The organism is Ruegeria sp. D7 (assembly GCF_056534355.1).
The window spans coordinates 1-57,671 of the sequence record NZ_JBQFPG010000001.1; the positions used below are offsets into that span (position 1 = coordinate 1).

General features: G+C 56.7%; 49 protein-coding genes (1 of these 49 running past the window's edge). 22 read left to right on the forward strand and 27 right to left on the reverse strand.

What is annotated here, in order from left to right; all coding sequences use genetic code 11:
• Window positions 1-178: 178 nt before the first annotated feature.
• The 3 genes from ACRZ9U_RS00005 to metG form a co-directional block, all read right to left on the reverse strand.
• Entirely contained in the window at window positions 179-3,316 is a 3,138-nt protein-coding gene (locus tag ACRZ9U_RS00005) for an efflux RND transporter permease subunit (protein ID WP_170405224.1), read from the reverse strand.
• A complete protein-coding gene (locus ACRZ9U_RS00010) occupies window positions 3,316-4,497 on the reverse strand; it encodes an efflux RND transporter periplasmic adaptor subunit (RefSeq protein ID WP_170393332.1) in 1,182 nt (393 codons plus the stop codon). The genes ACRZ9U_RS00005 and ACRZ9U_RS00010 overlap by 1 nt, the downstream gene beginning before the upstream one ends.
• Before the next feature lie 291 nt (window positions 4,498-4,788).
• A complete protein-coding gene (metG, locus tag ACRZ9U_RS00015) occupies window positions 4,789-6,507 on the reverse strand; it encodes a methionine--tRNA ligase (protein WP_170405227.1) in 1,719 nt (572 codons plus the stop codon).
• A gap of 210 nt (window positions 6,508-6,717) precedes the next feature.
• Here metG and ACRZ9U_RS00020 point away from each other — a divergent pair, with 210 nt between their 5' ends.
• From ACRZ9U_RS00020 to ACRZ9U_RS00030, 3 genes are all read left to right on the forward strand, one after another.
• Window positions 6,718-7,644, forward strand: coding sequence for a hypothetical protein (locus tag ACRZ9U_RS00020; protein WP_170405230.1), 927 nt, complete (start codon window positions 6,718-6,720; stop codon window positions 7,642-7,644).
• 206 nt (window positions 7,645-7,850) lie between these two features.
• Entirely contained in the window at window positions 7,851-8,567 is a 717-nt protein-coding gene (locus tag ACRZ9U_RS00025) for an OB-fold-containig protein (protein WP_170393710.1), read from the forward strand.
• Between the two features lie 35 nt (window positions 8,568-8,602).
• Window positions 8,603-10,276, forward strand: a complete 1,674-nt coding sequence (locus ACRZ9U_RS00030) for a flotillin domain-containing protein (protein WP_170405233.1) — start codon at window positions 8,603-8,605, stop codon at window positions 10,274-10,276.
• 31 nt (window positions 10,277-10,307) lie between these two features.
• Here the strand turns inward: ACRZ9U_RS00030 and ACRZ9U_RS00035 are convergent, their stop codons facing one another.
• The 7 genes from ACRZ9U_RS00035 to ACRZ9U_RS00065 all read right to left on the reverse strand — a co-directional run bounded on the left by ACRZ9U_RS00035 (window position 10,308) and on the right by ACRZ9U_RS00065 (window position 17,232).
• Window positions 10,308-11,531 (reverse strand): MFS transporter, encoded by a 1,224-nt coding sequence (locus ACRZ9U_RS00035; protein ID WP_170393328.1) that lies wholly within the window; start codon window positions 11,529-11,531, stop codon window positions 10,308-10,310.
• 80 nt (window positions 11,532-11,611) lie between these two features.
• Window positions 11,612-12,208, reverse strand: coding sequence for a YceI family protein (locus ACRZ9U_RS00040; protein WP_170405236.1), 597 nt, complete (start codon window positions 12,206-12,208; stop codon window positions 11,612-11,614).
• Window positions 12,205-13,419 (reverse strand): MFS transporter, encoded by a 1,215-nt coding sequence (locus ACRZ9U_RS00045; protein WP_170405239.1) that lies wholly within the window; start codon window positions 13,417-13,419, stop codon window positions 12,205-12,207. Before ACRZ9U_RS00045 ends, ACRZ9U_RS00040 begins: the two co-directional genes overlap by 4 nt.
• A gap of 43 nt (window positions 13,420-13,462) precedes the next feature.
• Window positions 13,463-14,089 carry a hypothetical protein gene (locus ACRZ9U_RS00050; protein ID WP_170405242.1) on the reverse strand — a complete coding sequence of 209 codons (627 nt, stop codon included), beginning with the start codon at window positions 14,087-14,089 and terminating at the stop codon, window positions 13,463-13,465.
• Between the two features lie 49 nt (window positions 14,090-14,138).
• Window positions 14,139-14,720, reverse strand: coding sequence for a TIGR02281 family clan AA aspartic protease (locus tag ACRZ9U_RS00055; protein WP_170405245.1), 582 nt, complete (start codon window positions 14,718-14,720; stop codon window positions 14,139-14,141).
• 41 nt (window positions 14,721-14,761) lie between these two features.
• Complete coding sequence (locus ACRZ9U_RS00060) at window positions 14,762-15,382, reverse strand: MarC family protein (RefSeq protein ID WP_170393323.1); 621 nt, start codon at window positions 15,380-15,382, stop codon at window positions 14,762-14,764.
• Window positions 15,379-17,232: an ABC-F family ATP-binding cassette domain-containing protein gene (locus ACRZ9U_RS00065; protein WP_170405248.1), complete on the reverse strand. Its 1,854-nt coding sequence runs from the start codon at window positions 17,230-17,232 to the stop codon at window positions 15,379-15,381. Before ACRZ9U_RS00065 ends, ACRZ9U_RS00060 begins: the two co-directional genes overlap by 4 nt.
• A 105-nt stretch (window positions 17,233-17,337) precedes the next feature.
• Here ACRZ9U_RS00065 and ACRZ9U_RS00070 point away from each other — a divergent pair, with 105 nt between their 5' ends.
• The 3 genes from ACRZ9U_RS00070 (at window position 17,338) to rpiB (ending at window position 19,635) form a co-directional block, all read left to right on the forward strand.
• The gene (locus tag ACRZ9U_RS00070; RefSeq protein WP_170405251.1) at window positions 17,338-18,540 is read left to right on the forward strand and encodes a multidrug effflux MFS transporter; all 1,203 of its coding nucleotides are present in this window, start codon (window positions 17,338-17,340) and stop codon (window positions 18,538-18,540) included.
• A 104-nt stretch (window positions 18,541-18,644) separates the two neighbouring features.
• Complete coding sequence (ndk, locus tag ACRZ9U_RS00075) at window positions 18,645-19,067, forward strand: nucleoside-diphosphate kinase (protein ID WP_008757405.1); 423 nt, start codon at window positions 18,645-18,647, stop codon at window positions 19,065-19,067.
• 118 nt (window positions 19,068-19,185) lie between these two features.
• A complete protein-coding gene (rpiB, locus tag ACRZ9U_RS00080; protein ID WP_170405254.1) occupies window positions 19,186-19,635 on the forward strand; it encodes a ribose 5-phosphate isomerase B in 450 nt (149 codons plus the stop codon).
• Here rpiB and ACRZ9U_RS00085 read toward each other — a convergent pair.
• A complete protein-coding gene (locus ACRZ9U_RS00085) occupies window positions 19,632-19,979 on the reverse strand; it encodes a TfoX/Sxy family protein (RefSeq protein ID WP_170405257.1) in 348 nt (115 codons plus the stop codon). The genes rpiB and ACRZ9U_RS00085 overlap by 4 nt on opposite strands.
• A gap of 92 nt (window positions 19,980-20,071) precedes the next feature.
• Between ACRZ9U_RS00085 and ACRZ9U_RS00090 the strand changes: the two genes are divergently transcribed.
• Window positions 20,072-21,295 carry a cytochrome P450 gene (locus tag ACRZ9U_RS00090; RefSeq protein ID WP_170405260.1) on the forward strand — a complete coding sequence of 408 codons (1,224 nt, stop codon included), beginning with the start codon at window positions 20,072-20,074 and terminating at the stop codon, window positions 21,293-21,295.
• 35 nt (window positions 21,296-21,330) lie between these two features.
• Here ACRZ9U_RS00090 and ACRZ9U_RS00095 read toward each other — a convergent pair whose 3' ends face one another.
• From ACRZ9U_RS00095 to ACRZ9U_RS00135, 9 genes are all read right to left on the reverse strand, one after another.
• Window positions 21,331-22,701, reverse strand: coding sequence for a sensor histidine kinase (locus ACRZ9U_RS00095; RefSeq protein WP_170406414.1), 1,371 nt, complete (start codon window positions 22,699-22,701; stop codon window positions 21,331-21,333).
• Window positions 22,694-23,374, reverse strand: a complete 681-nt coding sequence (locus tag ACRZ9U_RS00100; protein WP_170405263.1) for a response regulator transcription factor — start codon at window positions 23,372-23,374, stop codon at window positions 22,694-22,696. The genes ACRZ9U_RS00095 and ACRZ9U_RS00100 overlap by 8 nt, the downstream gene beginning before the upstream one ends.
• A gap of 163 nt (window positions 23,375-23,537) precedes the next feature.
• Window positions 23,538-24,974, reverse strand: a complete 1,437-nt coding sequence (locus tag ACRZ9U_RS00105; RefSeq protein WP_170405266.1) for a Do family serine endopeptidase — start codon at window positions 24,972-24,974, stop codon at window positions 23,538-23,540.
• A 746-nt stretch (window positions 24,975-25,720) separates the two neighbouring features.
• A complete protein-coding gene (locus tag ACRZ9U_RS00110; RefSeq protein WP_170405269.1) occupies window positions 25,721-26,335 on the reverse strand; it encodes a nucleotidyltransferase family protein in 615 nt (204 codons plus the stop codon).
• Window positions 26,336-26,366: 31 nt separating this feature from the next.
• Window positions 26,367-28,784, reverse strand: a complete 2,418-nt coding sequence (locus ACRZ9U_RS00115; RefSeq protein ID WP_480901206.1) for a GcvT family protein — start codon at window positions 28,782-28,784, stop codon at window positions 26,367-26,369.
• A gap of 105 nt (window positions 28,785-28,889) precedes the next feature.
• Window positions 28,890-30,197 carry an HlyC/CorC family transporter gene (locus tag ACRZ9U_RS00120; RefSeq protein WP_170405275.1) on the reverse strand — a complete coding sequence of 436 codons (1,308 nt, stop codon included), beginning with the start codon at window positions 30,195-30,197 and terminating at the stop codon, window positions 28,890-28,892.
• A gap of 63 nt (window positions 30,198-30,260) precedes the next feature.
• On the reverse strand, window positions 30,261-31,217 hold the full coding sequence (locus tag ACRZ9U_RS00125; RefSeq protein ID WP_170405278.1) for a site-specific tyrosine recombinase XerD: 957 nt from the start codon (window positions 31,215-31,217) through the stop codon (window positions 30,261-30,263).
• A gap of 2 nt (window positions 31,218-31,219) precedes the next feature.
• A complete protein-coding gene (locus tag ACRZ9U_RS00130) occupies window positions 31,220-32,746 on the reverse strand; it encodes a hypothetical protein (RefSeq protein WP_170405280.1) in 1,527 nt (508 codons plus the stop codon).
• Entirely contained in the window at window positions 32,736-32,885 is a 150-nt protein-coding gene (locus tag ACRZ9U_RS00135; protein ID WP_170393309.1) for a hypothetical protein, read from the reverse strand. The genes ACRZ9U_RS00130 and ACRZ9U_RS00135 overlap by 11 nt, the downstream gene beginning before the upstream one ends.
• 79 nt (window positions 32,886-32,964) lie before the next feature.
• On the opposite strand from ACRZ9U_RS00135, the gene ACRZ9U_RS00140 reads away from it, so the two are divergent.
• Together ACRZ9U_RS00140 and aroB are read left to right on the forward strand one after the other, a co-directional pair.
• Window positions 32,965-33,552, forward strand: coding sequence for a shikimate kinase (locus ACRZ9U_RS00140; RefSeq protein WP_170405283.1), 588 nt, complete (start codon window positions 32,965-32,967; stop codon window positions 33,550-33,552).
• Window positions 33,552-34,664 (forward strand): 3-dehydroquinate synthase, encoded by a 1,113-nt coding sequence (gene aroB, locus ACRZ9U_RS00145; RefSeq protein WP_170405288.1) that lies wholly within the window; start codon window positions 33,552-33,554, stop codon window positions 34,662-34,664. Before ACRZ9U_RS00140 ends, aroB begins: the two co-directional genes overlap by 1 nt.
• A 3-nt stretch (window positions 34,665-34,667) precedes the next feature.
• Here aroB and ACRZ9U_RS00150 read toward each other — a convergent pair whose 3' ends face one another.
• Both ACRZ9U_RS00150 and ssb read right to left on the reverse strand, forming a co-directional pair.
• Window positions 34,668-35,738, reverse strand: a complete 1,071-nt coding sequence (locus ACRZ9U_RS00150) for a site-2 protease family protein (RefSeq protein WP_170405290.1) — start codon at window positions 35,736-35,738, stop codon at window positions 34,668-34,670.
• A gap of 18 nt (window positions 35,739-35,756) precedes the next feature.
• Window positions 35,757-36,242: a single-stranded DNA-binding protein gene (gene ssb / locus ACRZ9U_RS00155; RefSeq protein ID WP_170393305.1), complete on the reverse strand. Its 486-nt coding sequence runs from the start codon at window positions 36,240-36,242 to the stop codon at window positions 35,757-35,759.
• Between the two features lie 207 nt (window positions 36,243-36,449).
• On the opposite strand from ssb, the gene ACRZ9U_RS00160 reads away from it, so the two are divergent.
• From ACRZ9U_RS00160 to ACRZ9U_RS00170, 3 genes are all read left to right on the forward strand, one after another.
• Window positions 36,450-37,028: a lytic transglycosylase domain-containing protein gene (locus ACRZ9U_RS00160; RefSeq protein WP_170405293.1), complete on the forward strand. Its 579-nt coding sequence runs from the start codon at window positions 36,450-36,452 to the stop codon at window positions 37,026-37,028.
• 87 nt (window positions 37,029-37,115) lie between these two features.
• Complete coding sequence (locus ACRZ9U_RS00165) at window positions 37,116-38,078, forward strand: LuxR C-terminal-related transcriptional regulator (RefSeq protein WP_170405297.1); 963 nt, start codon at window positions 37,116-37,118, stop codon at window positions 38,076-38,078.
• 130 nt (window positions 38,079-38,208) lie between these two features.
• A complete protein-coding gene (locus ACRZ9U_RS00170; protein ID WP_170405300.1) occupies window positions 38,209-39,195 on the forward strand; it encodes an MBL fold metallo-hydrolase in 987 nt (328 codons plus the stop codon).
• A 115-nt stretch (window positions 39,196-39,310) separates the two neighbouring features.
• On the opposite strand, the gene ACRZ9U_RS00175 is transcribed toward ACRZ9U_RS00170, so the two are convergent.
• From ACRZ9U_RS00175 to miaA, 5 genes are all read right to left on the reverse strand, one after another.
• Window positions 39,311-41,398: a dipeptide ABC transporter ATP-binding protein gene (locus ACRZ9U_RS00175; protein WP_170393301.1), complete on the reverse strand. Its 2,088-nt coding sequence runs from the start codon at window positions 41,396-41,398 to the stop codon at window positions 39,311-39,313.
• 93 nt (window positions 41,399-41,491) lie between these two features.
• Complete coding sequence (locus ACRZ9U_RS00180) at window positions 41,492-42,955, reverse strand: ABC transporter permease (RefSeq protein WP_480901208.1); 1,464 nt, start codon at window positions 42,953-42,955, stop codon at window positions 41,492-41,494.
• 13 nt (window positions 42,956-42,968) lie between these two features.
• Window positions 42,969-44,015, reverse strand: coding sequence for an ABC transporter permease (locus ACRZ9U_RS00185; RefSeq protein ID WP_170393299.1), 1,047 nt, complete (start codon window positions 44,013-44,015; stop codon window positions 42,969-42,971).
• 121 nt (window positions 44,016-44,136) lie between these two features.
• Window positions 44,137-45,807, reverse strand: a complete 1,671-nt coding sequence (locus tag ACRZ9U_RS00190; protein WP_170405306.1) for an ABC transporter substrate-binding protein — start codon at window positions 45,805-45,807, stop codon at window positions 44,137-44,139.
• Window positions 45,808-46,158: 351 nt separating this feature from the next.
• Complete coding sequence (miaA, locus tag ACRZ9U_RS00195) at window positions 46,159-47,052, reverse strand: tRNA (adenosine(37)-N6)-dimethylallyltransferase MiaA (protein ID WP_170405309.1); 894 nt, start codon at window positions 47,050-47,052, stop codon at window positions 46,159-46,161.
• Window positions 47,053-47,149: 97 nt separating this feature from the next.
• Between miaA and pyrH the strand changes: the two genes are divergently transcribed.
• From pyrH to ACRZ9U_RS00245, 10 genes are all read left to right on the forward strand, one after another.
• Complete coding sequence (gene pyrH, locus ACRZ9U_RS00200) at window positions 47,150-47,902, forward strand: UMP kinase (protein ID WP_170405311.1); 753 nt, start codon at window positions 47,150-47,152, stop codon at window positions 47,900-47,902.
• Between the two features lie 138 nt (window positions 47,903-48,040).
• Window positions 48,041-48,250 carry a hypothetical protein gene (locus ACRZ9U_RS00205; protein WP_170664608.1) on the forward strand — a complete coding sequence of 70 codons (210 nt, stop codon included), beginning with the start codon at window positions 48,041-48,043 and terminating at the stop codon, window positions 48,248-48,250.
• Entirely contained in the window at window positions 48,237-49,463 is a 1,227-nt protein-coding gene (locus ACRZ9U_RS00210) for an aminotransferase class V-fold PLP-dependent enzyme (RefSeq protein ID WP_170405314.1), read from the forward strand. Before ACRZ9U_RS00205 ends, ACRZ9U_RS00210 begins: the two co-directional genes overlap by 14 nt.
• A gap of 47 nt (window positions 49,464-49,510) precedes the next feature.
• On the forward strand, window positions 49,511-50,935 hold the full coding sequence (locus ACRZ9U_RS00215; RefSeq protein ID WP_480886007.1) for a cryptochrome/photolyase family protein: 1,425 nt from the start codon (window positions 49,511-49,513) through the stop codon (window positions 50,933-50,935).
• 69 nt (window positions 50,936-51,004) lie between these two features.
• On the forward strand, window positions 51,005-52,213 hold the full coding sequence (locus ACRZ9U_RS00220) for an SAM-dependent methyltransferase (protein ID WP_170393292.1): 1,209 nt from the start codon (window positions 51,005-51,007) through the stop codon (window positions 52,211-52,213).
• Between the two features lie 16 nt (window positions 52,214-52,229).
• Window positions 52,230-52,670, forward strand: a complete 441-nt coding sequence (locus tag ACRZ9U_RS00225; RefSeq protein WP_170405320.1) for a TrgA family protein — start codon at window positions 52,230-52,232, stop codon at window positions 52,668-52,670.
• 29 nt (window positions 52,671-52,699) lie between these two features.
• A complete protein-coding gene (locus tag ACRZ9U_RS00230) occupies window positions 52,700-53,818 on the forward strand; it encodes an NUDIX domain-containing protein (RefSeq protein WP_480901210.1) in 1,119 nt (372 codons plus the stop codon).
• Between the two features lie 66 nt (window positions 53,819-53,884).
• A complete protein-coding gene (locus ACRZ9U_RS00235; RefSeq protein ID WP_170393289.1) occupies window positions 53,885-54,919 on the forward strand; it encodes a cysteine synthase A in 1,035 nt (344 codons plus the stop codon).
• Complete coding sequence (locus ACRZ9U_RS00240; protein ID WP_480901211.1) at window positions 54,919-57,372, forward strand: DUF3772 domain-containing protein; 2,454 nt, start codon at window positions 54,919-54,921, stop codon at window positions 57,370-57,372. The genes ACRZ9U_RS00235 and ACRZ9U_RS00240 overlap by 1 nt, the downstream gene beginning before the upstream one ends.
• Window positions 57,373-57,459: 87 nt before the next feature.
• Window positions 57,460-57,671, forward strand: partial view of an exonuclease/endonuclease/phosphatase family protein gene (locus tag ACRZ9U_RS00245; RefSeq protein WP_170405326.1) — the start only. The gene runs 616 nt beyond the window's last position; 212 of the gene's 828 nt are visible here — the first part of the coding sequence; the start codon lies at window positions 57,460-57,462; its stop codon lies beyond the right edge, outside the window.

A 57,671-nucleotide genomic window follows, 5' to 3' on the forward strand; every position in this document is an offset into this window, starting at 1 on the left:
GCTGAGCATGTTGTGTGGCGGCGCAATAAGCTGGGTGTAAGGCTCAGCATCGAGCAGATCAGCCGGATAGACGACTGGATGGCCAAACGCTTAACTGACTAGCGCGGATCAGACGACCCGTACAAAAAAAGAAACGCCCCGCAGATGTGCGGGCCGTTTTGCGATTTCAAAGCCAGCCCTACGCAGCTTCCTCTGACGGTTCCGGATCCTTCTTGCTGCCTTTGACCCACTCGCGCAGGCTCTGCATCACAGCGTACAGGACGGGAACCAGAATGACCCCGAACAGAGTGGCTGCCAGCATACCGCCGAACACGGCAACGCCGATGGCCTTCTGGCTGGCAGCTCCGGCCCCGTTCGCGGCCAGCAGGGGAACCACGCCCAAAAGGAAGGACAGGGCGGTCATCATCACAGCGCGGAAACGCTGATATGCGGCTTCGGCCGCGGCCTCCTTGATTGACAGCCCCTTGGCCCTTTGCTCCATCGCGAATTCGACGATCAGAATCCCGTTCTTTGACGCAAGCCCGACAAGCATGATCATCCCGATCTGCGTGTAGAGGTTGATGTCGCTGCCAACGATTGCCACCGCTGCGACGGCACCGAACAAGGCCACGGTCACCGACATTAGGATCGAAACGGGCATCGTCCAACTTTCATATTGGCCGACAAGGAACAGGTACCCAAACAGGATCGCCAACCCAAGGATCACCACGACCAGGCCGCCCGAGGCCAGCTGCTGCTGCGCCGTTCCGGTCCATTCATAGGCATAGCCGGGGGGCAGGGCGGTCGCCGACTCCTCGGTCATGACATTGATGGCGTCCCCGGTCGAGAGCCCCGGTGCCGGAACCGCTGTTACAGTGGCCGAGCGGAACAGGTTATGCCGCTTTAGCAGGACCGGACCCAGCACGTTCTCGATATCGATCAGCGTGCCAAGCGGTACCATCTCACCTTTGGTGGAACGTACATAAAGCTCTGAGATATCATCGACCTTATTCCGGTATGACCCTTCGGCCTGGATCATTACGCGATAGACACGACCAAACAGGTTGAAGTCATTCACGTAATACGAGCCAAGCTGCGCCTGCATGGTCTGGAAAATCTCGGCCACCGAGACTTGCAGGGTTTTGGCCTTTTCCCGATCCAGATCGACAAACAATTGCGGCACGTTCGCGCGGAAGGTGGTGTAGGCCTGCGCGATCTCAGGACGCTGGTTTGCGGCATAGACATACGACCCAACGGCCGAGGCCAGATCCTGCGGCGAGCCGCCACCGGTCTGCTGCACTTCCATTTCAACCCCTGCAGACATACCAAGGCCCTGAATGGGTGGCGGGTTGAACGCAACAATCGATGCGGCAGACTCACCATATGCAATCGCCAGAACCTGGTTCAGGATCGCATCCGCACTGAGCTCGGGTTCCTGCCGCTCTTCCCAGTTGGTCAGGTTGACAAAGATGGCTGCGCCATTGGTAGTGGTCCCGTTCAACAGCGAGAACCCATTGACCAGAACGGTACTGGATACGCCGGAGATCTGTTGAATCTGTTCATCGATCCGCGCAGAAACCGCCTCGGTCCGTTCAAGCGTCGCCGCATCGGGAAGCTGGATATCGACGAACAGATATCCGTTGTCTTCCAGCGGAATGAACCCTTTGGACGTGTTGCCCATAATGGTCCCAGTACCCGCTGCGAATGCTGCAATGATCCCCAGCGAAATGACCGGCAGGATCAGTAGCTTTCGCACGATGGCGACATAGCCGCTGCGCATTCCGCCGATAAATCCCTCGAACACGGCCAGCAGCCCCTTGGGCGGTCCTGAACGCGCCCGCAGCACCAGCCCGCAAAGGGCCGGTGAAAGCGTCAGAGCGTTGATCGACGAGATCACAACAGCGGTCGAGATCGTGACGGCAAACTGCGAATACAATCGCCCGGATATGCCGGGCATGAACGTCACCGGCACGAACACGGCCAGCAGTACCAACGTGGTTGCGATCACGGGGCCGGTGATCTGACCCATGGCCTTGCGGGTCGCCTCGGCAGGGGAAAGGCCTTCGTCGGCGATGATACGCTCAACGTTTTCCACCACAACGATGGCGTCATCTACAACGATCCCGATGGCCAGCACCAATGCGAACAGCGAGATCGTGTTCAGCGACATGCCAAAAGCCAGCAGGAAGGCAAATGTCCCGATCAATGAGACCGGAATTGCCACCGCCGGAATGATCGTCGCCCGCCAACTGCCAAGGAAGATGAACACAACTGTGATCACCAATATGAATGTCAGGATGAGGGTCGAGACCACGTCATTGAGCGACTGTTCCACGAAATCCGTCGTATTGAATGGAACATCGTATTCGACATCCGTGGGAAAGGATCGTGACAGGCGCTCAAGTTCGGCCTCAACACGTTCGGACACCGCAAGGGCGTTTGCGCCGGGGGCCTGATAGATGCCGATAACGGTCGCAGGAACGCTTTCGAAATAGCCCGAGGCGGAATAGAACTGCGCCCCCAATTCAACCCGCGCAATGTCTTTGACGCGCACAATCGCACCGGCTTCGCCTGTACGGATTACAATATCTCCGAATTCATCGGCCGAGGTCAGGCGGCCTTTGGTCTTGATCGTGTACTGAAAGGTTTGTCCTTCAGGCACAGGAGGCGACCCGATTGAGCCCGCAGAGACTTCGATATTCTGTTCGCGGATGGCATTGATCACATCACCCGGAGTGATTGACAGCGCGGCCATCTTGTCCGGATCCATCCAGATCCGCATGGCGTATTCCAGATTGGTCAGAACATCCGCTTTACCCACGCCCTGAACCCGCGCCAGAGCGTCTTTCAAGTTGATTGAGGCATAGTTCGACAGGAACACACTGTCATATGTGCCATTGGGCGAGGTCAGCGTGACCAGCAACAACATGTTGGTTGACGCTTTTTGCGTGACAACACCGGATGAAGTCACTTCGGACGGCAGCGATGCCATCGCCTGTGCCACACGGTTCTGTACGTTGACCGAGGCGATATCGGGGTCGGTGCCCACCTCGAACGTAACGTTCAACGAATACGAGCCGTTATCCGATGAGGTCGACGTCATGTAGATCATGTCGTCCACACCGTTGACCTGCGCCTCGATCGGGGCGGCGACGGTGTTTTCCACGGTTTCGGCATTTGCACCTGTATAGGTGGCCGTTACGCTGACCACCGGCGGCGTGATATCGGGAAACTGCGCAACCGGCAGAACCAGATAACCGATCCCGCCCAAAATGGTCAGGACCAGCGAAATGACAAGCGCCAGCTTGGGCCGGCTGATAAACAGGGCTGAGAACATCAGTTATTCTCCGGCTGCTCGGACGCGACGACTGCATCAACGGCGACGCCGGGGCGCACGCGTTGCAGGCCTTCGACGATGACGCTTTCGCCTTCGCGCAGGCCATCTGTGACGATAATCGCCGAGTCCACGGTATCTCCGGTTGTGATGTAGCGCTGTTCAACCATCTGCTTGTCATTGACGACCAGAACGAATTCGCCGCGCTGATCACGCTGCAGCGCTGCTTGAGGGATCAATACCTGCAGCGTCGGCTCAAGCGCTTCGATCTGAACGTTCACGAAGGCACCATCAACGAGCAGACGCTTGGCATTGTCGAATTGAGCCGTGATCGTAATGGCGCCGGTCAGTGGATCAATGCGGTTGTCGACAAAAATGATTTCGCCGGTTTCATCCAGCTCAGTACCATTCGGCAGAGTCACATGAACATTCGGGCTTTGGCTGCTTTCAGCTAGCGTGGCCGGGTCTTCACCAAATTGTTCAAGAACCGACGTGAACTGCTTTTCATTCAACGAAAAATTCACATAGATGGGGGCTTCGCTGACCAGGGTGACAAGCGGCGGATTGTTGGGGCCCACAACATCACCGACACTGGTTTCCACGCGGCCGATGCGGCCCGAAAACGGGGCGTGGATCTGTGTGTAGCTCAGATCAAGCTCGGCCTGTTGGATCGCTGCATTGGCGGCTTTGACCTCGGCCTCGGCGACCAGTTCATTGGCTCGGGCAATGTCACGTTCTGATTCCGGTGTAGCGTCGCGCTTGTACAGCTCTTCCTTGCGGGCGAGATCGACTTTGGCCAGTTCAAGGTTTGCCTGCGCCCGATCCAGATCGGCTTTACGTGCCTCAAGCGTGGCTTCGTAAAGATCCGGTTCGATCGTGAACAGCAGGTCATCCTCATTCACCGGAGAGCCATCGTCGACGTTCTGGCTGTCCAGGAAACCACTGACGCGCGCGATAATATCGACCTTGTCGATTGCCTCGGCCCGTCCAATGAAGGTGGCCTGATCGGTGATCTCTTCGGTATAAGCTGCGGCGATCGACACCTTGGGCGCAGGGGCATCGCCCTGATCCTGCGCGACCGCTATCTGAGGCAGGCTGGAACATGCAAACAAAGCGGCAGAAACGCCGAGTGCCCTGAAATAGCCGCGTGGGCGGAGTGCTGGCTTCTTAAATGCAAGGGACATGTTGGCGCCTCGTTCAAAGTAAAGATTGCACAACCGGGCAACAGAAACCCCCGGATGAGTCGATTGGTTTTATAGGCAGGATGGCGGGTTTGACGCGGTTTCTCAAGCGCGTTGAGGTGATGCGTTGGCAAGAATCGACCCGAAATTTCTTTCCAGTCTGCAGACTTAGCCTGCATCCGCAGGCGTTTACCTGCCCGATGACAATAGGGACGGGCGAATTTTCTCTGCCAAAAACCAGCAGCGGAGAGGCTTCAGGGCTCCGCTGCGGCATTCATAAATCGAATTTTGTTGTTATTCACGCGTTCCCGCAAACCGATTCTGCCAGTCTTCGCGCTGTTCGTCCGTGATTTTGGCAAACAGCACGTCGGGAACCGAAAATTCATGGCCAGCGGGCAGGGCGCACAGCGCGGCATCGATATCTTCGGGCCAGCTGGTATTGAGTGTGTTCATCGCACTAAGCATTTTTGCAGACGCATCGGGAATGAACGGCGCGCTCAGAACTGCATAGAGGCGGATCAGGTTCAGCCCCAGCCGCACCTGCGCCGCAGCCTGCACAGGATCTTCCTTAAAGGTAGACCATGGTGCGGCAGCCTGCAGATACTCGTTGCCCGCGACCCAGATCGCTCGCAGCTCTTGCGCGGATTTGCGCACTTCCATCGCTTCCATGTGGCCTTCGTAGGCACGTACTCGGCTATTAAGCTCAGCAATCAGGGTCTGTTCACGTTCGCCATACGCACCACCTTCGGGCACTGCTTCACCGAATTTCGAGCGGCAGAACTTAGTGATCCGGCTGACAAAGTTACCCAGAACATCCGCAAGATCTTTGTTCACCGACTGCTGGAAGTTCTCCCATGTGAACTCGCTGTCGCTGCTTTCTGGCGCATGGCTCAACAGCCACCAGCGCCAGTAGTCGGCGGGCAGAATGTCCAGCGCCTGATCCATGAACACGCCACGGCCCTGTGAGGTCGAGAATTGGCCACCGTCATAGTTCAGGTAGTTGAATGATTTCAGGTGGTCGACCATCTTCCAGGGCTCGCCCGATCCCAGAATGGTGGCCGGGAAAGACAGGGTGTGGAAGGGCACATTGTCCTTGCCCATGAACTGAACGTAACGCACATCTTCTGCGCCTTTGTCGGTGCGCCACCAACGTTCCCAATCGGCATCAGACTTACCATTGGCGTCGGCCCATTCCTTGGCGCAGGCGATGTATTCAATGGGGGCATCGAACCAGACATAGAAGACTTTGCCTTCCATGCCGGGCCAATCTTGATCACCTTTCTTGACTGGTACACCCCAATCCAGATCGCGGGTAATGCCGCGATCCTGCAGGCCGTCGCCATCATGTAACCATTTCTTGGCGATCGAGGTTGTCAGGATCGGCCAGTCTGTCTTGCTGTCGATCCACGCGTCCAACTGATCTTTCATTGCGGATTGACGCAAATACAGATGCTTGGTCTCACGCACCTCAAGATCGGTCGAGCCGCTGATCGCGCTGCGGGGCTCGATCAGGTCGGTCGGGTCTAGCTGCTTGGTACAATTTTCGCACTGATCACCGCGCGCGCGCTCATAACCGCAATTGGGGCAAGTGCCTTCGATATAGCGGTCGGGCAGAAAACGGCCATCGGCGTTGGAATAAACCTGCTTTTCGCTGACTTCCCGGATCAGCCCGGCCTCATCCAGTTTGCCAGCGAAATGTTGGGTCAGTTTACGGTTCTGATCGCTGGACGAGCGGCCAAAGTGATCAAAGCTCAGGCCAAAGCGCTTGGCGATATCGGCCTGTACTGCGTACATGTCAGCGCAATATTCAGCCACAGGTTTGCCCGCTTTGGCGGCGGCCAGCTCGGCCGGGGTGCCGTGCTCGTCGGTTGCACACAGGAACATGACCTCGTTGCCCCGGCCGCGCTGATAGCGAGCGTACAGATCGGCAGGCAATTGCGAGCCGATCAGGTTGCCGAGATGTTTAATCCCGTTGATGTAAGGGATCGCCGAGGTGATGAGAATTCGGGCCATTATGCGCTTCCACGTTTCTGTCTGCGCGCCCGTCTACCTTATGTGGCCAGTAAGAAAAAGCCCGCATTCATACACGCTTGAATTTAACGGGTATTACTACGCGACTTCGTGCATTCCCGCGAGTTTGTGTCGCGTTCGTCAGCGATTTCGCCCCGTGCGTACCAATGGTGTATGATGATCAGGAGAACCCAGCTTAGGGGGAATATCATTATGCAGAGTTTATGGTTGGGCTGTTGTGCCGCCGTTGCAGCTATTGTATTTACCGCCAGCGCCATCGCCGATCAGAGCGCCACAGATGATCCGGTGCATGCTTTTGATCACGCTATGCTCTCGATCTTTCACCGTGGCCAGGATGCGCTGACGGCTGAAACCCGGCCCGTCATGATTATCGCACGTGATGTCACGGTCATGACCGAAGACGGAGAGGCGAGCTATCCAAGGGATGCGCCAACCTATCAGCATCTGAAGTCCACGTCGCATGTTGTGTTGGGATTGATCGGGGCGCTGACTCCATGGCCTGATGAAAATACCGATGATGAGCGCTGGAAGGCGGAGTTTGCAATTATCATCAATGAGATAGATGTATTTCTTGCGACATTGGGCGGACTGGGCATGACCGAGGGCGACTTGGCGAGCCAGCGCAAAATGCTCGAAACAGCCCGGGTATTTGCTCAAGGTGCACTCGACAAGGATCAGATCACACGTGAAGCGGTTTCGCAGGTGATCAACGACATGCGGCCCATCTGGGCAGAGAATATGGAGAAATCTGCACGTGCGGAGTTGAACGCACTTCATACCGCCGTGTCCGATGCACGCGCAGCCATAAGCGAAGAGGAGTGGGCCAAGATGTATGTGGTGCATCACGGCGGCTCCAGCGTCAAAGACGTCAATGTCGTGCTACTGTACCTACAGCGCGTGATGCCGGAAAAGGTTGCTGCCGGGCAGGTTCTGTTCGCTGAGAACGCACACGGGAACGACGCGTTGGCTGGATACGCCGGATACGTTCGAATGCAGAGGCATGTTGGTGCATGGGTGTTCGGAGACCCTGAACGGATGCGGGTTGACCTGCTGGGATATGAGGCGGGATCAATCCTGGATGAAATGATCCCGGCACCACCGCCAAAGCCCACCGATTAGAGAATTACTCCAGCAGGTGTGAACAGGTAATACGTTTCGCACGGGCGAAAGAAATTGAGCTTAATGTCATGGTTGCAGATTGTAACTGACATTTGGATGTAAATAACCTCAGGTTGAAACACAGAATCACAACCTCTTGAAATTGTAGCAATGACTTCCCATTTGTAGTGTATACAAAAGTATACAATAACGAGGGCAATCTGCTGATGTTTGACTTTTTACTAGAGGGCGCATTTGTGCCCTTTACCTTGGCGCTTGCGCTTCTGTTCGGTCTTCTGGGCCTTGAACTGATCGCATTGGTTTTCGGGGGAAGTCTTCTGGCAGGCGAGGGCGAGGTTGATCTGGACATGGTCGACGCGCCCGATCTGGACGTCGTCGACTTTGATCTGGATATCGACGCCGACATCGATCTGAGTGACTTGGAACTGGCCGAAATTGAAACCGATGTGCCTGCGGCTACGCCCGTCGGCCCGTTTGGCTGGTTGGGCATTGGCAAGATGCCATTCATGATCTGGCTCGTTGTGCTGCTGGCTGGTTTCGGCCTGAGTGGCATAGGCCTGCAACTGGCGCTGCGTGATCTGCTGGGCTTTGACTTACCTGCATGGTTGGCCGCGATTCCGGCCGGAGTATTCGGCCTATGGTTCGCACGTGGCTTTGGTGGTGTCTTCGCTCGCCTCCTGCCCAAAACCGAAACCGAAGCGATGTCGGAACGGATGCTGGCCCGCCGCCGTGGCGTGATCACTCAGGGTATCGCATCGCGAGGCCGTCCAGCCGAAGTCCGCGTCATGGATCGCTTTGGCAACACGCACTACCTGCGCGCAGAGCCGTTGCAGGACAAAGATGCGCTGGAGCAGGGAACAGAAGTCCTTGTTCTGCGTGATCGACGGCGCGACCGGTTCGTTCTGGTTCGCATGTCAGTTTAACCAAAAAATCTTAACCCCAATCCGGAGGATATTGCATGGAACTATCATTCCTGGCCGTTACAGTTGTGACTATTTTAGCCGTACTCTTGTTCATAGGCCTTGTACTTGGCCACCTTTATCGACGCGCCACGCGCGAGATCAGCCTGGTGAAAACCGGCGCGGGCGGCAAAAAGGTCATTATGGATGGCGGCGTCATCATTGTACCGTTGCTGCACGAAGTCAGCCCGGTCAACATGAAGACTCTGCGCCTTGAGGTGCAGCGCAGCGGTGAGGCCGCGCTCATCACCAAAGACCGGATGCGTGTCGACGTGGGTGTCGAATTCTACGTCTCGGTGATGGCGACTGAAGAGGGCATCGCACGCGCCGCGCAAACGCTGGGTGATCGCACCTTTGACGTCGAGCAACTACGTGAGATGATCGAAGGCAAGCTGATCGACGGTCTGCGCGCTGTGGCCGCTCAGATGACCATGGACGGTCTGCATGAAAACCGCGCCGACTTTGTGCAAGAGGTGCAGAATGCGGTGTCCGAGGACCTGCTTAAGAACGGTCTTTCGCTGGAGTCCGTCTCGCTGACCGCGCTGGACCAGACCCCGTTCGAGGCTCTGGACGAGAATAACGCCTTTAACGCCGTGGGTATGCGTAAGCTGGCCGAGGTGATCGCCATATCCAAAAAAGAACGCGCGCAGATCGACGCCGAGGCCGAGGTTGAGGTGCGTCGTGCGGCGATGGAAGCGGAGCGTCAGAAGTTGCTGATCGAACAGGACGAACAGCAGGCGCGCATCGAGCAGGCGCAGAAGGTGGAAACTCTTCGTGTGGCGCAAGAGGCGGAGATCGCTGCGCGAACTGAAGACTCGGTACGCGAAACCGAACGCGCCCGGATTGCCCGTGAAGAGGCCATTCGTTCCGCCGAGATTGAGCGCGAGCGCAAAATCCGCGATGCCGAGATCGCCAAAGAGCGTGAGATCGAAGTCGCGGAACAGGAACGCCAGATCATCATCGCGCAGAAATCCGAAGAGGAAAGCCGCGCGCGCGCATCCGCCGATCTGGCTCGAGCCGAGGCGACCAAAGCAACCGAAGCCGTGGCTACGGCGCGCGAAGTGGCCGAGGCCGAGCGTCAGAAGCAGATTGTTCTGATTGAAGCCACCCGTGAGGCCGAACGTCAGGCCACCGCGATCCGTTTGTCAGCACAGGCCGAGAAAGAGGCCGCCGCAGACCGCGCCGAAGCCCGCCGCGAGGAAGCGCAGGCCGAAGCAGACGCGCTGAACATTCGCGCCGAGGCCAAGAAGAACGACATGCTGGCCGAGGCGGAAGGTAAGCGTGCGATCGTAGAGGCGGACAACGCCCTGTCACCTGAGCAGATCCGGATGAAGGTCGACTTGACCCGCATTGAAACCATGCCCTCGATCATCTCGGAAATGGTCAAACCGGCCGAAAAAATCGACTCGATCAAAATCCATCAGGTTGGTGGGATCGGAGCTGCCAATGGTGGTGGTGTTTCAAGCGGTGAAAAGCCGGTTGTCAATCAGGCGTTGGATTCGATCATGGGAATGGCCGTGCAGATGCCAGCGCTCAAGAAACTGGGCGAAGAGCTTGGCTTGTCCATGGAGAACGGCGTCGGGGGCGTAGTGAACGGTGCGCTTGAGAGCACCGTGGATCCAGATGAGGTGGTCGACGTGGTCGAGGGCCATGGGCCAGCGGTCCAGCAGTAAAACAGAAGGGCCGGGATTTCCCGGCCCTTTTTCATTGCTTTTCGCGAGAACCCTTGAGCAGCCTGCCGATGGTAAAGGATGTGCGCGGAGCATAGACATAATTCGTCCGTTTCTCGGGCGTCGGGCGCGAGCGCATACGGGCGAGGCCAAAAACAATAAGAAACACATGACCCAATGCAACAAAAGCAAACAGGGCTCCAGGGCCGAATTGCTGGATCAACGTGGATGAGATGTAGGGCGATGCAATCGCCCCCAGCGCGTACCAGAACATCAAGGCCGCTGCCAATTCAACGCGTTGTTCGGTCGTGGCAAAATCATTCGCATGCGCCGAGGAAACCGAGAAAATCGGAAACGTGGTAAGACCAAAGAACCCGGCGGCCAGCATAACGCCGACCGTTCCAGTTCCGCTAGCCAACATCGTGACACCGCAGCTTAGCACCGCTGCCACGGATAGCCAGATCAGCACCCAGCGTCGATCATACTTGTCTGCGAGCCAACCCAAGGGGTACTGGGCCAGTGCGCCGCCCAGAACGAAAGAGGCCAGAAAGAATGCAATCTGATCTACGCCCAGTCCGACCTCCTGACCGTATACCGGGCCGACCATGCGCAATGATGCCGAACTGAGCGCAGCCACGATAACGCCCGCCACAGCCAGTGGTGAGCTGTGCCAGGCCAGCTTGGGGCGCAGGCGCGGGGTGTCCGGTGTCTTGGGTTGGCTGGCGCGAGTTAGGGCCAGCGGCAAGATCGATGCACAGCATAGGATCGCAAGCAGGTTGTATGAAACGTAAGAGGCGGGTGGCAGAACAGCAATGATAAGCTGTGCACAAAGCGAGGCCCCCATATCGGCGATACGGTAGGTGCCCATCGCGCGGCCACGGGTTTCGTTGGTGACCTTGGCGTTAAGCCAAGCCTCGATCACGGTGTAACACCCAGCGACACAGGTTCCCGACGCGATACGCAGAGCGGCCCAGACATAAGGGTTTTCAGTCAGCGTATGCCCCAGCAACCCCATCGCGCCCAAAGCGGTGCAGACCGCAAATGCGCGCGAGTGCCCGACGCTGCCCATAAGCCGCGGAGCCCACCAGCAACCAACAAAGAACCCAATGAAGTGCGATGACCCCAGCAGACCGATCTGTTCGGTCGAAAAATCAAGCGTCAGCCCCGAGATTGCATCCAGCGGACCAACACCACCCGTTGAGAGCTGCAGCAGAATGACCGAAAGAAACAGGGCGGCAAATGAAATGATCGTACGCATGATAGGTGCAACTTGACCTTGTCGCCACGAAATGCGCGCGCCTAATCGACGCCCTGACGTCGTTTTTTGCCTTTTTGTGGTTAATCCTGCCGGATGATTTCGGCGTGGATGTCCAGGCCGATCGTGGGTTGTACAAGATCAGGATATCCAGACGCGCCAAACTCATTTCGATTGATCGCCCCCTCTAGCCGGATGGACAGGGTGTCCAAATCATCCACCGCGCTTCCCGGTCTCCGATACAGGTTGGCGCTCAAAGTCACCGGACGCGTGATACCGCGCACTGTCAGATCGCCGGTCACGGTTGCACCTTCCGAGATACGGCCAGTGGGTCCCAACTGAATCTTGGTCGTGATGAAACGTATGGTGGGGTATTGGGCAGCGTTCAACACACTCTTTCCCAACATCGGACCTCGGGCAAATGGTAGGTTCGTCCGTGCCCGGGCCACGTCCAGCACGACATCGACCCGGCTGTTTTGCAAGCGATTGGTATCAATAAGAATTTGGGCCGACTGTACTGGCATCGTGCCCGTCTGAAGCGCGCCGGACAAATCATAGGTGAAGCCAACGGAACTGCGCGATGCTGCCAGCGCATATGGGGTGAGGGCGGCCATCGCTGCCCGTGCCATTGGTAACGCGCAAAGGCTTGCAATCAGGCTGCGTCGGGTAAGGTTCCTCATGCCATCGCCGTGCGACCGCGCGGGCGCGAGCGTTTCATGAGCATCAGCACGATTGCGATGTTCAGCCCGTTCCAAAGGATGCCATTGATGAAAGCAAGCTGATAACTGCCAGTCACGTCATAGATCCAGCCCGACATCCAACCACCCAGAGCCATGCCGAGGATAGTCATCATCATGACAAAACCCACGCGCGCACCGGCCTCTTGCGGGGGCATATATTCACGTACAATCAGCGCGTAGCTGGGGACGATACCACCCTGGGCCAGCCCGAATAGCATGCTGACGACATAAAGCGAAACCATCCCATCATAAGGGAGAAACAGGAACAGAGCGATACATTGCAGGACCGAGCCAATCAGCAGTGTTGAAAGCCCTCCCAACCGGTCCGCGACAAGCCCCGAGATGATGCGGCTAACCACGCCGCCCAACAGCATCAGAGACAGCATCTCGGCCCCAACGGCCGGGCCATAGCCCAAGCCCACACAATAGGAGACAATATGGACCTGGGGCATCGACATGGCCACGCAGCAGCCGATACCAGCCAGCCCAAGGATGTACTGCAGGGCGCGGGGTGAAAAGCCGACGCTTTGTGCTTTGACCTGTGCTGCCGCTGCTGCCGTGCCGTGCGCCTCGACGGGGACCTGTCTGCGCAAAAGCAGGGACAGAGGAATGACGGCGACCAGGGTGATGACGGCGAGACTCAGATAAACCTGCTGCCACCCGTCGCGCTGCAGAATGCCCGACAGCAGCGTGGGCCAGATCGCGCCCGACAGGTAGTTGCCACTGGCCACCAGTGCCACGGCAATCCCTCGCCTGCGCATGAACCAATGCGAGATATCGGCGATCAGCGGTCCAAATCCGATTGACGTGCCGAGCCCCAGCAGAAGATGCGCAACCGACAGCAGCGCAATATTCGGCGCATGGGTTGCCAGCAGATAGCTTACCGCGCTCAGCACAGCGGCGCCGATCAATGCCATTGTCACGCCCAGTCGGTCCACCAGCTTGCCTAGCCACATGTTGCCGAAGGCAAAGCCGATCATGGCGAGCGTATAGGGCATCGACGCCGCGGCTCGGTCTGCGCCAAACTCGGCCTCGATGGCGGGCATGACGACGATCACAGCCCACATGCCCACATTGACCACGGTTGCGATGGCCAGGGTGATCAGCAGGCGAAGCCAGGAATATCGGCTGTCATGGATCGGGTGTGTCATGCCGGCACGCTAGGGGGCAAGTCCGGTTTTGGCCAGTCACAAGTTATGTGATCATCGGGGCGTCTTCGGATTTGATCTGCTTTAGCTGCAGTCCGGAATGAGGAGCGGCCCGCGTCACGTGCCAACTGGCCGGGGGCAGGGCGCGGGCGCGGCGGCGGGTCAGACACCAACTGCAGGCCTCGTCCCGATAGGTGGGCGCCATATGCCAGCGCGTCTCAATCCCCTGTGCGCCACCATCGTCAGGCGTCAGCAATAGCCCCAGCGGAGCCTGTCCCGATATGCCGCCCTGTTCGGCAGCCAGATGCATCCGCCGGACCGGGGTCAGACCCGGCGGGCCGGGCAAATCGCCAATGACCAACGGGGCGGCACCGCTGCGCAAGGCTTCTTCCATGCACCACAACAGGTCTTCGGGTTTGTCAGGGCGGATCAGCAGAAACCGGGACGGATCGGCAAAAGGCAGCATGCCCTCGGGATGCAGCTGCGCCACCTCCCAAGCCGGGGCAATCCACATCACTGGCCCTTGAGTCTGCGCCGCCACCCACAGAGCAAAGCTACGCCGGGCAGGGCCGCAGGCTTCGTGTACACGGGCCAGTTGCAGACTGATCTGTGGGTGCAGGGCCACCCCGGGTGGGGTGCGCGCGGGCTTGCGGCCAAGAAGATTGGTGGACATGCTGATCAAATTAGCATGTTCTTATTTTGTTCTCAATTGGGGAATGCGGTCAACGCGACAGGATTAGACGCCCATCTGCGAACTGGATGTTCGAAAAGCGGTGCAGATACGCCATCCCTAGCAAGGATTGACCCAGATCGCCTTCATTGACTGAGGCCAGGATATCGCGATCGGTGATGGGGCCCAAAGACAGGCTGTCCAGCCGAACCGGCGCTGTACGCACAATGCCATTGGCCGTCGAGGCGCGGCCGAGATAGTTCAATTGATCCGTATCGATTCCAATTCGTTCGGCATCTTTCGGGCTGATGACGATATTGCTGGCCCCGGTATCGACCAGAAAGGTCACCGCTGTGCCATTCACCAGCATTGGTAAATAGTAGTGTCCATCATAAGAGCGGGGCACTTCAATCCGCTGATCGGTCACAGTCAGTTGCGGGGTCGGGCTGACGGTTGAACGGATGTCATCCCACAATCCGACAACGGCAATGACACCGATAAAGATAAACACCCAAGCCGCGACCTGCTGCATGGTTTTGCCCAAAGACTGACGGTTCTGAGTGATAAACCACATCAACAGGGCCGCACCCAGCAGAACCAGATAGGTCAAGCGCCCAATATCGTAGCCGTCCATTCAATCACCCGAAATCAGTTTTCTCATACCAATATGGTGTTTCACGAGGCGAAACCAAAGGCTTTGAGGCCATCAAGAATGAACTGAACCGACAGTGCGGCCAGCAGCATACCCAGCAGCCGTGTCAGCACGTTCAGCCCGGTTTTACCGAGAATACGGGCGATCATGCCGCCGGCCAGAAAGAACACAAATACAACCAACATGACGGCAAGCATAACAGCGCAGGCCGCTGCGATCCCAGGGACGCCCGGGTTTTGTCCGGCCAAAAGAATGATTGTTGCGATCGATCCAGGGCCCGCGATCAGGGGTATGGCCAGAGGGAACACCGAAGGGTCAGAATGATCTTCTTCCTCGGCGCGGTCCTCGCGGCGTTTGGTACGGCGGTCGAACAGCATGTCCAGCGCAGTCAGAAACAAAAGCGCGCCACCTGCAACGCGGAAGGCTTCCATCGAGATGCCGACGAATCCAAGAACCGCTTCACCAAAAGCGGCAAAGGCGATCAGGATGAAAACCGCGGTCAGGCAGCTGCGAATGGCAATCTTACGGCGTGTGGCCGCATCCATGTCCTGCGTCAAGGCAACGAAAATTGGCGTGGTTCCGAAAGGGTCGATCACCACAAACATCGTGGTGAAAGCCGTTATGAAAAAGGCCATGTCGATCATGCTGCGCTCTCTGCCTGTTCCAACCGTTCTGCGGCGGCGACCCATAGGGCTTCAGCCTTTTGCATGGCTTCGACCACCTCGGCGAATTTGCGGTTCCAGGTTTCCAGATCGTTGATCCGGTCATCTTCATAAAGCGCCGGATCGGCCAGCTTGGCAGAAAGCTTGTCGTGCATATTGGTCAGTTTCTCGACCCGGTCTTCGCATTTGCGCAGATCCGCACGCAGGGCCAATACGGTCTCGCGTGACGCACGTTTGGGTTTGGGCGCCTGTAGTTTATCTTTGACCGGTTTCTCGCGGGCCAGCAAAAGAGCGCGATAGGCCTCAAGATCGCCATCGAATGGCTTCACGGTGCCATCCGAGACCAGCCATAGCCAATCAGCGACAAGCGACAGTAGGTGCATGTCGTGGCTGACCAAGATGACCGCGCCGGAATAGGCAGTCAGCGCCTCGACCAGCGCTTCGCGGCTTTCGATGTCCAGATGGTTCGTCGGCTCGTCTAGGATCAGCATATGCGGCGCGTCGATGGTGGCGATCAGTAGCGACAAGCGCGCCTTTTGTCCGCCCGACAGGCGACCGACCAGCGTTTCTGCCTGATCCGCGTTCAATCCGAACCCCGCCAGACGCGAACGCCACTTGCCGGGCGCCTCATTGGGGCGTAGGCGGCGCAGGTGATCCAATGGTGTTTCGTCAACATGCAGCTCATCCACCTGATGCTGCGCGAAATAGCCGATGCGCAGCTTGGAGCTTCGGGTCATTTTACCTGCCATCAGGGGTAGGCGGTCAGATAGCAGTTTTGAAAGGGTTGACTTGCCCTGACCATTCTTGCCCAGCAGAGCGATGCGATCATCCTGATCAATACGCAGGTTCAGTCGTCGCAGAACCTCGGTATCACCATAACCGGTCACGCCTCCTTCAAGCTGAATGATCGGTGGCGACAGCTCTTCTGGCTCGGGGAATGAAAAGGCGCGCAAAGCCGCCTCTTGTGGAGTTGAAACCAGTTGGATGCGCTCGATCATCTTCAAACGAGACTGGGCCTGTACGGCCTTTGACGCCTTATAGCGGAAACGATCCACGAAACTTTGCAGATGTGCGATGCGGGCCTTGGCCTTGGCGTTTTCCGACTCTGCTTGTGCCAGACGTTCAGCGCGACGTTCGGCAAACTTGTCGTAGGGAACCGCGTAATATGTCAGCTTGCGATCTTCGAGATGCAGAATTGATCCGACGGCGCGGTTCAACAACCCCCGGTCGTGGCTGATGATGATGACGGTGTGAGGGTATTTGGCCAGATAGCTTTCAAGCCACAACGCACCTTCTAGGTCCAGATAGTTGGTCGGTTCGTCCAACAGCAACAGGTCAGGCTGCGAAAACAGTACGGCCGCCAGCGCCACCCTCATGCGCCATCCGCCCGAGAAATCCGAACAGGGTTTCAGCTGATCCTCATCGTCAAAGCCCAGTCCTTTGAGGATCGAGGCTGCCCGAGCCTCAGCCGACCAAGCATCAATATCAGCCAGCCGTGTCTGGATTTCAGCAATGCGGTCCGGATCTATTGCGCTGTCTGCTTCGGCCATCAATGTGCTGCGTTCCACATCCGCGGCCAGAACCGTGTTGATCAGCGAGACATCCGAGGACGGCACTTCCTGCGCCACGCCCCCGATCCGCGCGCGTTTTGGCAGGGATATATTGCCTGATTCAAGCGACAGCTCGCCCCGGATCAACCGAAAGAGCGTCGTCTTTCCGGTACCATTGCGCCCGACAAGGCCGACCTTGTGGCCATCGGGAATGGTCGCACTGGCCCCGTCGAACAGAGGACGGCCTTCAACGGCGTAGGTGATGTTCTCGATCCGTAGCATGAGCCGCTCTTACCAGAGCATCCAAACCGCCGCCAGAGGTCGCCATGTTCAATTCAGAAGCGATGTGTTAGCGCTGTTCCGGTTCGTCCTCCAATTGGTTTCGCTATGCGTGCGGCTCAATCTCCTCCGACCCTGATAACGCTGATCTTTGCAACGGCGCTCTCGGTTCTGACACTGAACATGTTCCTGCCGTCGCTGGCGCATATGAGCGAAGATTTCGGCGTGGATTATGGCCTGATGAACGTGGCCGTCGCAGGGTACCTATTTGTCTCGGCGGTCTTGCAGTTGATCGTCGGGCCGCTGTCGGATCGCTACGGGCGAAGACCTGTCTTGTTGATCGCGATGGTCATATTTGTCGCCGCTTCAATTGGATGCGTCTTAGCCGAGTCAATCTGGGTTTTCCTTTCGTTTCGGATGATTCAGGCGGCGGTGGTGGCCGGGCCGGTGCTGTCTAGTGCTTCGATCCGCGACCGATATCCACCAAACGAGGCCGCCAGCAAGCTGGGCTATGTCGCAATGGCCATGGCACTGGCACCGATGCTTGGGCCAATGCTAGGTGGCGCGCTGGATATGCTTTTTGGTTGGCGGGCCGGGTTCGTGCTGTATTCGCTGCTTGGGGCAGGGGTGCTGTTGCTGCTTTGGGCTGACATGGGTGAAACCAACACCAACCGCTCGTCGACTTTCGCGGCGCAGATGCGGGAATACCCGCATTTGTTCCGCGCGCGTAGGTTCTGGGGTTACGCCTTATGCGCCGCGTTCTCCATCGGCGGTTTTTTTAGTTTTATCACCGGCGCGCCTCTGGTCGCCGCAGCCTGGTTCGACCTGAGCCCAGCAATGCTGGGTCTGGGCATCGGTATCATCACGGGCGGGTTTATGGTCGGCAACTTTGTTACCGGGCGCATCGCAAAGCGTACCCAGCTGACGACAATGATCTTGTTCGGTCGGGTCGTGGCCTCGGTTGGTCCATTTTGCGGGCTGCTGCTGTTCATCGGCAATATGGGCTCGGTCTGGGTGTTTTTTGGATCCGCCATCTGCGTTGGTTTCGGAAATGGTTTGACCAATGCAAATGCCTCGGCCGGGGTGATGTCGGTGCGCCCGAAATTGGCCGGCAGCGCGGCTGGATTATCAGGCGCTTTGATCGTGGCGCTGGGGGCGGTCTTGACCATGATGACCGGGACGTTCGTAAGCCCCGAAAACGGGCCTTATCTGGTGCTGAGCATGATGTGCGGCAGCAGCTTTGCGGGTCTTTTGGCAGTGCTATATGTCCGCCGGTTGGATCGTACCGACCCGCTGCCTGAGGCGATCTGAGCGATAAACGATCATAACGCTTTTCATGAGACAAATACCATGTTAGGCGGCGCGCGATGGATTTCGGCGCGGGTGTCGCGCCCTTAAGTCAAGGAGAGGCCAATATGGCACTGGAACGCACATTCTCGATCATCAAACCCGATGCAACCCGCCGCAACCTGACTGGCAAGATCAATGCCAAGTTCGAAGAAGCTGGCCTACGCATCGTCGCGCAAAAGCGCATTCACATGACCAAAGCTCAAGCTGGCAAGTTCTATGACGTGCACGCCGAGCGTCCGTTCTATGACGAACTGTGCGAATTCATGTCGTCGGCCCCCGTTGTTGTTCAGGTTCTCGAAGGCGAAGGCGCCATTGCAAAGAACCGCGAAGTCATGGGCGCAACCAACCCTGCAGACGCAGCACCTGGCACCATCCGCGCCGAGTTCGCTGAATCGGTCGGTGAAAACTCGGTCCACGGTTCGGACGCACCGGAAACTGCCGCGGTTGAGATCGCCTACTTCTTCTCGGGCATCGAACTGGTCGGCTAATCGGCCGTCAGATCACAGCTTTAGGCCGTACCCCATATCGGGTGCGGCCTTTCTTATGAGGGCAGGGCTCAAGAGTGTTTGTCCGCATTGCTTTAGTCGACAGGAGCGAAATGCCGTCATGAGCACAAACAAACGCATTGTTCTTTCCAGTGATCACGCTGCAATCGACCTCAGGCAGGCTATCTCTGCTTACGTTGAAGCCGAAGGTTGGGAGGCCGTAGATATCGGCCCGACCACATCGGAAAGCACTCATTATCCCGAACACGGAGCTGCCGCAGCGCGCCTTGTGGCTTCGGGTGATTGTCGCTTTGGTATCATCTTGTGTGGCACCGGTCAGGGTATCATGATGGCGGCGAACAAAATCAACGGCGTCAGATGTGGCGTTTGCAGTGATGTCTTTTCGGCCCAGATGATCCGTCAGCACAATGACGCAAACATGCTCTCGCTGGGGGCGCGGATTATCGATGAAAAGCAAGCACTGGAAATCACGGCTGCTTTCCTGACATCCGAATTCGAAGGTGGTCGCCACGCAACGCGGGTCGATATGATCGGGGCGCTCGAAGCCTAGTCTGCCGCCAAATCCTTGGCTGAAATTCGCACGCCCAAAGCATCAAGATCGGCAATCATCTGATGCTTTGGCGTTATGCTGACTCCGGCTTTGATCGCATCGAACCGTTCGCGCAAGGCCTTCTTTTCCTCGCCCTTGCAGTCATTCCAGGGACGGCCTTGCAAGCCCATGACCAGCACATAATAGCCGATGAAATGAGGGCGCGTTCCGGCCTGTAGCAGGCGCGTATAAGCCTCGTCTGCTCCCAACGCTCGCAACTCCTGAGCTGTCATAATGCCCGCACGCGCGCAGGCTTGCTCGAATGCCGGGCCAAGATTGCGGATGGAGGATATCGGATCAGACATGCCTTGTCTTATCCCGCCCGATACGGCCTGTCACCCGCTCAAGGTTGTTTGCAGCTTCCCTTTCCGCTACCCAAGCGTTGGAGGGGTCAAGCATGAACGATCTAAGCCTAGAGAATGTCGCGCAAAATTTGGACCTGATGAACCCGCCCGAGGGGTTTGTCGACGACCCGTTCCCCCTTTACGATGCTCTGCTTGAGCATGCGCCAATATTGCGGCAGCCGGACGGTTCCATGTTGTTGTCGCGCCATGCGGATCTGGATGCCATTTATCGCAACACGACGCTTTATTCTTCGGATAAGGAGGCTGCGTTCGGCCCTAAATTCGGCGTTGGCTCGCCGTTATTCGAACATCATACAACTTCACTGGTGTTCTCCGATCCACCGCTGCACACGCGGGTGCGCAAGATCATGACCTCAGCCCTGACGCCCCGGGCAATCGCGCGGATGGAGCCGGGTCTGATCGAAACCGTTGATACGCTGCTGGATGATATGGCGGGCAGGGGACGGGTTGATCTGATTGCGGATTTTGCCTCGACCATTCCAATCCAAATCATCGGCAATCTGCTGGATGTACCGATGGATGAACGCGCGCCTCTGCGCGATTGGTCTCTGGCTATCCTTGGTGCTTTGGAACCCGCATTGACGGAAGCTCAGCTGGAAAAGGGTCACACTGCTGTTCGCGACTTCAAAACTTACCTTCGGGATCTCGTCGCCCGTCGTCGCGCAAAACCGGGAGATCCGGAAACAGATGTTCTGACACGTCTGATCCGTGGCGAAGGCGCGGATGAGATGCTGAGCGAGATTGAGCTTCTGCAAAACTGCATCTTCATACTGAACGCGGGCCACGAAACGACCACCAATCTGATCGGCAATGGGCTGGCGCTGCTTCATGACTATCCAGAACAACGCCAAAGACTGTTGGAAGATGGCGAATTGATTGCTCCGGCGGTTGAAGAGGTCTTGCGCTTTCGGTCGCCCAACCAATTTGGCAACCGGGAAACTACGTCGGACGTTGAAATCCGAGGACATCAGATCGCCAAAGGAACGAACCTGCATCTATGTATCGGGGCAGCGAACCGTGATCCCGAGGTGTTCACCGACCCGACCCGGTTTGACATCACACGCAAGCCGAACAGGCACCTAGCTTTCGCAGGCGGGCCGCATGTCTGCGTTGGCCTGACTTTGGCGCGTCTTGAAGGTCGTGTTGCATTGGGCCGGTTGTTGAATCGTTTTCCCGATTACCAGATTCAAGGAAAACGGGTGCAGGGTGGTCGCATTCGCTTTCACGGATACGCTTCCTTGCCTGCAGTTATGTAATTTTATCAAGGCTATAGTAGATGTTCTTCATGTAATTACGAATTGCGTGACAACTTCAGAGTTGTCTCAAGCCCTGGCTTCCGGTTACGCGCAAGAAATGTGCCGCCGTGCATATGCGAAATTGCCGCCACAAGCGCCAGTCCAAGACCGGCATTGCGGCCTGTCCTTGCAGGATCAAGCGTCACAAACGGCATCTGCAATCGGGGCAGATCGCTTTCGGGTACGCCAGGTCCCCGGTCGCGAACGCTGAGTAACGCATAGTCGCCGTTGTCTTGAATTTCGATGGTGATCGCTGTGCCGGGCGGGGCGTAGCGCATGGCGTTTTCAAGAAGGTTCGACAGTGCTTGAGACAGCAGAGGGCGATGGCCTTGGATTGGGTCCGCGTTTCCAACGACCTCAAGTCGGATGTTCTGATCAGACGCGACAGGTTCGTATAACTCAACCACGTCACCGACCAGTTGCAAAAGCTTTACCGGTTCAAATTGTTCGCGGCCCAGACCGGCCTCGGCGCGCGAAATCTCGGTCAGTTGGCTGAGAACGCGCAGCAGGTGGTCAATCTCTCCGGTCGCGCGCGCCATATCGATCTCGCGATCTTGATCGCTTTTGCCGGGCTCAGCCAGGGATTCGACCCGTTGCCGCAGCCGCGACAGGGGAGAGCGCAGATCATGAGCAATCGAATTGGACGTTGTGCGCAGGTTGCTGATCAACTCTTCAATACGGTCCAGCATGTTGTTCAACGTGCCCGCGACCTGATCGAATTCATCGCCCGTGCCACGTAGAGGCATGCGCAGAGCTAAATCGCCGGAAACGATATTGTCGGCTGTATTGGCGATGTCTTTCAGTCGTGAAAACACCAGCCGGGTCAGCAGCCAGCCGGTCAACAAACTCAGCGCCAATGCAGTGGCAAGTGCCAGTGCAACAGACCGGAACAGAACCCGGTCGAATTGCTGTCTGGCCAATGAATCACGCCCGACAAGCAGCCTCTCACCACCCGGCAGCCGGACTGAAGCGGCAGAGATCGGGACATATTGATCCGTATCTTCTTTGCGAAGCTGAAGATCGACCCAGCCGCTGCCCGGAGTTATCCCTTCCGGCCAATGCGTCAGGTTGCCCGCCAGTTTCGTGCCTTGCCGACCTGTCAGCAGGTACAAGGCATCCCGCTCAGCCGCTGTCGGCAAACGGCGGTCGATGGCAGAGATCAACCCGATCATGCCACGCCGTTCATATTCATCTGCGAGGCCCGTAAGCTCGGCCTGAACGACCGAACGCGTCTCGCCTGAAATCGTGCGATTGGCCGTAAAATACACCATCGTCAGAACGGTCGCCGTCAGCAAAGTGCTAAGCACCATGCTGGCCAGAACTAACCGAGTACGAGAGTTTTTCAGCGACAGGCGCAGGTTATCCATCCGAAACCATGTATCCGGCGCCTCGGACTGTTTCAATCATCGGGTCGGCTCCGTCTTCATCAAGCTGGCGGCGCAGTTTCGAAATATGGACGTCGACCACGTTGGTGTTCGGGTCAAAGTGGTAATCCCACACACCTTCAAGCAACATCGTGCGCGAGACGACGCGGTTTTTTCGGCGCAGAAAGAACTCCAGAATTTGAAATTCGCGCGGAGTCAGGGTGATTTCACGACCGTTGCGTGTGACCTTGCGAGTCAACAGATCCATTTCGAGATCGCGGCAGGCAAGGGTCGGCGTTTCTTCGGCTTCTTGCGGTCGACGCAACAGGGCTTCGATCCGGGCATGAAGTTCCTGGAATGAAAATGGTTTGACCAGATAATCGTCTGCGCCCGCGCGGAGGCCTTTGACTCGCTCGTCCACTGCACTCATGGCGGTTAACATCAGAACAGGTGTTTTCAACCCAGCCGCACGCATTGACTTAATCAGTGATAACCCGTCCAGCCCGGGAAGCATTCGGTCCAATACGACCGCATCAAATCCGCCGTCAGTTGCGTGGTACAGGCCTTCGCGGCCATCTGATGCGACTTCGACAACATAGCCTTCTTCACCAAATCCCTTGGCAATGAAGTCCCGTGTGTCTTGGTCATCTTCAACGATCAACAAGCGTCTGCTCATGGTCAGGGCTCCTTCCCAATGGGATTTAAACACACATACTCTTTGAAAAAAACATGCCGGGTGCAAAGGTGCACCCGGCTGTTCCGGCGGCACGTGGACAATCCGTGCCTGCCAGAATAAGCGCTCCAGATTTCCCCATCATGTGGCGCGCTTAGGTGTAGGGTTAGGCGATTTCGACCGCGACGAAGATCTGGTTGCCACCGCGATTGATCAAAACCAGAGCTGGATCCGTCTTTTCGTTCTCCAGCGCTTCTTTCAAAGCGTCTGGCGTAACGGTATCCAGATTGCCCAGTCGAACGATCACATCACCACGCTGCAATCCGGCCTTGGCCGCGGGGCTTTCGGGCTCCAGATCAGTGACAACAACACCATCGACGTTCTCGGCCACGCCAATCTCGGCGCGGGCGGTTTCGGTCAGCGGTGCCACGGTTACGCCCAGCGACGTACCTTCGAACTTGTCTTCAACCACGCTATCGGTCGCCGCCGAGGCTGACTGATGCTGACCGATTGTCAGTTCGATCTGTTCTTCTTTGCCATTTCGAAGAACAGTCAGCGTGCTATCAGTACCTACCTTGGTCGTGCCGACCAGGATCGGAAGATCGCTACTGGAATCAACGGCTTCGTCATTGAAGGTCAGGATCACGTCACCTTGCTGCAGTACGCCATCGGCCGGGCTGTCCGGTACAACATCCGATACCAGTGCACCTGTTGCCGTATCGATACCCATCGCAGCAGCCAGTTCGGGGCTGACATTCTGGATCGACACTCCCAACCAACCGCGGCTGACCTCGCCGTCATCGCGCAGATCAGCCGTGATGTGATCTACAATATTCGAAGTCACCGCAAAGCCGAGCCCGACTGAGCCGCCGCTGGGCGAATAGATCGCCGAGTTCACACCGATCACCTCACCATCCATGTTGAATAGCGGACCACCCGAGTTGCCTTTGTTGATAGCAGCGTCGGTCTGGATGAATTCGGCGTAGGGGCCTTCCGAAATATTGCGCCCCTTCGCGGAAACAATACCGGTCGTAACGGTTGCATTCAGGCCAAACGGGTTGCCGATGGCGACGACGTCTTCGCCTACGCGAATGACGTCGCTGTCACCCATTTGAACGGCTTGCAGGTCTTCTCCTGCGTCGATTTTGAGTACAGCGATGTCCGTCAGCGGATCTGTTCCAACGATTTCGGCTTCGAAAGTGCGGTTATCGCTCAGACGTACGGTCACTTCGCTGGCGTTGTCGACAACGTGGTGGTTGGTGACAATGTATCCTGCCTTATCCAGCACGAAGCCTGATCCCAATCCCTGGCTGGGGCCGCGCTGCGGCATGTCAAAACCTTCAGGACCGCCGAACCGTTTGAAGAATTCACCAAAGGGGTGGCCCTCGAAGTTGAACTCCTGACCTTGTGCTGGGCTGGGCTTGGCATCTTGCCTGGCGGTGATCGTGACCACCGAGGGTGAGACGGTTTCGACCAGATCGGCCAGCGCCTCGTCTGCCATTGCGGGCAGGGCAGTGGTGGCCAGCATGGCCGCGCCCAACGCGGTAGCTCCCATCCAGCTGGATGTGCGTGGAATAAGCAGTGAGGATTTACGGATGCTCATTTTGACTCCTGTCTATTTCGGCGGTTGATCCCGCGCATTGAGACAGGAGATGCACTGGCAACCTTGGGATATCCTGAGAGAAATATTAAGAAACCTTAATTTCGCCACGTTTCGCCGCTTTAATGACTCCGTTCAACGTGCTCGGGTAGCAAGAATCAGCTTGGGTGCTATGTGGCGAATCGGTGGATTGTTGCCGATAAAGTCAATAATTTCGAAAAAGCATTGAATTGATTCATTTTTGTTAACAAAGAAACGACGCTTTTGCGGTCTCAAAAATATTTCTCCTAAAAGTTGCGTGAGATGGAGTGTTCAAATTTCGAACACGCCCGTCGATGCCTTTGAAATAGGTAAGTTAGCCGTATTCAAAGTGCGCAACTGACGCAAACTTCTGGAAAAAATATAAGACGATGCAACCATTGGTAGAATGCAGAGTGTTGCATTGTTGCTCAAAAGCCAGTGCGCCTGCGCTGAAATTTACCATTTCATCCAATTTTACATTGTTTGAACGCATCGGATCAGCGACATTGGAGTTGCCCAAGTGAGGGGGGCCTTAGGCACTAGGGGGTGTCAAAGGCGCATCTCAGTCTCCATAGCGCTGAGCGGCATGTTAACGAGGGGGTCTTGTTTAGGTTCAGCAGCACAACGTCGGGAAGCCTGATTGGCGATCTGACCGCGCTTTAGAGATTGGTGAAAGTGGTAGTCCTGTTTTTGGGCATGCGACCCGGTCATTATTGACCGGGTCGCGTTTATTTGAGGGGCTGCTTTTGCGGTCGGCCCGCATTCCAACGGGTCCAATCGGCGGGTGTATCCAAATCAAGCAGCGCATTCTGGGCGGGCAGGCGATGCAGATGAACCTTGCCCTTGTAGCGTTGCACGACAATCTGCGCGCCGCTGTCACCGTTCAGTTCCGAAAGCTCTGAAAATAGAGAACGATCAAAGACGACAGGATGGCCGGGAGCGCCTTCGTCAGTAGCCCCACGCCATATCAGATTGTCAGGGTGGGTTTTGACTGATCGGAGAACGCTGTTCAGGTCTTGGGTTGTGAGGTCCGGAAGGTCCGATAACAGGATCATGACCGCAGGTGCATTTGCTGGAATGGAGGCCATTGCGCCTCTCAAACTGGCATTCATGCCTTCTTGCGCATTTGGGATTTCGACCAGTTGAACATCGAGGCCCTCCAGCACCGTATATCGGGGATGTGGGGCCGGAGGCAGGGCGATGATAACGTGACCTGCGGCAAGCGCCCGCTGAGCCACTCGGCGCAGAAGCGGCACGCCTTCAATCGGTTGCATTAACTTATCAGCACCACCCATGCGGCTGGATTGCCCGGCAGCGAGCAGGATGATGGGAATCTGGGTCATTTCGCAAGCATGCCGTCGGTGGATTAATAAGTCATCCCCGCATTCTTGCGCCATCGGGATCGAAAAGTGGGGTCGTGATGACACGCGCTTTGCGCATCTGACCTAGAATTTCAATTTCAACCGCACGTCCCTCGGTGGCCTGTTCAGTCGGGAGGAACCCCATGGCAATCGACTTGCCCGCAAAGTGCGAATACCCACCAGATGTACAGAAGCCGACAACAACGCCGTCTAACCAGATCGGTTCGTACGCGTTTACATCTGCATCTGCCACGTCGACCTCAAAAGCCACCAAGCGGCGATCAGCGCCAGATGCGCGCTCGGCCTCGGCCGCTGCTCGGCCTATGAAATCGCTGCTCTTGGAGAATGAGATAAACCGATCCAACCCGGTTTCTGCCGCTGTATAGTCGGGTGAAAATTCTCGCATCCACGAGCCAAAGAACTTGTCCAGACGCAGACTCATCATTGCGCGCATGCCAAATGGGGTCATGTCATGAGCTTGACCCGCTTGCCACAAACTCCACCAGAGTTGCCGTTGGGCCATTGGGTCGCAATAAATCTCATAACCCAGATCGCCGGTATAGCTGACACGCTGAACGATGCAGTCCGTCATGCCAATTGTCATCTCGCGCACGTCGAGGAACCTGAGCGAGTTGACTGCTTCTCGGGTGCAGGCCGACAAAACCTCGGTGGCCTTGGGGCCTGCGATCTGAAACCCATTCAACCGGTCGCTGATGTTCTCGATGCCCATGCCATCGTCCTGGTTTTGCAGGAACCAACGCATATGAAATGCCTGACTGCCGTATGAGGCGGTCAGGTGAAACAGGTCGTCGCCCAAGCAGGAGACGGTGAAATCCCCGATCAGCTTACCTTTATGCGACAACATTGGCGTCAGTGAAACGCGGCCTGGTTTGGGTATGCGGCCCGCCATGATGCGATCCAGCCATGCACGAGAACCGGCACCGGTAATACGGTATTTTCCGAAATTGTGGACTTCGTTGATCCCAACACCTCCACGCACGGCACGAACTTCGCGGCCGGTGGCCTCAAAGGCGTTGGAACGGCGGAACGAAGGTGTCTCGAAATCCGGTTCATCGCCTTGGGCAAAGTAGTTTGGTACTTCCAGCCCGTATTGCTGCCCCCAAACGGCGCCGAGATCGCTGAAGATGTCGTACATTGGCGTGGTTCGGTTGGGACGTGCCGCTGGCAGTTCTTCGTTCGGATAAGCGACGCTGAACCTTTTTTGATAATTCTCGATCACCTTGGGGCGCGTATAACCCGGGCTGATCCAATCGCCAAACCGCGCCACATCCATAGCAAACACATCGCGTTCGGGTTCGCCTTCGATCATCCATTGGGCGAGGGTCAGACCGACACCACCGCCTTGGCTGAAACCAGCCATGACGCCGCAGGCTGACCAGTAGTTCCGCACGCCGGGCACCGGGCCGACCAGAGGGTTTCCATCCGGGGCAAAGGTGAACGGCCCGTGAATGACAGATTTGACACCCGCCTCGGCCAGCACGGGGAAGCGTTTGTAGGCGAATTCGATGCTGTCGGTGATCTTGTCGAAGTCATCGGGCAGCAGTTCGTGGCCAAATTCCCAAGGTGTGCCGTCAACCGCCCAAGGTTTGCAAGGCTGTTCGTAGAAGCCGATGCACAGCCCGCGCCCTTCCTGCCGCAGATAGCTTTCTCCGGCGGGGTCCATCACATGCGGATGCTCGCCACCCGCATCGATGATGGCCTCGATCTCGGGTATGTTGTCGGTGACAAGATATTGGTGCTCCATCGGATGCAGCGGGAAATAAATGCCTGCCATTGCGCCGACCTCGCGCGCCCACAAGCCGCCCGCATTGACGATATGCTCGGCGTGAATTGTACCCTTGTCGGTCACCACGTCCCAAGTTCCGTCCGCGCGCTGGTTGGTCTCGTGCACCATGCAATGGGTTTCGATCGTAGCCCCGCCCATACGTGCGGCTTTGGCGTATGCGTGTGTTGTACCGGACGGATCAAGATGCCCGTCCAGCGGATCATAAAGCGCACCAAGGATGCCATCGATATTGGTGATCGGAGCAATTTTCTTGATCTCCTCTGGCCCGACAATCTCGGTCTCAAGACCCATGAATCGGTGCTTGGCGCGTTCGGCGAGCAACATGTCGAACCGGTCTTGATTGTCGGCCAGCGTGACGCCGCCGACGTGGTGCAAGCCACACGACATGCCCGTGATCTCTTCCAGCTCTTTGTACAGCCGGATGGTATAGCCCTGCAGGGCGGCCATGTTTGTGTCACCGTTCAGGGTGTGAAACCCGCCCGCCGCATGCCAGGTCGAACCGCTGGTCAGCTCAGACCGTTCCAGCAGCATCACATCCGACCAACCGAGCTTGGTCAGGTGATAGAGGACCGAGCATCCGACAACGCCGCCTCCGATAACTGCGACACGGGTGGTGGTTTTCACGATGTTTCTCCCTCGGCTTTTGGCCGAGCCTGCCGAGGGCTCTGGCGTATTACTGTTCCGTTCGCGACACCGCGCGTCGTTTGCTGAATACGCGCGCTGTAGGGCTTAGAGAGGACGAACCTTGAGGGCGGTGATCCTGTTGCCTTCGCGGGCCGTGACCTCAAATCGGAAACCGTGGAACGAGAATACTTGGCCCACAATGGGGATCATCTGAGCCTCGTGGATCACCAACCCGGCCAGCGTGTTGGCTTCTTCATCCGGCAGCGACCAGTCTAGCGCGCGGTTTGCGTCGCGGATGGTCATCGCGCCTTCGACCAGATACTGGCCGTCGTCAGATCGGGTAACGGGGACATCTTCGTCGATGTCGAACTCGTCTGCGATCTCGCCCACGATCTCTTCCAGAATATCTTCCAGCGTGATCAGCCCGCGCAGCGATCCATATTCGTCAACAACAAGCGCGAAATGGCTGTGCATGCGAAGAAACTCACGCATTTGGTCGTCCAGAGTGGTGGTTTCGGGCACGAAATAAGGATCGTTGGCAACCTTCGCGATGTCGAAATTCTTAAGCCGCTCTGGATCACCATCCGCGCCGCCTACCTGCGCATACATTGCGCGGAACAAGTCTTTGGCGTGCACGACACCCACGATGTTTTCCTGTTCTTCACGGAACACAGGCAGGCGGGTGTGTGGGCTTTCCAGACACTGTTTCAGGATCGCCTCGGGTTCGTCATCCGCATCGATCATCTCAATATTCGAGCGGTGAAGCATGATCTCTTCCACCGCGCGGTCGCCAAGATCGAGCGCGCCCAGAATACGGTCGCGATCTTCTTTTTCGACCACACCTTCGGAATGGCCCAGTTGCAATGCGCCAGCGATTTCTTCTCGGACCGCAAGGATGTTGCTATCGGGGTCGATCTGCACACCGAACAGGCGCAATACACCGCGCACCAGTAGCCGGACGGCAGCCACCACCGGAGAGAACACCGTTACGAAGACGCTGATAACGGGTGCCACCAAGGCGGCGGCTTTTTCGGCGTTGGTAATCGCGTAGGTCTTGGGCAGCACCTCGGCGAAGATCAGCACCAGAAGGGTCATCACGAGCGTCGCCAGCGCCACACCGCTTTCGCCGAACAGGCGGGTAAACAGGGCGGTTGCCAACGAAGCGGCAAGGATGTTGACAAGGTTGTTGCCGAGAAGGACCGAGCCGATCAGACGTTCGTTATCATCGGTGATTTCCAGCGCTTTTTTCGCCCCGCGCGAGCCTTTGTCAGCCTGCGCTCTCAGCTTGCCACGCGATGATGCGGTCAGCGCAGTTTCGGAGCCCGAGAAAAAGCCCGATAGGACAAGGAGAAGAAGAATGGATCCTGTCGTGATCCAGAATGCGCCATCAAGCAGAGAAGGAGTGGGTTCCATTGGTCCTAGGTTGTTCGTGTTGCTGCATTCGTTATGGGGGTGCGGGCCCGGCCAATCAAGGGGTTAGCCCTGATCTGTGGTGTCATCTTTGGCCAGCGGGTGGTGTTCCAACACCAGTTCCGACAGGCGTTCATCCAGAACATGCGTATAGATCTCGGTCGTCGCCACATCTGCATGGCCCAACAGCGTCTGGATCGAGCGCAGATCCGCGCCATTGGCCAGCAGGTGCGTCGCAAACGCATGACGCAGCGTGTGAGGTGTGACTTTTTCAGGCGAAACACCGCCTTCGATCGCCAGTTCCTTGACCAGCAGAAAGAAGCGATGCCGCGTCAGGTGCCCGGATTTCCCGCGCGACGGGAACAGGAAACGCGACGCTTGTCCTCCCTTGGAAACGGCTTTTTCCTCGGCCGCATCGCGGGCTTGCAGCCAGTCTGCCAACGCCTCGCGGGCAGGGGGGGACAGCGGAACCATCCGCTCTTTCCCGCCTTTGCCGAGGACCAGCAGCATGCGGGGATCACCTCTGGCCGAACTGACCGGCAGCGATACCAGTTCTGTCACCCGCATCCCCGTCGCATAGAGCAGTTCCATCAGGCACGTGTTGCGAATTTTGTCTGCGTCGGAACGACCCGTGCGCCGCGCTGCTGCAAGCAGGCGGTCAACTTCGGGCACGTCCAGTGTCTTAGGCAATCGCTTGGGGTGCCCTGGTCCCTTGATCTGGATGGCCGGGTTGCTTTCGCGCCAGCCTTCTTCGAAAGCAAATCGATACAATTGTTTGATCGCCGACAACCGCCGTGCCCTTGTCGAGCGCGACAGGCCCTGCGCATCGCAATCGATCAGGTAACCTTCGATCCGATCGCGATCCGCTTCGGAAAAGCCCGATTTCCGACGCGTCAACCAATCAGAGAAATCTTTCAGATCCCGGCCATAGGCGAGCAGGGTGTTGGTGGCGGCGCCAAGCTCAGCAGCTTGCGCTTCGAGGAAGGTGGAAATCCACAGCTCCTGAGACGCGGGCGCTGTCATGCTCAAGCCCCGTTCAAGATCATCAACTGCAACGCGGCCCGACGTGCGGTGTCTTCAAGACCCACGCGGCGGAACGCAGCGATTGCAGCGGTCAGGTCGACCAGATTGCCGCGCGCGCCATGGGCGAACAATTGCATCGTTTCCAGAATGGCTTCGCCCAATTGATCGTTGCTCAGAAGCCCGTCGATATCCGAAGGGATGGGCGCGGACCAAGCAAAGCCCTGCGAAATGGCATCCGCCAGAGGGGTTGGTGACGGTGCGCGCTGCGGATCGCCCTGCGCCAGGGCGGCCAGAAACATATTCGCATCGGAACCTTCAGGCACATCTTGTGCCGCGTCTTCATAAAGCTCGGACAACAGCAGAATACGCCACCGCAGATTCTCGGCGGCCGAACCAGATAGTTTCATTGCTGCCAGACGCGGGGCAAAAAGTTCGGCAAACGGAATCTCAAGCCCGACTGACTTCATCTGGGCCCAAACCTCAATTAAAGTCTTGGAAACCGCATCGGGATTTCCGGTTCCCAATGCGGTTTCGAACCGTTGAATGGCTGCCACGCGATCCCACACGGCGCCCGAAGCAGCCGGCGAACGTTCGGTATACAGGCCAAGCAACTGATTGGGTGTCAGCGCCCCAATCCGCGTCAATCGTTCAGCAGCTTCGACCTGGGCTTTCCAGCCCGCCACATCGCGCAGATCGGCATTGGCGAACGCCCGTGGCAGCGAAGCCGTGGGCAAACGTTCACCAATGGCTTCGAACAGACGGAACGTAAGCGGATTCGGGTCGTCGGGCTGAGGAAGATACTCAGCCCCTTCGAACAATTCCGGGCTGAGAAAGCGATCGAGCAACGCAAGCTGGTCTTCGGGCAGCACCTGCAGCGCATGAGCGGCTTCGAGTGTCAGCGCAGCTGACGCCCAATCTCCACGACGGGCCTTGCAGAATATTTGCGCTGCGTAATCCCGAGACAAATTCGGCTGCGCGATCAGCGCCGTACAACTCCGGTCTTCGTCACCCGTCAGCAACGTCGCATCGAACCAGCGTTTGAAACGAGCTTGCGTATCGGTCGGACCGGCCAGCTGAACCAGAGATTGTACCGGATCGGATGCGCCCAATTGCATAAGGCGGTCCAGTCGCGCCATCAGCAATTTGTCTTCTGCCTGTCCTCCGCTCGGGGGACGTGCCTCGGAAAGGAGCAGGGTGAACAGCAGCCGTTGCATAGCGGGGTTGGACTTGACCCGCACCTGCGCGATCAGTTCCGCCAAGCGATCTGCATCGCTGTTCTGCCACAAGTTGACCGGCAGACCCGTGACGGAAGAGGCCACCAAACCCAGCGGTGGCGACAGCGCCTCAAGCGGGGTGACCTGAATATCCGGCTGCAACCCTGTCTGGGTCACAGGCGGTTCCATCAGCACTGTGCCCGGCAGATTTTCTGGGGGGTCGGTCAGCCAGTCAATGATCGACAAGGGCTCCGTCGATTGTGCCTGCGCAGTTCCGGCCAGAAAAAACGCCAGAAGAGTGGTTCTAGTCGGCATTCAAGATGACCGGTTCGCGGACTTCACTTTGAGGAGCGGAAAAGTCCGCACCAAAAAACGGCCCGACATAGGCATACCCAACCAGCCCGATGAAACACAGGCAGATGAGGTAAATCAGGAACTTGATCAAACGGCCCATGGGTGAACGCTGCCTCAATTTTTGCTTTTGCCCAAGTTATAACTAGCATTTTTCTTAAGATCACGTCATTCACGACGAAATGAGCGAAATTAAGCATAACACGGTGCGTTCCGACACAGCGGCGCAATTTCAACTGCACAAAACCGTCGTTTTGGTCGGAATGATGGGGGCTGGAAAGACTGCGGTGGGCCGGGCTCTGGCGGCTCGGCTCGGCGTTCCCTTTCTCGATAGCGATTCCGAGATCGAATCGGCGGCCAACATGACCATCCCCGAGATCTTTGCCCGCGATGGCGAGGCGTTCTTTCGCAGCAAGGAAAGCCAGATCATCGGGCGGCTTCTGGATGAGGAAAAAGGCATCCTGTCGACCGGAGGCGGCGCGTTTCTAGCAGAAGGCAATCGAAATATGATCTCAGACCGCGGTGCATCTGTGTGGTTGCGGGCCGATCTGAACGTGTTGTGGAATCGCGTCAAACATAAAGACACGCGCCCGTTGCTGCGTACGGCAGACCCGTATGCAACGTTGCGCGGTTTGTACGAGGCGCGCGTGCCGATCTATGAACAGGCCGATCTGGTGGCTGACTCAGATGGCGAAACCGCAATCGAAGATATGGTGGATCGGGTGATTGCCGCACTGGTGACGCGCCCTGATATTTTGGAACGAATTTAATGCATCAAACCGTACATGTTGATTTGGCCGAGCGTTCTTATGATGTAGAGATCGGCCCCGGCCTTTTGGCGCAATCTGGGGAACGGATTGCTCCACTGATAAAGCGTAAGCGTGTCGCGGTTCTGACCGATGAGACTGTCGAGGGCCTGCATCTGGATGCACTGCGTGAAGGCCTGGCCTCAGCCGGGATCGAGATGAATGCTCTGGCACTGCCAGCGGGTGAGGCCACCAAAAGCTGGCCGCATTTTGAGCGCGCGGTAGAATGGTTGCTGGCGGAGAAGGTCGAACGGAACGACATCGTCGTTGCGCTAGGAGGGGGTGTGATCGGCGATCTGGCGGGATTTGCTGCAGCAGTGATGCGGCGCGGGGTACGCTTTGTTCAGATACCGACTTCGCTGCTGGCACAGGTCGACAGCTCGGTTGGCGGCAAGACTGGGATAAATGCGCCACAGGGCAAGAACCTGATTGGAGCGTTTCACCAGCCGTCACTGGTGTTGGCCGACACGGACGTGCTGGGTACGTTACAGACGCGGGACTTTCTCGCTGGATATGGCGAAGTCGTCAAATATGGACTGCTGGGCGATGCCCAGTTCTTTGAGTGGCTTGAAGATAACGGGCCTCTGTTAGCATCCGGCGACATGGCTGCGCGCGTGCAGGCCGTCACACGCTCGGTTCAGATGAAGGCCGATATCGTCGCGCGCGACGAGACCGAGCAGGGCGACCGGGCGCTGCTCAATCTGGGTCATACTTTCTGCCACGCGCTTGAGGCTGCAACCGATTATTCTGATCGATTGCTGCACGGTGAAGGTGTCGCCATCGGCTGTGCGCTGGCGTTTGAAACTTCTTCTCGCTTGGGGCTTTGCCCGCAAGAAGATCCAAGCCGTGTCAGGGCGCATTTGCGCGCCATGGGCATGAAGACTGATCTGGCCGATATTCCGGGTGAATTGCCGGATGCAGAAACGCTGGTCGATCTGATGGCGCAGGACAAAAAGGTCATGGATGGCCAGTTGCGTTTCATTATGGCACGAGGCATCGGACAGGCCTTCGTCACTTCAGAAGTGCCGCGCGAGACAGTGGTCTCGGTGCTTGATGATGCGCTGGCCGCCTGCTGAGATTCAGCGCCCCTGGATTACCATCAGCTCGCCGATGTTTTCGCGGGTGATATAGCCAACCATGTGTCCCGATTTGGTACAAACAGCAATTGCGGGTGCACCTTTATGCAGGCCATTCAGAACTTGATCCAAACCGCTGGTGAGCGCGACTTGTGGTATGTCCTTATCCATAATCGACGCTGCAGGCTCGGATCGGGGATGGTCGCTTGCTAACGCTGCGAACAGTCGGTCACGGGTGACAAAACCCAAAAGGCTGCCATCCTCGGCCAAGACCGGAAACTCGTGCTGGGTCGTATGAATGACCGCTTGAGCCGCCGTCGCCAACGTATCATCGGGCGACAACGCCTTGAACTCGGTGATCATCGCATCCCGGGCCTTCACACGCCGCGCAACCGAACGTAGCGCAACGTCTTGGTTTTCGGAATTCGCGGCAATGAAGACAAAGACGGCGATCAGAACCAGTATCGGGTTGCCAGAGGTCAGCCCCAGAAAACCAAGCCCGACCGCTACGATCTGACCGCCAAGGGCGGCGATCCGCGTGGCCTTGGCACGTTCCATCTTCATACATAGCAAAGCGCGGAATACACGCCCGCCGTCCATCGGAAATGCCGGGATCATGTTGAAGGCCGCCAGCAGCAGATTCACATAGGCCAGACGGCTCAATAGGTTCGTGCCTGCCGAGTCGATCTGGGCCAGCGATCCAAGTTGTATCCCCGCGCCTAAAACCACGAGGATGGCCCAGATGACGACGTTTACGGCCGGGCCTGCTAAGGCGACCCAAACCTCCTGCATCGGTTTTTCTGGCATCCGCTCAAGACGTGCCAGTCCACCGATTGGCAGCAAAGTGATATCAGGGGTGCGAATCCCGTATCGCTTTGCCATGAGCGCGTGACCGAATTCATGCGCGACGACACAGGCAAACAAAGCCAGAACGAACAGGATGTTGTTGAGCGCAGCGGGCCAACCGCCGCTGGAATACGCTGCAAAACCAACCCAGGCGAGCAGCAGGAAGAAGGTGACATGGACCCTCAGTTCCGAGCCGAGCAATCGGCCAAGTGAGAAGGACCATGCCATGTTGTTTCTCCGTTTGGTTTAGAACGGAATCTCGTCGTCATCGATGCCGCCGGATGCAGGGGCAGGGGCGCTGGACTGACCGCCATAGGGATCACCATAGCCTCCTCCGGCCTGACCACCGCCATAGCCACCACCGCCGCCACCGCCTTCACCGCGGGCATCCAGCATAGTCAGCTCGCTGCGGTAAGGGCGCAGGACAACCTCAGTCGAATAGCGATCCTGCCCCGACTGATCCTGCCACTTGCGGGTCTCTAACTGGCCCTCGACATAGACTTTGCTGCCTTTACGCAAATACTGCTCGGCAACGCGAACCAGAGGTTCCGAGAAGATGGCGACTGTGTGCCATTGGGTTCGATCCCGACGCTCACCAGTGTTGCGGTCTTTCCATGTCTCTGACGTTGCGATGCGCAGGTTGCACACCTTACCACCGTTCTGGAACGACCGCACCTCGGGGTCGGCACCGAGATTGCCGATCAGAATGACCTTGTTGACTGAACCCGCCATATATTCCCTCGTTTTACTCTGACTGGATGGCGCCCGAATCTGGCGCTGTATTCTGGTGCTGACCCTATACGGGCTACGACTTGGTTGAAACATGATTGATCGTGCAACGCTGAGCAGGAAAACATTAGGACTGTCTTAACCAAGCTTTCATTTCCGGCTGATTTAACTATAATCTGATTGGTTGTTGAGGGTGCAGGATTGGCATTAATGCGTTTTCTGGTCGGCGGTATCTCGGTATTGGGTCTTTGTCTGACGTCGTTTGCGACGCAGGCAGAAACGCTGTCCACCAAGAATCGTAAGGCGATATTCCTCAAGCAATCCAAGGTTTTGGATAATCGGGCCGCTACGCAATATCGCGGCTCTGAACGGCTTAAACCCAAGACCGAGCGTGGGAAATTCGTTAAGCGTTACACTGGTAACTATCGGGGCCAGTATCTCGATCATGCCAGAAAAGCAGCGCGGCAACATAATGTGCCGGAAGAACTTTTCCTGCGACTTGTTCAACAAGAAAGCGGGTGGAACCCGAATGCCAAATCCCACAAAGGGGCCTTGGGTCTTGCGCAACTGATGCCTCAGACAGCGCGGCTGCTGGGCGTCAATCCGCACGATCCGATCCAGAATCTGGAGGGTGGTGCGCGTTATCTTTCCTGGCAATACCGCAAGTTCAAGTCCTGGCGCCTTGCACTGGCAGCTTACAATGCAGGGCCCAAAGCAGTTGAAAAGCACGGCGGAATTCCACCCTACAAGGAAACCCAGAACTACGTAAAAGTGATCTGGGGGGGCTAGCTGCGCCGCAGCGTGTCTGTTTCTTGATCTACCGCCAAACGCTGTCCTAGTCTGATTGGATAACCTTTCGGACTTGTGCGAATTGCGATGATCCAAGATCGACCCAACATACCACCCGAAACAATGGCGAACTGGCAGCGTTTGGTCGACCTTGTTTCGCAGCTGGCCGATGTGCCCGCCACTTTGATCATGAAGACCGAAGCGCCGGATCATGCGGTTCTGATCACATCGGATCATCCAGAAAACCCATACCCGGTCGGCATGAATTTTCGACTGAACCCCAAGCTCTATTGTCAGGGCGTTCTGGAACGCGACGGCGAATTTGTTGTCGAGGACGCAACATGTGATCCGGCCTGGAGCGACAATGAGGACATGGAGCATGGCATGTCCTTCTATATCGGTTTTCCGCTGAAGTGGCCGGATGGTTCGGTTTTCGGAACAATCTGCGTCTTGGACCGTCACCGCAATCGCCGGGCCTTGTTGTTTCGTGAAGGTTTGGCACAGTTTGCGCGCATGGTTGAATCGGATTTGGCTTTGATCCAAGAGGTTTACCTGCGCCGAGCGCTGGAAGTGAAGTTGAATGAAACTCTGGCGCAACTGGAGCACCGCGTCGCGGCGAGGACGCGGGAGCTGCAGGAAACAAACACGGCGCTACGGGTGCTGTTGACCAGTTTGGACGACGATCGGAAAGACCGGGATCAGGATATCGTAGATCAGGTTCGCACGATGGTGTTGCCTTATCTGGACAAGTTGCGCGGGCTATTGACTGAAGGCGACGCCTCGCAAGTTTATCTGGAACTGGCCGAGCGAAATCTGCAAGAGATTACTTCAATGATTTCCGACAAGCTTTCGGATGCGTTTTCGGTCATGACGCCGACCGAGATCGAAATTGCTCAGCTGGTCATGTCGGGCAAAACCACGAAAGATATCGCCCGGGCGATGTCGCGCGAAACTTCTACAATTGATTTTCATCGTAACAATATTCGTCGAAAACTTGGCCTCGAAGGCCGTGATCAGAACTTGCGAAGCCATCTTTTGTCGATTTCGTGATTTCTGAATATGGGGATTTTCCCCATATTCCCCCCCGATTTTTCTGATCTGAGCAACCTGTGCCACGCGCGCTAGGCTGGTCGCAAGGGTGCGGACCAAGCCGGGCCTTTTCAACTCGGGAGGAAAAAAAATGGATCGCAAAGATCTGAAACCCACAATTCTAAACGGAGAACGCGACACATTGGCAACTGGTCTGTCGCGTCGATCGTTCTTTATGGCTGCCGGGGCCGCCGGTGTCGGTGCAGGGGCCTCACTGCTGGGTAGCAAACCGGCCGAGGCGCAATCGCAGGCTTGGCTGCAGCCTGGCAACAATAACCATGTAATCGATCTACAGGGCTCGACTGGTCAGGCAAGTACGGGAGCGGTTGGAATCGATTATTACGGTCACTGCGCGATCAAAATTACCTCCCCAAACGGAGCGACCGTATTGTTTGATCCTTGGCGCGATGATCCCTCCGGCGCATGGGGCCTGTGGTTCCGCAACGAGTTCCCGCAGATCCCAGTTGATATCACCATGTCCACTCATGCTCATTTTGACCATGACGCTATCGAGCGGCCAAGTTCCACAATGGTTTTAGACAGGATGGCGGGCAATTTTGAATTTGCTGATCTTAAGATCACAGGTTTTGCTGACAAACATGCCTGCGTTGCGCCGGGTTGGTACGAATGGACCAACGCCTTGGCCGAGTTTGGCGCGGAAGCTTGTCCGCCCAACAACGTCGGACATATGGACATGGTGATCTACCTTGTCGAAACCGGAGGCATTCGCACCTTGATCTGGGGCGACAACCGCCACAATCCGCCTCAGGAGTTCTGGGATGCTATAGGACAGGTAGACGTGCTGACTTTGCCCGTCGACGGATCGGAACACATCCTTAGCTTCGATCAGGGCAACGATATTGTCGCCAAGCTCAAGCCCAAGATCATCATCCCGACGCACTACCTCAATGAGGTTACGTCATACACGCTTACGACGCTGCAGGCCGCAGACGATTGGGTCAAAAGCCAGCAGAGTTACAAGATGCTCGACAGCGCCAGTCTAAAACTGGAAGCCGGAGATGTGGCGGGTATGAATCAGGAGTTCATGCACTTCGGCAACAACGTGATGACGGGCTGATTACGATCAGAAACTGCCACTCACCCACGACCTGCGTCGCCTGTCTCCCCACTAAACGTGACGCAAATTGAAAGGGCCGGTCTTTGACCGGCCCTTTTCTTTCGTTTGCGCGGATCTATTCGGCCGCAATTTTGATAACCGGCTCCATTTTGGCCAGAATGTCTTCGGCAAGGTGACATTTCACCTGATGACCATCCGCAAGTGTTTGCACCGGAGGCACATGGGATTCGCATCGCCCATCCGGCACTTCTGATTTCCAGCGACAGCGTGTTTGGAACGGGCAACCCGGCGGCGGGTTCATGGCCGAGGGGATATCGCCCTCAAGCACGATGTGCTGTTTTTCGATCGATGTGTCCGCGATTGGAACCGCACTTAGCAATGCCTCAGTGTAGGGATGATAGGGTGGGCTAAAGACCTGATCGGTGGTGCCCAGTTCAACCACATGCCCCAGATACATCACCATCACACGGTCACTGAGATAGCGCACGATTGAAAGGTCGTGACTGATGAACAGCAGCGTGGTTTTGTGCTCGCGCTGAATTTCCATCAACAGGTCTGTAACGGCAGCTTGTACGGATACGTCCAGCGCCGAAACCGGTTCATCCGCAACCACGATCCGTGCATCACCGGCAAATGCGCGGGCGATACCGACGCGCTGCTTCTGACCGCCTGATAGCTGGCGTGGCATCCTGTCCGCGAAGGCGCGGGGCAATTTCACGAGATCCAGCAGTTCCAGCATCCGCTTCTTGCGATCAGCCTCGGAGTCACCGACGCCAAAGATTTCCAGCGCCCGGATGATTTGACGGCCTACGGTCATCGACGGGTTCAGCGTGTCGAACGGGTTCTGAAACACCATCTGCACTTCGCCAACGGTCTTGGCGTCGCGTTCTTCGATGGGCACGTCCTCGATATTGCGGTTGTCCAGCAGGATCTGCCCGTCGGTGGCCGTTTCCAGCCCCATCAAGACCTTCGCAAAAGTGGATTTGCCGCAACCGGATTCGCCGACAATGGCAAGCGTCTCGGATTCATGCGCTTCAAAGCTTAGCGTCTCATTGGCCTTGACCACTTTGGTCTCACCACCGCCGAACAATGCATTCGCAGCCACCTCATAGTATTTCTTGAGGTTGTCCATTTTCAGAACAGTCCGGCCAATCTCGCCTTTCTCTTTCTGCTCACCAACGGTGATTGGCGCGTTCCAGTCGATTTCCTGGAATTTCAAGCATCGCGTATGGTGTCGGTCGTTGCCCGGTACCGCCTCCATCAGGATATCCTTAGCGTCACAGCGACCTTCTTCGAAATAGTCGCAGCGCGGACCAAAGTTACAGCCCGGAGGCCGCTCATGGGGCAGGGGAAAGTTACCCGGTATGGCCACCAGTGGGCGCGAGTTCTTGTCGGCGCCCGGCAGCGGGATCGAGCGGAACAGCGCCTGCGTATACGGGTGCTGCATTTCGTCGAATACATCCTTGATCGAGCCACGCTCGACGGCCTCACCTGAATACATCACGCACAGCCGGTCGCAGGTTTCCAGCACCAGACCCAGATTGTGCGAAATGAACAGCATCGAGGTGCCGTATTTCTTGCCCAGATCCTTGACCAACTCGACCACGGCGGCCTCGACCGTCACGTCCAGAGCGGTTGTTGGCTCATCCAAGATCAACAAGGCAGGTTTCGACATCAGCGCCATCGCAATCACGATCCGCTGCTGCTGACCGCCTGACAGCTGATGCGGGAACGAGTTCAGCATCCGCTCAGGGTCGGGCAGGCGTACATCGGTGACCACTTCCAACGCACGAGCATAGGCCTCTTCGGCACCAACGCCCTCATGAATCATTGGCACTTCCATCAGCTGTTTGCCGATCTTCATCGCCGGATTCAGCGAGGCCATCGGCTCCTGATAGATCATCGCGATTTCATTGCCACGTATGTCGCGCAGCTCTTCGGTGGTCATTTCACCCAGATCACGCCCTTTGAACTTGATCGAGCCACCGACGATGCGGCCATTCTTGCCCAAATCCTGCATGACACCCAGCGCCACGGTAGATTTCCCACAACCTGATTCACCCACCAAACCGACGGCTTCGCCGGGTTGCACACTGACCGAGAAATCCATCACGGCAGGGATCTCACGAAGGCGGGTAAAGAAGGAAATCGAAAGCTTGTCGATCTCCAGGATTGGCCCGTCATAATCCGCCAGTTTGTTCATCTTATTACTCCTCGCGAGAGTCCGGGGGTTCCCCTTCATCTGGCTAAAAATATCTCGGGGGTCCGGGGGCAGAGCCCCCGGCCTCGATCACAATCAGTCCTTCAGACTTTCTTCGCGCAGACCATCCGCCAGCAGGTTCAAGCCAAGAACCAGCGACAGCAATGCCAGCGCGGGCGGCAGTGCGGGATGTAGATAGATCGACAGAAGCTTGCGCCCCTCGTTGATCGTCGAGCCCCAGTCCGGGCTTTCCGGTGGCAGCCCCAGCCCAAAGAAACCCAAGGTTCCAAGCAGGATGGTCGTGTAGCCGATGCGCAGGCAGAAATCGACGATCAGCGGACCACGCGCGTTGGGCAGGATTTCCCACAGCATGATGTACCATGTACCCTCGCCGCGCGTTTGGGCCGCAGCCACATAGTCGCGAGTTTTGATGTCCAGCGCCAGTCCGCGCACGATGCGGAACACGGTCGGTGAGTTCACGAAGACCACCGAGACGAACACCACCAGAATACCGCCTGGAATATCGAACAGATCAAGGTAGGTCGGGAGACCCCAGATGCGGTAGCTGTCGGTGTTGATGATGTAGCCACCGGTCGAAATCAGCGACAGGTAGAACCAGAGCGCAACACCCAGAACTCCGATCAACAAAGGCGTTCGAAAACTGGGACGCGTATAGAAACGCGAATTCAGCAGAACGCCGAGGAAGATGATCGGGAACACGAACAGGATCGCGGCCATATAGTTCGGCACGCCGGTCGCTACGATCTCGGGCGTGACCAAAAGGTAGAACAGCAAGATCACGGGAAAGGCCAGGATCAGGTTCGCGAGGAATGACAGGAGCGTATCCAGACGCCCGCCATAGTAGCCTGCGGGTAAACCCAGAGTGATACCAACCATGAAGGCAAACATCGTCGCCAGCGGCGCGATCTGCACGACGATCCAGGCACCTTTAACCATACGGCTAAAGACGTCGCGCGCGAGGTTATCTCCACCCAGCAAATACCAAGCGTATTGACCGTCCTCCAGATTGGGAAGCGGGGTGCCCGGCACCTTGTTCTTCATGCCTGAGACCTGCGACAGCGGATCGTGGGTTACGATCAGATCGAGTGCGCCAAATATGCCGGTGAACACCCAGAACATCACAAGGCCAAAGCCGATCATACCAATGGGGCTGTCGAACAGCTTGCCGTATAGGCCCAGCTTGCGCTTGAACGCAATCGACATCGCATAAAGGATGATCAGCGACAGCCAGACGGGCAGAAACTGCTGAGAGATTGCGCCGATGATGCCAGCACTGGTCCCCATCAGGATGCCAAGGACAATGTACGCCACCGCAATTCCCACACTTGCCAGAAAGCTATATCGCAGCGCCGATTGTATCAGGATTCTCAGGCCAGAGCTCGAACTGAGCGTCCCATCGGCATTCACAATCATCTGATCTTCGGGCAGCACGATACTTGCCAGCATCCAGACAACGATGGACAAAAGCATCAGTCCCAACGCAAGCATCAACAGCGGGTTCAGGAAGGCGATAGAGCCGGTCCAGGTAAGTGGTTCCATGATCTATCCCTCCTTACGAAATGCGGATGCGCGGGTTGAGGTAGACATAGCCGATATCCGAGATCAGCTGCGTCACCAGCACCACAAAGACCGACACGACCGAGATCGCCAGCAGAAGCTGTATGTCATTGTTGCCCGCCGCCTGTACAAGCGCCCAGCCAAAACCCTTGTAGTTGAACAGGGTCTCGACGATCACGACACCATTCAGCAGCCATGGGAACTGCAGCATAATGACAGTAAAGGGCGCGATAAGCGCGTTGCGCAGCGCGTGTTTCATGACGATATTCGGGAATGACACGCCTTTCAGACGCGCCGTCCTGATGTATTGCGCCGTCATCACCTCGGTCATTGAGGCGCGGGTCATCCGGGCGATATAGCCCATCCCGTAAAGCGCGATGGTCAGAACTGGTAGGAAGAAGTTCTCGAACGTCGGGTTCTCCATCGCTTGCGTGGCGGTGCCTTTGAACCATTTCAACCCGACGGCGGAGGATGTGAAGATCGCTATGAAGATAACGCCCGAGACGTATTCTGGCGTCGCCGTCGTCGTGATGGCAAAGGTTGAAAGCGTCCGGTCAGTGGCCGAACCTTCCTTCATCCCGGCCAGGATGCCCAGAATGAGTGCCGAAGGGACCATCAGCAGCATCACCCAGAACATCAGCCGTCCGGTCAGTGCCAGCCGGTTGCCAACAACGGTAGAGACCTCTTCCTTGAAGACAGTTGAATATCCCCAGTACCCCTGCAGGATACCGCAGAAATTCGGAGATTCCTCGGCAGTTTTGCCTGGCAGGATACATCTGCCCTGAACGGTACCGTCCTCATTCGTGTGTCGGAACGAGGGCAGGACACCCAGCCATTCACCGTATTTGATCGGCGTGGACTGGAGGTAGCCGTTTTTCTCTAGATAGCTTTCGACCTGTTCATCAGACATCCGGAAATTGCCCTGCGTCTTCGCAAGTTTTTCCAGGTTCGGATAGAGATTGGTAAGGAAAAAGACCAGGAATGTCAGGCACAACGCTGTAAGCAGCATAATCCCCACACGCCTTAGAATAAAAAGTCCCATGTTAGCCCCTGTTGATCGGCTGGCGTGACAGGCATTTCGCCCCACGCATTGCTATTATTCTGGTCGCCGTATTGAGGACGAAGGGCCGCGCCAGATTGGCGCGGCCCTTGTAGGTTTCGGCTTAGGAAGTCAGGCCGAACTTATAAAGCTGCGGCAGGTCCGCAATGTGCTTTTCGACACCGACCATATTGTCGCGGTGGTGACGCATCGCGGTCCGCCAATAGGGCTGGATGACCACGCCTTCGTCGATCATGATCGTCTGCAGCTTCGCCATCACCTCACGGCGCATATCGACATCCGCGATCGAGTTCGCCTCGGCCAGCAGCTTGTCGAACTCTTCGTTGGCAAAACCAGACTCGTTCCAAGCGACACCCGACTTATACGCCAGTGCCAGAACCTGCGTGCCCAGCGGGCGGTGGTTCCAGTTGGTCGAGGAATACGGGTACTTGGTCCAGTCGTTCCAGAATGTCGAACCGGGCAGAACCGTGTGCTTTGCCTTGATGCCCGCATCGTTCAACTGAGCCACTACCGCAGCCGTGGTATTGCGACGCCAGTCATCGTCGATCGACTGCACTTCGTGCTCGAAATCGCCCATACCCGCTTCGTCCATCAGCGCCTTTGCGCCTGCCGGATCGTAAGGGATACGCGTCACAGCCGAGTCGTACTCGGGGTGCATCGGGCCTACATGACAGTTGTCGGCAGTGATGCCGTAGCCGGACATGCCAAGTTCAAGGCAGACGGCGTTGTCAACTGCCATGGCGAGGGCCTGACGGACCCTCTTGTCGCCGTAGATCTTGTTGCCATCGGCGTCTTCAGCCAGCTGGTTGGGGCGAATGACAATGGTAAAGCCCGATGGGATTTCCGAGCGGACAAGCCCAATACTGTCAAAGATGTCGACAAACTCGCCAACCGATTCCCAGTTCATATCGATCTCTTCGGCCTCATAGGCGGCCAGGAAAGCAGCAGGGTCAGTGCCATAATCGATGAATTCGATCCGGTCGATATAGCCGCCTTTACCAGCTTCGTAGCCCCACCAGTCAAAGCCTTCGTTGCGGACCAGAACGCCCTTCACGCCGACCTCATGGCTTTCGGGCATCATGAAACCCGTACCAACTGGGTTGGACAGCATATCATTTGCATCAAAGCTGCTGTGTACGATTGCACCCGGGTAATCTGCCATGCCGGGGATGATCGTGATATCCGGCGCGTTGCACTTCAGCTTGACTGTATGCGAGTCGACAACGGTGATGGCGCCATCTGCGGCTTTCTGAGTGCTCTCATCCATCAGTGAGGCCATGCGCGAGGCCATCGAGTTCCCTTCCAGAGCCCCGTCGCACCAACCTTCGATATTGCGAGCTACGTCTTCGGCAGTGAAATCGTCACCATTGTTCCACTTCACACCTTTGCGGACGTTCAGCGTGTATTCAGTGGCGTCATCATTGGCTTCCCAGCTTTCCAGCAACATGGGTTTGAACGAGCCGTCATTATTGTATTCGACAAGATATTCCAGCCAGCCAGCCGTGAAGGTTGCGATCTGCGTCCAGTCATATGTGCGCGGGTCTTTCAGTGCGCGCACTTCCATTTGATAGCGGATGGTGCCGCCACGCTGAGGTTCGGCAGCGGCTGCCGGTGACTGCAGGCCAATCATGCCATATGCCGTCGGTACAGCAACGCCCAGCGCGGTTACACGGGCCAGAAATTCACGACGGCTCAGATTGCCCTCACGATATTCCTTGGCGTGCATCTCTGCCGCCCAATGCATCGGCTTTCCGTTGATTGTCTGGTTTTCCATAGATGTCTCCCTGTGACACATAATTTTTTTAGATTTCGTGTTTCTGATTGATAGAGCCGGGCACTACAGGGACCGTTTAGTCTCGGTTGGTAGGGCCACGGGCTTGGATTTACGATTTATCAACATCCCCATAGCCGCATTCGGCACCAGTTTTTTCCCTGCGTCAATGTTGGAAATCGTCATAGATGGTACAAAAACGACATCCGGGCAGAAAGTGAGGTTCGGAAAGTTTCAATGTGAAAGGAAACGAGACACGTTGTGACGGATAGATGGATACATATCTATCTCTCACCATGGTGCTGATTAAGGCGTTGTTATATTGGGCTTTATCGTATCCGGCGGCTGCAACCTTCAACGCGCTGCGTCAAGGTGATGCCAGAACTTCATGCGCGCACGGAACCATGTGCGTTGACGCTTGGCAAACTGACGTGTCGCGATCGTCGCTTTTTCGCGCGCCTCATCCAGTGTCATGCGGCCGTCCAGGTAGCCCATTAGCTCCGGAACGCCGATCGCTTTACAGGAGGGAAAAGAGGGGTCATAGCGATCGCGCATGGCCTCCACTTCCTCTATAGCTCCTTGGTCCAACATCAGGTCGAACCGTCGGTTGATGCGATCCAGCAGCCAGTCTTTTCTGGCGTCGAAAACAATCGGTACCGTGTTTTGAATATCCAGTATCGGGGCGGGTGTGTCGGCCTGCCAATCCGAAAGGGATCGCCCGGTTGCGCTCTGAACCTCCCAGGCGCGCTGAACACGCGCGCGGTTTTGGGTGTCGATCCTCTGCAGGGTCAGACCGTCCAAACCCGCGATCAGTTCTTGCAACGGCAACTTATCCGCGTGTTCCCGGATTTCCGGCGGGGTTGCAGGGATATCGGCCATCCCCTCGGTCAGAGCTGTGAAATACAGACCGGTCCCTCCGACGATTATCGGACGAGGGCGTTGCGACAGCATCGGCGTGACCTCTCGCAGCCAATGACCAGTCGAATAGGTCTGGTCATAGGCAACATGCCCATACAAACGGTGCTGTGCGCGGGCCTCATCCTCGGGCGAGGGTCGGGCCGAGATAATACGCCAGCAGTCATAGATTTGACTGGCATCGGCGTTGACAATCACGCCTCCGAAACGCTCGGCGATCAACAGCGCCAGCGCCGATTTGCCCGAGGCAGTGGGCCCGGCGATCAATACAGGTTTGTCATCGGGAATCGACGGCAAATGCGCCAAAAGCCGGTTCTCAGAGTTGTCGGCCATGACTGGTTGCCCCGTTCCTGACTATCCGCATTGAACCTGCGGAGGTTTTGCTTCATTTTGCGCCGGAAAATAACCCCGTGCCAGCCCGGAGCGCAACATGAGCCTTTCCCCTTCCGTCGAGACCACCGAGACCCCAAAAACAACATATGACCGAGTCATGTTGAAGATTTCCGGCGAGGCGCTGATGGGAGATCAGGGATTCGGACTGCATCCGCCCACCGTTCAGCGCATCGCGCAAGAGGTCAAATCGGTTCATGATCTTGGTGTTGAGATTTGCATGGTCATCGGTGGTGGCAATATCTTCCGTGGTCTGTCTGGATCTGCGCAGGGGATGGAGCGTACGACAGCCGACTACATGGGCATGCTGGCGACTGTCATGAACGCGCTGGCGATGCAATCCGCGCTGGAGGGGGTAGGGGTCTTTACACGTGTGATTTCGGCCATTCGGATGGATGAGGTGTGCGAGCCCTACATTCGCCGCCGTGCTGTTCGTCACCTTGAGAAAAAGCGGGTTTGCATCTTTGCCGCAGGAACCGGGAACCCCTATTTCACCACCGATACCGCTGCGACTCTACGCGCTAACGAAATGGCGTGTCAGGCGATCTTCATGGGCAAGAACGGTGTGGATGGCGTTTATGACAAAGACCCCAAGGTACACTCGGATGCAGTGCGCTATGATCAGGTTTCCTATGACGATGTTTTGGCCAAGCGGCTGCGCGTGATGGACGCATCGGCCATAGCGTTGGCGCGCGACAACAATCTGCCACTGATCGTTTTCGGTCTGGATGAGCCCGGCGGGTTCCGCGGCATCCTGGCGGGTGAGGGGACTTATACCAAAGTTCAGGGCTAATGCTGATTTGAACAACACTGAGCCGGGCATCTCTGCCCGGCATTTTTGTACTCAAAAACAAACTAAGCCCCGCGTGGGCCAATGACGTCGTCAGTGCACGCATTGCGTGGCGGCAAAAAATACTAATAACGCAATCACTTGACCCAACCTTCTGCCTCTGGCTATCTGGCCTGGTCTGCTGGTGGTGATGGGGCCATCATGGGGGCTGCCGTCGATCCCTACCCGTTTCAAGGACCTGCGGCTGGGCTGGAAGACCTGCCTTGTTTTCGGGGATGTCCGGACTTTGCGCGGGCAACGACCCGGACTGTAGTGCATGATAAGGGAGAGAGATGCGATGGGCGCTCTTGATATTGAATTCGTTCGGGCACAGTTCCCGGCCTTTTCGGAACCCAGTCTTCAAGGACAGGCCTTTTTTGAGAATGCAGGTGGATCCTATACCTGCAAACCTGTGCTTGATCGGTTGAGCCGGTTCTACACCCAGCGAAAGGTTCAGCCCTACGCGCCCTATGCGGCGAGCCGTGCGGGGGGCGTGGAAATGGACGAAGCACGAGCGCGACTTGCCGCGATATTGGGGGTGGAAACAGATGAGCTGAGCTTTGGCCCTTCGACGACGCAAAACACCTATGTACTGGCTCAGGCATTCCGGCAGTGGATGCAGCCGGGCGAAGCGATTGTCGTGACCAATCAGGACCACGAAGCAAACTCGGGGCCCTGGCGGCGATTGGCCGATGAAGGGATCGAAATTCGGGAATGGAAGATTGATCCGGAGAGTGGGTCTTTGAACCCGCAAGATTTGGAGAATTTGCTGGACGAGAAAGTGCGGCTGGTGTGCTTTCCGCATTGCTCGAATGTCGTTGGGGAAATCAACCCGGTCACCGAAATCACCGCAATCGCCCATGCTGCGGGTGCTTTTGCCTGTGTCGACGGGGTTTCTTACGCACCGCACGGGTTCCCCAATGTCGGTGATCTGGGCCCTGATATCTATCTGTTCTCCGCCTACAAAACCTATGGCCCGCATCAGGGTTGCATGGTTATTCGACGAGCTCTGGGTGAATTGCTGCCCAACCAAGCGCATTATTTCAACGGCGACACTCTTTTCAAGCGGTTCACACCAGCCGGGCCTGACCATGCTCAGATCGCGGCCAGCGCAGGCATGGCGGACTATGTGGACCTGCTTTGTACCCATCATGGCGGACCGGAAGCAGGAGCTTCGGCACGGGGGTCCTTTGTGCATGATCTGATGCGGGAACACGAGGTCGCTTTATTGCAACCTCTACTGGACGCGGTCAAAGACCGGAACGCTCTGCGCCTGATCGGACCGTCTGATGCCAGTCGGCGCGCACCGACGGTAGCGTTAAGTCTGAATAAGAAGGCCGAGCCTGTTGCTGCCGAGCTTTCCAAACACGGTATCATGGCAGGTGGCGGTGATTTCTACGCACATCGCCCGTTGCAAGCGATGGGCGTTGACGCAGAACAAGGGGTCTTGCGCCTTAGCTTTACACACTACACCAGTCGACAGGAAATTGATCAGCTTTTGGAGGCGCTTGACCGCGTTTTGTGATCCAGTTTCTGCGGCGCTTCGTAGTTCGAAGAAAACATGGGGCGGACATGGATTTTGATCATTCTCCGATCATTTTGTGGTTCAGGCGCGATCTTCGGTTAGGAGATCATCCGGCGCTGAGCGCGGCGGTGCAATCAGGTCGACCCATCGTGCCCGTATTTGTTCTAGATCATCAGGTTCAGACTTTGGGTGCCGCGCCGAAATGGCGCCTTGGTCTGGGCCTTGACGCTTTTGCCGGCAGGCTTGAGCAGCTTGGCAGCAAGTTGATACTTCGCCAGGGTCAAGCACTGGATGTTCTTTGTGAACTGGTCAGAGAAACTGGGGCAGGCTCCGTATTCTGGACGCGGGCTTATGATCCAGAGGCGATCAACAGGGATACCCAGATCAAGGCTGCTTTGACCGAACAGGGTATCCAGGCACAGTCTTTTGCTGGCCTGCTTTTGTTTGAGCCTTGGACGATCGCCACCAAAACCGGCCAGCCGTTTCGGGTCTTCACTCCGATGTGGCGATCAGTGCAGGGGCGCGAAGTCTCTTTGCCCGAGCCCGCGCCCACGCGGCTTATGACGCCGAAAACCTGGCCTGCGTCCGATCAATTGTCTGATTGGCGACTGGATCGGGATATGCAGCGCGGGGCCGCAGTGGTCCGCCCGTTTGTCCACCCGGGCGAAAATGCAGCGCTGGACCAGTTGGATGCGTTTCTAGAACGTATTGATCAGTATCGCGAACAGCGGGACCAACTGGATCAATCTGGAACCTCTGATCTTTCAGAATACCTTGCACTGGGCGAGATCGGGCCGCGTACAATCTGGCATCGGGTGCAAATCGCCGACCAAACCGGGGCGCATGGTGGTGAAGGCTATCTGCGTCAGCTTGTGTGGCGTGAGTTCGCATATCACTTAATGTACCACTGGCCGCATCTTCTGAGTGCCAATTGGAAGCCTGAATGGGACGCATTCCCTTGGAATACTGATCCCGACACGCCCGAAGTGCGCGCATGGCGCCAGGCAAGAACCGGAATTCCGCTTGTTGATGCCGGTCTAAGACAAATGTATGTCACCGGACGCATGCACAATCGGGCTCGGATGATTGTCGCGAGTTATCTGACAAAGCATCTGATGACGCATTGGAAAATCGGCGCCGACTGGTTCGGGGATTGCCTGATCGACTGGGACCCAGCTGCAAATGCGATGGGATGGCAATGGGTGGCCGGTTGCGGCCCTGATGCCGCACCGTATTTCCGTATCTTCAATCCCGACACACAGCGCGAGCGGTTTGATCCAAACTCAGGTTATGTGCGTCGCTGGATTGCCGAGGGCCAATCCGAGCCGCCATCCACCGCGCTGGCCTATTTTGATGCCGTGCCGCGATCATGGGGGCTTTCTCCTGACCAGATGTATCCCGCACCGGTGGTGGGGCTGAAGGAAGGCCGCGCCCGTGCGTTGGGCGCGTATAATGCCAGAAAAGACCAGTAAGGAACTGAAAACTTGCCAGAAACCGAATCCCGTCCTAGCTTTGACCCGCAACCGCAGAGGGGAGAGCGGATGTTCCTGACGAGCACCGAAGGGCAGGAAAACCTGCCGAGATATTTTACACAAGTCTTCAAGATGCTGAAGAGGATGGAGCGCGGCCGACTTGACATCGCGCTGCCCGACGGACGCATTTTCCGCGCGGATGCGCCACAACCAGGCCCCGTGGCACATGTGGACATCCACGACCCGGACGTCTTTTCCCGGCTGGTGCGCGAGGGAGAGCTGGGCTTCTCGGACGGCTACCTTGAAGGCGATTGGAGCACACCGGACCTACGCAGTTTCATGGACCTCGTGCATCTGGGAACTGAGACGGTCTACGATGATTTTACCGGACAGTTTCTAGTGCGAGCCTATGAAAGACTGCGGTTCTGGTTGCATCGTAACAATCGGTCACAGGCGAAAAAGAACATCTCGTATCACTATGATCTCGGCAATGATTTCTATGGCCTGTGGCTGGATGACACGATGACCTATTCCAGCGCCATATTTGAAACGGGTCAGGAAAGCCTCGAAAAGGCGCAAACTGCGAAATACGCCAGCCTGGTGGATGAAATGGGGGCCAAACCGGGGGATCATATCCTTGAGATCGGGTGCGGCTGGGGTGGGTTCGCCGAATATGCCGCGAAAGAGCGCGGGCTGCGCGTCACCGGGCTGACCATTAGCCAAGAGCAGTTGAAGTTTGCTAGAGAGCGAATTGAAAAAGCAGGGCTTTCTGATCTGGTGGAGTTCAAGCTACAGGACTACCGCGATGAGCAGGGTCAATATGATGGAATTGCCTCGATCGAGATGTTCGAGGCAGTCGGTCAGAAATATTGGCCCGCATATTTCAACACGGTCCGTGATCGGTTGAAGCCGGGTGCCCATGCCACTTTGCAGATCATCACGGTCGCGGATCATCGTTGGGATATTTACAAGAACGGCGTTGATTTCATTCAGAAATACATCTTTCCCGGCGGGATGTTGCCAGCACCGTCTATCCTTAGAGATCAGATCGATCAGGCGGGGTTGACCGTTGTACGCTCAAAAGAGTTTGGCAAAAGCTACGATCTGACCCTGCGGCGCTGGTACGAGACCTTCAATGCCAAGTGGGATCAGATATCGGAGATGGGGTTTGATGAGCGTTTTCGCCGCATGTGGAATTATTATTTGACCGCATGTGGCGCAGCCTTTGACACCGGTAATTGTGATGTGACACAGATCACGATAGCCAAACCCAGTTGAAGAACGGAAAAATCGAATGCCTACAGCCTCACGTCTCGTCGCCGCGTTGTGTCTGCTGGTGATCGCGTTCCTTGTGTCGGGCATGATTATCGATAACGGGGAAGAGGGTAAGGACTATGGTTATTTCACCTACGTGAACATAATCCTGGGTTGGATCTGCGGCTGGGTTGTCATGGGTAAACGTGCTGGCCGTGGCTGGACCGCGGCCGTCAACAACGGTTTGACCGGTGTTGCGGCGCTGGTGTTCTGGGGGCTGTTCGTTCAGGGCACCTACGAGATGTTCAGTCAGGCGATGCGCCATCGGTTTGGTGGTCCGTTTGAGGCTCTGCTTGCTATCTTTCAGATCGGGATTGGCTATGGTGAACAGCTTCTGGCACCGGAAATCCTGCTTACGCTGGGTTTTGGTGCTGTTCTCAGCGGGATACTTACCGAAATTGCCTTTCGCCGCTGGCGTTAAATCTGATCTGCCAATTCGGGGCCTCAACTTTGTCCAATCTGTTTTTCTATGGCACTCTGCGCCATGTCTCTTTGCTGGAACTCGTCATGGGTCGCAGCGCAGACGATTTATCGGCGATGCAGGCTGTTTTGCCCGATCACGCCGTATATGCGGTTCAAGATCAACCCTTTCCAATGATTGTCACCGAAAAGGGCAGTAAGGCCAGTGGCGTTCTGGTGCAGGGCCTAGGTGACGTCGAGCGTAGTCGATTGGCCTTCTATGAAGGCGGGTTCGAATATGAACTGCGCCCGGAGACAATCGTGACTGAGGATGGAAAAGAACATCAGGCCTTGGTGTTCTTTCCGGATACTGACATTTGGAAAAAAGGCGCACCGTGGGATCTTGAAACCTGGATCAGGGATTGGGGTGCGCTTTCGGTGTTCGCGGCAGACGAGGTGATGGCCCATTTTGGAAGAGTCGATGCCTCGGACATCGTGCGCAGCTTTCCAGCTATGAGAACACGCGCCTGGGCCAGATTAGCGGCAAGACAACGTGGAACGGGGGATGAGCGGAGCGTTGCGGATGACGTGATCGTTCATGACCGCAAGCACGCTTATGTCAACTATTTTGGGATAGATGAAATTGAACTGCAGCATCGTCAGTATGACGGCGCCCTGAGCCCGGTGCTGCATCGCAGCGGGTTGATGCAAGGGTCTGCAGTGATCGTCCTGCCTTATGATCCGGTGCGCGACACGGTGTTGCTGGTAGAGCAATTTCGCGCGCCCGTGTTCTTGATCGACGACCCCGAGCCGTGGATGTGGGAGCCTGTGGCTGGCATGATCGACCCGGGCGAAACACCTCAGCAGGCGGCCACCCGCGAGGCCATGGAAGAAGCGCAGATTTCACTATACCAACTGGAATATGCAGGTGGTGCCTATTCATCCAGCGGATCGTCAACAGAATATGTTTATCTCTATGTCGGTCTTGGGGATCTGACTAGTACGGTTGAAAGCGGTGGCCTCGCTTCGGAAGGTGAGGATATCCGCAGCAGAATTCTGCCGTTTGATGAATTCATGAGCATGGTAGATGCTCATGTTTTCAAGGATCTGCCGCTTCTAACTCTTGCTTATTGGTTGGCGCGGAACCGCGATCGACTGCGCGCTAAGTGATCCCTGCTTGTGATCGCGTCAGGGCACCTGTAAATCTGCTGCAATACCATATGACAAGAGGATGCCATGCGCATTGCACGAGACCTTGCCGACGCTGTCGGTAAAACACCTTTGATCCGGCTGCGTCGCGTCAGCGAAGAAACGGGATGCGAGATTCTCGGCAAGGCCGAATTCATGAACCCGGGTCAGTCCGTCAAAGACCGTGCTGCGTTGTTTATCATCCGCGATGCGATAGCGCGCGGTGATCTGAAACCCGGCGGCACGATTGTTGAGGGCACGGCCGGGAATACCGGCATCGGTCTGGCGCTGGTTGGTGCCTCGATGGGGTTCAAGACGGTGATCGTCATTCCTGAAACCCAATCCGAAGAGAAAAAGGATATGCTCCGCCTGGCGGGGGCTCAGCTTGTGCAGGTGCCTGCGGCGCCGTACCGTAATCCCAACAACTTTGTGCACTATTCGCGCCGTCTGGCCGAGCAGTTGGCTCAAACCGAACCAAATGGCGCGATTTGGGCCAATCAGTTCGACAATGTCGCCAACCGTCAGGCACATGTGGAAACCACTGGTCCCGAAATCTGGGAGCAGACCGGCGGTAAAGTCGATGGCTTCATCTGTGCCGTTGGATCGGGTGGTACTCTGGCCGGGGTGGCTGAAGCGTTGCAGCCCAAGGGTGTCAAGATCGGTTTGGCTGATCCGATGGGGGCGGGGCTCTATTCCTTCTACACTACGGGTGAGATCGCAATGGAGGGTGGTTCTATCGCAGAAGGTATCGGACAGGTGCGGATTACCAAGAACCTCGAAGGGTTCACCCCTGACCATTCCTGGCAGATTACCGATAGCGAAGCGCTGCCCTATATCTTCGATCTGCTGCGCGAAGAGGGTCTGGTGATGGGCGGGTCAACCGCGATCAACATTGCCGGTGCCGTCCGTTTGGCGAAAGAACTGGGGCCAGGGCACACCATTGTTACGATTTTGTGTGACTACGGCACCCGCTATCAATCCAAACTGTTCAATCCTGAATTCCTGCGTGAAAAGGAACTTCCCGTGCCCGATTGGATGACCGATGCGCCGCGCAGTATTCCTGGCGTGTTTGAGGACGTGTGATGCTGCAACAGGTCCGCCTGTGTCTGGTTCTGGTGCTATTCTGCCTGATTGGGTTGGGCGGGATCGCCTCTGCCCAACTTACTGATCGGCAGAGCGAGTATTATCAGGGCTGGGTCAGCACGGCGGATCGGGCGGAATCTGTTATTCGCGCGAACCGTGCATCCAATGCAGCATTAGAGAATTTGCGTTCGGAAATAAATGAGTATCGCGAAGACTTTAACAAAGCGCGGGGTGCCAACACCGATCGTATTCAGACGCTGGAAAGCCAACTCAAGGCGCTTGGCCCAAAGCCGGCTGAAGGGGAAAGCGAGGCTGAAGACATTGCCAAGCTGCGTGCGCAACTCGAAACACAACTGAACAGTTTGCGTGTTCCCCGCATCATCTCGGAAGAGGCTTTCAGTCGCGCGAATGGGCTGATCAGCGAAATTGATCGGATCGTCCGAGACCGACAAAAGAAAGAGATGCTGAAACGCGGGCCGTCGCCGCTCAACCCCGTCTATTGGGGACCAGCCTGGGTCGACATCAAAGAGGCGACGCACAGTCTTATTAACGAAACCATCGAAAACTTGCGCTCTGATGTGGTGCGTGAACAAATCCGCGAGCGCGGTCTTGGCATTCTCGTGCTGTTGGTTGTTTCAGCAGTTCTATTGCTGTTTGGGCGCAAATGGTCCGAGAAAGGCGGCGAATATCTCCGCTCGCTAGGAGGTAGCGGCAGCGGGGTCTGGACCTTTATTGTCTCGCTGTTGCGCATTCTATTGCCTTGGTTGGGCGTGTTGGCGTTGGTCACCGCCGTCGTGCTAACTGGCGTGCTGGGCCTGCGCGGTACACTTTTGTTCCAGCAAATCCCCTATTGGGCCGCGATTATCTTCTATTTTGATTGGATCGGCCGGCAGGTCTATCTGATGGGAGCGGCGCAGAACTTCCAAAGACTGTCCGCAGGCAAAATCAGAGAATTGCGGGTTTATATCGACCTGTTGGCGGTCATGCTTATTCTGCATGAGCTGGCGCAATTGTTCGAGCAGATCGAGAATATCTCGGACGCGACCCGTGCCGTTGTTGGCTTCCCGATCGTTGTGGTTTCGGCCCTTCTTCTGCTGCGTGTGCGTCAGGTCCGGCAATCAGAGCCTCAGCAAGAACAGACAGACCAGGAAGCTACCCGCCGTGGCGCAGGGTTCAGCCAATTGGTCGAGTTCCTGCGGCGCGCCTTGTTCATGCTTGGGATTGCGACTCCGATCTTGGGGGCCTTCGGATACATCAACGCTGCCGAAGCTATCGTATTTCCTGCCATCAAAACGCTGGTTCTGATTGCAGCTCTGGTGATCGTGCAGCGATTTATCGGTACAGTGTATGGCTGGCTTTCGGGGCAGGGCGACGCCGCGCGCGATTCACTGTTTTCGGTTCTGGTCGGGTTCGCGCTTGCCATTCTGGCGTTGCCGATATTGGCGCTTTACTGGGGCGCGCGGCAGACGGATCTGCTTGAAGCTTGGTCGCGATTGTTGCTGGGGTTCGATATTGGCGGGGTTACGATTTCACCCAGTAACTTCCTGACGTTCGTTGCCATTTTCGCCATTGGCTATACGCTGACCCGTTTGCTGCAAAGCGGGCTGCGCAATTCACTGCTGCCGAAGACCAGCATTGATCCCGGCGGGCAAAATGCCATCGTGTCGGGTACCGGATATGTCGGAATTTTTCTGGCGGCACTGGTCGCCATCATGGTTGCCGGTTTTGACCTGTCCTCGCTTGCGATCGTGGCGGGTGCTTTGTCGGTCGGCATCGGTTTCGGTCTTCAGACCATTGTATCGAACTTTGTCTCAGGGATCATCCTGCTGGTTGAGCGTCCTATCTCCAAAGGTGACTGGATCGATGTGAACGGGATGATGGGATATGTGCGCGATATCTCAGTCCGGTCGACGCGGATCGAGACGTTCGACCGGACGGATGTGATCGTCCCAAACTCGGACCTGATCAGTGGGGTGGTTACGAATTACACGCGGGGCAATACGATTGGCCGAGTGATCGTGCCTGTAGGCGTCGCCTATGGTACCGATACCCGCAAGGTCGAAACTATTCTGGGCGAGATCGCAAACGGGCACCCGATGGTTCTGGCCAATCCCGCGCCCAGCGTAGTGTTCCAGGGCTTCGGTGCAGACTCGTTGGATTTCGAAATCCGCGCGATCCTGCGGGATGTGAATTGGGTGCTGTCTGTCAAATCCGACATGAACCACGAGATCAATCGCCGGTTCGTTGAGGAAGGCATCGAGATCCCGTTCGCGCAGCGTGACCTGTGGCTCCGTAACCCTGAGGTGCTGACGGGTCAGTCCGATCCGTCCAATGATGCTTCTGCCGTGGATGACGACCCATCACCCCAAGCGCCATCGACAAAACCAGTGGACATGACAGCAGACGATCTGGACGCGGCAGGGGATCAGGACGGCGAGGGCGACAACCACTGAGCGTGATGCGATCGGCATTTTCCCGCAAATGGTTATCGGACTGTTTCATTTTGATGTAGTCTGAAGTCATTTGCAGGAGGAATTTTGATGGTTACATTTTCACACAGCCTCGCGCGTATTGCCGTCTGGAATCTGGCCGGCTTCAATCCAGTAAACACAAGTATGGGCATTCCAGCCAGCAGTGACCGGGTCACCCATCAAATCGAAGGGCTGGCCCTGCTGGACGCCGAACTGATCACTCTGGTCGAGGTCAGCCCCATCGAACATATTGATCGGCTTGCCTTGGGTCTGGCCGATAA

What these genes read in the sequence shown, in the direction of transcription:
- ACRZ9U_RS00005 (WP_170405224.1), bottom strand. Translation starts at nt 3,316, where the DNA reads ATGTTCTCAGCCCTGTTTATCAGCCGGCCCAAGCTGGCGCTTGTCATT.
- ACRZ9U_RS00010 (WP_170393332.1), bottom strand. Translation starts at nt 4,497, where the DNA reads ATGTCCCTTGCATTTAAGAAGCCAGCACTCCGCCCACGCGGCTATTTC.
- metG (WP_170405227.1), bottom strand. Translation starts at nt 6,507, where the DNA reads ATGGCCCGAATTCTCATCACCTCGGCGATCCCTTACATCAACGGGATT.
- ACRZ9U_RS00020 (WP_170405230.1), top strand. Translation starts at nt 6,718, where the DNA reads ATGCAGAGTTTATGGTTGGGCTGTTGTGCCGCCGTTGCAGCTATTGTA.
- ACRZ9U_RS00025 (WP_170393710.1), top strand. Translation starts at nt 7,851, where the DNA reads ATGTTTGACTTTTTACTAGAGGGCGCATTTGTGCCCTTTACCTTGGCG.
- ACRZ9U_RS00030 (WP_170405233.1), top strand. Translation starts at nt 8,603, where the DNA reads ATGGAACTATCATTCCTGGCCGTTACAGTTGTGACTATTTTAGCCGTA.
- ACRZ9U_RS00035 (WP_170393328.1), bottom strand. Translation starts at nt 11,531, where the DNA reads ATGCGTACGATCATTTCATTTGCCGCCCTGTTTCTTTCGGTCATTCTG.
- ACRZ9U_RS00040 (WP_170405236.1), bottom strand. Translation starts at nt 12,208, where the DNA reads ATGAGGAACCTTACCCGACGCAGCCTGATTGCAAGCCTTTGCGCGTTA.
- ACRZ9U_RS00045 (WP_170405239.1), bottom strand. Translation starts at nt 13,419, where the DNA reads ATGACACACCCGATCCATGACAGCCGATATTCCTGGCTTCGCCTGCTG.
- ACRZ9U_RS00050 (WP_170405242.1), bottom strand. Translation starts at nt 14,089, where the DNA reads ATGTCCACCAATCTTCTTGGCCGCAAGCCCGCGCGCACCCCACCCGGG.
- ACRZ9U_RS00055 (WP_170405245.1), bottom strand. Translation starts at nt 14,720, where the DNA reads ATGGACGGCTACGATATTGGGCGCTTGACCTATCTGGTTCTGCTGGGT.
- ACRZ9U_RS00060 (WP_170393323.1), bottom strand. Translation starts at nt 15,382, where the DNA reads ATGATCGACATGGCCTTTTTCATAACGGCTTTCACCACGATGTTTGTG.
- ACRZ9U_RS00065 (WP_170405248.1), bottom strand. Translation starts at nt 17,232, where the DNA reads ATGCTACGGATCGAGAACATCACCTACGCCGTTGAAGGCCGTCCTCTG.
- ACRZ9U_RS00070 (WP_170405251.1), top strand. Translation starts at nt 17,338, where the DNA reads ATGCGTGCGGCTCAATCTCCTCCGACCCTGATAACGCTGATCTTTGCA.
- ndk (WP_008757405.1), top strand. Translation starts at nt 18,645, where the DNA reads ATGGCACTGGAACGCACATTCTCGATCATCAAACCCGATGCAACCCGC.
- rpiB (WP_170405254.1), top strand. Translation starts at nt 19,186, where the DNA reads ATGAGCACAAACAAACGCATTGTTCTTTCCAGTGATCACGCTGCAATC.
- ACRZ9U_RS00085 (WP_170405257.1), bottom strand. Translation starts at nt 19,979, where the DNA reads ATGTCTGATCCGATATCCTCCATCCGCAATCTTGGCCCGGCATTCGAG.
- ACRZ9U_RS00090 (WP_170405260.1), top strand. Translation starts at nt 20,072, where the DNA reads ATGAACGATCTAAGCCTAGAGAATGTCGCGCAAAATTTGGACCTGATG.
- ACRZ9U_RS00095 (WP_170406414.1), bottom strand. Translation starts at nt 22,701, where the DNA reads ATGGATAACCTGCGCCTGTCGCTGAAAAACTCTCGTACTCGGTTAGTT.
- ACRZ9U_RS00100 (WP_170405263.1), bottom strand. Translation starts at nt 23,374, where the DNA reads ATGAGCAGACGCTTGTTGATCGTTGAAGATGACCAAGACACACGGGAC.
- ACRZ9U_RS00105 (WP_170405266.1), bottom strand. Translation starts at nt 24,974, where the DNA reads ATGAGCATCCGTAAATCCTCACTGCTTATTCCACGCACATCCAGCTGG.
- ACRZ9U_RS00110 (WP_170405269.1), bottom strand. Translation starts at nt 26,335, where the DNA reads ATGACCCAGATTCCCATCATCCTGCTCGCTGCCGGGCAATCCAGCCGC.
- ACRZ9U_RS00120 (WP_170405275.1), bottom strand. Translation starts at nt 30,197, where the DNA reads ATGGAACCCACTCCTTCTCTGCTTGATGGCGCATTCTGGATCACGACA.
- ACRZ9U_RS00125 (WP_170405278.1), bottom strand. Translation starts at nt 31,217, where the DNA reads ATGACAGCGCCCGCGTCTCAGGAGCTGTGGATTTCCACCTTCCTCGAA.
- ACRZ9U_RS00130 (WP_170405280.1), bottom strand. Translation starts at nt 32,746, where the DNA reads ATGCCGACTAGAACCACTCTTCTGGCGTTTTTTCTGGCCGGAACTGCG.
- ACRZ9U_RS00135 (WP_170393309.1), bottom strand. Translation starts at nt 32,885, where the DNA reads ATGGGCCGTTTGATCAAGTTCCTGATTTACCTCATCTGCCTGTGTTTC.
- ACRZ9U_RS00140 (WP_170405283.1), top strand. Translation starts at nt 32,965, where the DNA reads ATGAGCGAAATTAAGCATAACACGGTGCGTTCCGACACAGCGGCGCAA.
- aroB (WP_170405288.1), top strand. Translation starts at nt 33,552, where the DNA reads ATGCATCAAACCGTACATGTTGATTTGGCCGAGCGTTCTTATGATGTA.
- ACRZ9U_RS00150 (WP_170405290.1), bottom strand. Translation starts at nt 35,738, where the DNA reads ATGGCATGGTCCTTCTCACTTGGCCGATTGCTCGGCTCGGAACTGAGG.
- ssb (WP_170393305.1), bottom strand. Translation starts at nt 36,242, where the DNA reads ATGGCGGGTTCAGTCAACAAGGTCATTCTGATCGGCAATCTCGGTGCC.
- ACRZ9U_RS00160 (WP_170405293.1), top strand. Translation starts at nt 36,450, where the DNA reads ATGCGTTTTCTGGTCGGCGGTATCTCGGTATTGGGTCTTTGTCTGACG.
- ACRZ9U_RS00165 (WP_170405297.1), top strand. Translation starts at nt 37,116, where the DNA reads ATGATCCAAGATCGACCCAACATACCACCCGAAACAATGGCGAACTGG.
- ACRZ9U_RS00170 (WP_170405300.1), top strand. Translation starts at nt 38,209, where the DNA reads ATGGATCGCAAAGATCTGAAACCCACAATTCTAAACGGAGAACGCGAC.
- ACRZ9U_RS00175 (WP_170393301.1), bottom strand. Translation starts at nt 41,398, where the DNA reads ATGAACAAACTGGCGGATTATGACGGGCCAATCCTGGAGATCGACAAG.
- ACRZ9U_RS00180 (WP_480901208.1), bottom strand. Translation starts at nt 42,955, where the DNA reads ATGGAACCACTTACCTGGACCGGCTCTATCGCCTTCCTGAACCCGCTG.
- ACRZ9U_RS00185 (WP_170393299.1), bottom strand. Translation starts at nt 44,015, where the DNA reads ATGGGACTTTTTATTCTAAGGCGTGTGGGGATTATGCTGCTTACAGCG.
- ACRZ9U_RS00190 (WP_170405306.1), bottom strand. Translation starts at nt 45,807, where the DNA reads ATGGAAAACCAGACAATCAACGGAAAGCCGATGCATTGGGCGGCAGAG.
- miaA (WP_170405309.1), bottom strand. Translation starts at nt 47,052, where the DNA reads ATGGCCGACAACTCTGAGAACCGGCTTTTGGCGCATTTGCCGTCGATT.
- pyrH (WP_170405311.1), top strand. Translation starts at nt 47,150, where the DNA reads ATGAGCCTTTCCCCTTCCGTCGAGACCACCGAGACCCCAAAAACAACA.
- ACRZ9U_RS00210 (WP_170405314.1), top strand. Translation starts at nt 48,237, where the DNA reads ATGGGCGCTCTTGATATTGAATTCGTTCGGGCACAGTTCCCGGCCTTT.
- ACRZ9U_RS00215 (WP_480886007.1), top strand. Translation starts at nt 49,511, where the DNA reads ATGGATTTTGATCATTCTCCGATCATTTTGTGGTTCAGGCGCGATCTT.
- ACRZ9U_RS00220 (WP_170393292.1), top strand. Translation starts at nt 51,005, where the DNA reads ATGTTCCTGACGAGCACCGAAGGGCAGGAAAACCTGCCGAGATATTTT.
- ACRZ9U_RS00225 (WP_170405320.1), top strand. Translation starts at nt 52,230, where the DNA reads ATGCCTACAGCCTCACGTCTCGTCGCCGCGTTGTGTCTGCTGGTGATC.
- ACRZ9U_RS00235 (WP_170393289.1), top strand. Translation starts at nt 53,885, where the DNA reads ATGCGCATTGCACGAGACCTTGCCGACGCTGTCGGTAAAACACCTTTG.
- ACRZ9U_RS00240 (WP_480901211.1), top strand. Translation starts at nt 54,919, where the DNA reads ATGCTGCAACAGGTCCGCCTGTGTCTGGTTCTGGTGCTATTCTGCCTG.